At 53.7% G+C, this 47,397-nt stretch carries 42 protein-coding genes and 2 pseudogenes; 28 read left to right on the top strand and 16 right to left on the bottom strand.

Going from position 1 to position 47,397, the window contains the following annotated elements; all coding sequences use genetic code 11:
* Nucleotides 1-563: 563 nt before the first annotated feature.
* From LBO03_03490 to cadA, 18 genes are all read left to right on the top strand, one after another.
* Nucleotides 564-2,090, top strand: a complete 1,527-nt coding sequence (locus LBO03_03490; GenBank protein ID MDR3348658.1) for an ABC transporter substrate-binding protein — start codon at nt 564-566, stop codon at nt 2,088-2,090.
* Between the two features lie 4 nt (nt 2,091-2,094).
* On the top strand, nt 2,095-3,459 hold the full coding sequence (locus tag LBO03_03485; GenBank protein MDR3348657.1) for an ethanolamine ammonia-lyase subunit EutB: 1,365 nt from the start codon (nt 2,095-2,097) through the stop codon (nt 3,457-3,459).
* A 17-nt stretch (nt 3,460-3,476) separates the two neighbouring features.
* Nucleotides 3,477-4,274, top strand: a complete 798-nt coding sequence (gene eutC, locus LBO03_03480) for an ethanolamine ammonia-lyase subunit EutC (GenBank protein ID MDR3348656.1) — start codon at nt 3,477-3,479, stop codon at nt 4,272-4,274.
* A gap of 13 nt (nt 4,275-4,287) precedes the next feature.
* Nucleotides 4,288-5,712, top strand: coding sequence for an ethanolamine ammonia-lyase reactivating factor EutA (locus tag LBO03_03475; GenBank protein MDR3348655.1), 1,425 nt, complete (start codon nt 4,288-4,290; stop codon nt 5,710-5,712).
* 71 nt (nt 5,713-5,783) lie between these two features.
* On the top strand, nt 5,784-6,710 hold the full coding sequence (locus LBO03_03470; GenBank protein ID MDR3348654.1) for an acetamidase/formamidase family protein: 927 nt from the start codon (nt 5,784-5,786) through the stop codon (nt 6,708-6,710).
* An 80-nt stretch (nt 6,711-6,790) separates the two neighbouring features.
* A complete protein-coding gene (locus LBO03_03465) occupies nt 6,791-8,317 on the top strand; it encodes an ABC transporter substrate-binding protein (protein MDR3348653.1) in 1,527 nt (508 codons plus the stop codon).
* 151 nt (nt 8,318-8,468) lie between these two features.
* A complete protein-coding gene (locus LBO03_03460; GenBank protein ID MDR3348652.1) occupies nt 8,469-9,818 on the top strand; it encodes an amidohydrolase family protein in 1,350 nt (449 codons plus the stop codon).
* A gap of 144 nt (nt 9,819-9,962) precedes the next feature.
* Entirely contained in the window at nt 9,963-11,315 is a 1,353-nt protein-coding gene (locus LBO03_03455; protein MDR3348651.1) for an amidohydrolase family protein, read from the top strand.
* A gap of 293 nt (nt 11,316-11,608) precedes the next feature.
* Nucleotides 11,609-12,796, top strand: coding sequence for a hypothetical protein (locus tag LBO03_03450; protein ID MDR3348650.1), 1,188 nt, complete (start codon nt 11,609-11,611; stop codon nt 12,794-12,796).
* 83 nt (nt 12,797-12,879) lie between these two features.
* Nucleotides 12,880-14,403 carry an ABC transporter substrate-binding protein gene (locus tag LBO03_03445; GenBank protein ID MDR3348649.1) on the top strand — a complete coding sequence of 508 codons (1,524 nt, stop codon included), beginning with the start codon at nt 12,880-12,882 and terminating at the stop codon, nt 14,401-14,403.
* 25 nt (nt 14,404-14,428) lie between these two features.
* Nucleotides 14,429-15,382, top strand: a complete 954-nt coding sequence (locus LBO03_03440; GenBank protein ID MDR3348648.1) for an ABC transporter permease — start codon at nt 14,429-14,431, stop codon at nt 15,380-15,382.
* A 1-nt stretch (nt 15,383) separates the two neighbouring features.
* Nucleotides 15,384-16,292, top strand: coding sequence for an ABC transporter permease (locus tag LBO03_03435; GenBank protein MDR3348647.1), 909 nt, complete (start codon nt 15,384-15,386; stop codon nt 16,290-16,292).
* A gap of 21 nt (nt 16,293-16,313) precedes the next feature.
* The gene (locus tag LBO03_03430; GenBank protein MDR3348646.1) at nt 16,314-17,912 is read left to right on the top strand and encodes a gamma-glutamyltransferase family protein; all 1,599 of its coding nucleotides are present in this window, start codon (nt 16,314-16,316) and stop codon (nt 17,910-17,912) included.
* Nucleotides 17,913-17,942: 30 nt separating this feature from the next.
* Nucleotides 17,943-18,929: an ABC transporter ATP-binding protein gene (locus LBO03_03425; protein ID MDR3348645.1), complete on the top strand. Its 987-nt coding sequence runs from the start codon at nt 17,943-17,945 to the stop codon at nt 18,927-18,929.
* Nucleotides 18,929-19,897, top strand: coding sequence for an ATP-binding cassette domain-containing protein (locus LBO03_03420; protein ID MDR3348644.1), 969 nt, complete (start codon nt 18,929-18,931; stop codon nt 19,895-19,897). The genes LBO03_03425 and LBO03_03420 overlap by 1 nt, the downstream gene beginning before the upstream one ends.
* A 343-nt stretch (nt 19,898-20,240) precedes the next feature.
* Entirely contained in the window at nt 20,241-21,341 is a 1,101-nt protein-coding gene (gene mnmA / locus LBO03_03415; GenBank protein MDR3348643.1) for a tRNA 2-thiouridine(34) synthase MnmA, read from the top strand.
* 401 nt (nt 21,342-21,742) lie between these two features.
* The gene (locus LBO03_03410) at nt 21,743-22,111 is read left to right on the top strand and encodes a metalloregulator ArsR/SmtB family transcription factor (GenBank protein MDR3348642.1); all 369 of its coding nucleotides are present in this window, start codon (nt 21,743-21,745) and stop codon (nt 22,109-22,111) included.
* A gap of 194 nt (nt 22,112-22,305) precedes the next feature.
* On the top strand, nt 22,306-24,426 hold the full coding sequence (gene cadA / locus LBO03_03405) for a cadmium-translocating P-type ATPase (protein MDR3348641.1): 2,121 nt from the start codon (nt 22,306-22,308) through the stop codon (nt 24,424-24,426).
* Between the two features lie 313 nt (nt 24,427-24,739).
* Here the strand turns inward: cadA and LBO03_03400 are convergent, their stop codons facing one another.
* Entirely contained in the window at nt 24,740-25,966 is a 1,227-nt protein-coding gene (locus LBO03_03400; protein MDR3348640.1) for an LL-diaminopimelate aminotransferase, read from the bottom strand.
* An 86-nt stretch (nt 25,967-26,052) separates the two neighbouring features.
* On the opposite strand from LBO03_03400, the gene LBO03_03395 reads away from it, so the two are divergent.
* Nucleotides 26,053-27,609 carry a DUF4127 family protein gene (locus LBO03_03395; protein ID MDR3348639.1) on the top strand — a complete coding sequence of 519 codons (1,557 nt, stop codon included), beginning with the start codon at nt 26,053-26,055 and terminating at the stop codon, nt 27,607-27,609.
* 51 nt (nt 27,610-27,660) lie between these two features.
* Here LBO03_03395 and LBO03_03390 read toward each other — a convergent pair whose 3' ends face one another.
* Nucleotides 27,661-28,053 carry a thioesterase family protein gene (locus LBO03_03390; GenBank protein ID MDR3348638.1) on the bottom strand — a complete coding sequence of 131 codons (393 nt, stop codon included), beginning with the start codon at nt 28,051-28,053 and terminating at the stop codon, nt 27,661-27,663.
* 11 nt (nt 28,054-28,064) lie between these two features.
* The gene (locus tag LBO03_03385) at nt 28,065-28,865 is read right to left on the bottom strand and encodes a MetQ/NlpA family ABC transporter substrate-binding protein (GenBank protein ID MDR3348637.1); all 801 of its coding nucleotides are present in this window, start codon (nt 28,863-28,865) and stop codon (nt 28,065-28,067) included.
* Nucleotides 28,866-29,038: 173 nt separating this feature from the next.
* Here LBO03_03385 and LBO03_03380 point away from each other — a divergent pair, with 173 nt between their 5' ends.
* The 4 genes from LBO03_03380 to LBO03_03365 all read left to right on the top strand — a co-directional run bounded on the left by LBO03_03380 (nt 29,039) and on the right by LBO03_03365 (nt 33,092).
* Complete coding sequence (locus LBO03_03380; protein MDR3348636.1) at nt 29,039-30,259, top strand: HD domain-containing protein; 1,221 nt, start codon at nt 29,039-29,041, stop codon at nt 30,257-30,259.
* 48 nt (nt 30,260-30,307) lie between these two features.
* Nucleotides 30,308-30,676, top strand: coding sequence for a VOC family protein (locus LBO03_03375; protein MDR3348635.1), 369 nt, complete (start codon nt 30,308-30,310; stop codon nt 30,674-30,676).
* 6 nt (nt 30,677-30,682) lie between these two features.
* Nucleotides 30,683-31,660, top strand: a complete 978-nt coding sequence (locus tag LBO03_03370; protein MDR3348634.1) for a D-glycerate dehydrogenase — start codon at nt 30,683-30,685, stop codon at nt 31,658-31,660.
* 142 nt (nt 31,661-31,802) lie between these two features.
* Entirely contained in the window at nt 31,803-33,092 is a 1,290-nt protein-coding gene (locus LBO03_03365) for a CHAD domain-containing protein (protein MDR3348633.1), read from the top strand.
* A gap of 31 nt (nt 33,093-33,123) precedes the next feature.
* Here the strand turns inward: LBO03_03365 and LBO03_03360 are convergent, their stop codons facing one another.
* The 7 genes from LBO03_03360 to LBO03_03330 all read right to left on the bottom strand — a co-directional run bounded on the left by LBO03_03360 (nt 33,124) and on the right by LBO03_03330 (nt 39,160).
* The gene (locus LBO03_03360; GenBank protein MDR3348632.1) at nt 33,124-34,110 is read right to left on the bottom strand and encodes an agmatinase family protein; all 987 of its coding nucleotides are present in this window, start codon (nt 34,108-34,110) and stop codon (nt 33,124-33,126) included.
* Nucleotides 34,100-34,585: an L-2-amino-thiazoline-4-carboxylic acid hydrolase gene (locus LBO03_03355; GenBank protein ID MDR3348631.1), complete on the bottom strand. Its 486-nt coding sequence runs from the start codon at nt 34,583-34,585 to the stop codon at nt 34,100-34,102. Before LBO03_03355 ends, LBO03_03360 begins: the two co-directional genes overlap by 11 nt.
* Before the next feature lie 12 nt (nt 34,586-34,597).
* Nucleotides 34,598-35,305, bottom strand: a complete 708-nt coding sequence (locus tag LBO03_03350) for an ABC transporter ATP-binding protein (protein MDR3348630.1) — start codon at nt 35,303-35,305, stop codon at nt 34,598-34,600.
* Entirely contained in the window at nt 35,298-36,095 is a 798-nt protein-coding gene (locus LBO03_03345; protein MDR3348629.1) for an ABC transporter ATP-binding protein, read from the bottom strand. Before LBO03_03345 ends, LBO03_03350 begins: the two co-directional genes overlap by 8 nt.
* Entirely contained in the window at nt 36,088-37,056 is a 969-nt protein-coding gene (locus tag LBO03_03340; GenBank protein ID MDR3348628.1) for a branched-chain amino acid ABC transporter permease, read from the bottom strand. The genes LBO03_03345 and LBO03_03340 overlap by 8 nt, the downstream gene beginning before the upstream one ends.
* Before the next feature lie 11 nt (nt 37,057-37,067).
* Nucleotides 37,068-37,940 (bottom strand): branched-chain amino acid ABC transporter permease, encoded by an 873-nt coding sequence (locus LBO03_03335; GenBank protein MDR3348627.1) that lies wholly within the window; start codon nt 37,938-37,940, stop codon nt 37,068-37,070.
* An 86-nt stretch (nt 37,941-38,026) separates the two neighbouring features.
* The gene (locus LBO03_03330; GenBank protein MDR3348626.1) at nt 38,027-39,160 is read right to left on the bottom strand and encodes an ABC transporter substrate-binding protein; all 1,134 of its coding nucleotides are present in this window, start codon (nt 39,158-39,160) and stop codon (nt 38,027-38,029) included.
* 222 nt (nt 39,161-39,382) lie between these two features.
* Here LBO03_03330 and LBO03_03325 point away from each other — a divergent pair, with 222 nt between their 5' ends.
* A complete protein-coding gene (locus LBO03_03325; GenBank protein ID MDR3348625.1) occupies nt 39,383-40,183 on the top strand; it encodes an IclR family transcriptional regulator in 801 nt (266 codons plus the stop codon).
* Nucleotides 40,184-40,199: 16 nt separating this feature from the next.
* Here the strand turns inward: LBO03_03325 and LBO03_03320 are convergent, their stop codons facing one another.
* Entirely contained in the window at nt 40,200-41,483 is a 1,284-nt protein-coding gene (locus LBO03_03320; GenBank protein MDR3348624.1) for an adenylosuccinate synthase, read from the bottom strand.
* A gap of 17 nt (nt 41,484-41,500) precedes the next feature.
* Nucleotides 41,501-42,793: an adenylosuccinate lyase gene (gene purB, locus LBO03_03315; GenBank protein ID MDR3348623.1), complete on the bottom strand. Its 1,293-nt coding sequence runs from the start codon at nt 42,791-42,793 to the stop codon at nt 41,501-41,503.
* 318 nt (nt 42,794-43,111) lie between these two features.
* Between purB and LBO03_03310 the strand changes: the two are divergent.
* Nucleotides 43,112-43,934: pseudogene (locus tag LBO03_03310) on the top strand (IS5 family transposase).
* Between the two features lie 40 nt (nt 43,935-43,974).
* On the top strand, nt 43,975-44,544 hold the full coding sequence (locus tag LBO03_03305; GenBank protein ID MDR3348622.1) for an HNH endonuclease: 570 nt from the start codon (nt 43,975-43,977) through the stop codon (nt 44,542-44,544).
* A 49-nt stretch (nt 44,545-44,593) separates the two neighbouring features.
* Here LBO03_03305 and LBO03_03300 read toward each other — a convergent pair whose 3' ends face one another.
* Nucleotides 44,594-44,803, bottom strand: coding sequence for a transposase (locus LBO03_03300; GenBank protein ID MDR3348621.1), 210 nt, complete (start codon nt 44,801-44,803; stop codon nt 44,594-44,596).
* Nucleotides 44,804-45,002: 199 nt separating this feature from the next.
* On the opposite strand from LBO03_03300, the gene LBO03_03295 reads away from it, so the two are divergent.
* Entirely contained in the window at nt 45,003-45,563 is a 561-nt protein-coding gene (locus tag LBO03_03295) for a hypothetical protein (protein MDR3348620.1), read from the top strand.
* Between the two features lie 85 nt (nt 45,564-45,648).
* On the opposite strand, the pseudogene LBO03_03290 reads toward LBO03_03295, so the two are convergent.
* Nucleotides 45,649-46,114, bottom strand: a pseudogene (locus LBO03_03290) (transposase).
* Between the two features lie 88 nt (nt 46,115-46,202).
* Here LBO03_03290 and LBO03_03285 point away from each other — a divergent pair.
* On the top strand, nt 46,203-46,496 hold the full coding sequence (locus LBO03_03285; protein ID MDR3348619.1) for a hypothetical protein: 294 nt from the start codon (nt 46,203-46,205) through the stop codon (nt 46,494-46,496).
* A gap of 249 nt (nt 46,497-46,745) precedes the next feature.
* Here the strand turns inward: LBO03_03285 and LBO03_03280 are convergent, their stop codons facing one another.
* The gene (locus tag LBO03_03280) at nt 46,746-47,114 is read right to left on the bottom strand and encodes a hypothetical protein (GenBank protein MDR3348618.1); all 369 of its coding nucleotides are present in this window, start codon (nt 47,112-47,114) and stop codon (nt 46,746-46,748) included.
* Nucleotides 47,021-47,397: hypothetical protein (locus LBO03_03275; GenBank protein MDR3348617.1), on the bottom strand; the 377-nt coding region annotated here is incomplete at its 5' end. The genes LBO03_03275 and LBO03_03280, both read right to left, overlap by 94 nt.

The following is a 47,397-nucleotide window of genomic DNA, read 5'->3' as shown; positions in this document are numbered from 1 at the left end:
GAGCCAGGATCAAACTCTCCGGCATATCTTTTGGCCTCTCGGCCTTTCTTGCCAAAGCCCCTTGGCCCCTTTTCGGCCGGGCTTGCCCGGCCAGCGCCAGTTTTACGGCATGGCGGCCGCGCGCGGAATCCCGCGCCCATCCGGCTTCTTTTCCTGCCATTGTCCAGTTTTCAAGGAACTTTTCACTCCGCCTTTTTGAGTGCTTACTTAGATTACCACATCGCCTTTTGCGCTGTCAAGCGCTTTTTTCCCTGCGCCAAATATTTTTTTCCGGCGGTTTATTATGCAGTATTACAAAATTCGTTTTTAAACAAGATCCAACGGGGAGAGCGACAACGCGTTGCGGACGCATAGCGAAGGCGGAAGGCATCTATGCTTGAACCAACTATGCCCGCATCAAATGCGTAAATATACCGGATTTGTTTGAGTTTCACATTAGAATTGAAGGAAGAGACGTTTTTTGAATAGATAAATATTAGCGATTTTTTATTTTTATGTATTGCCAACCGACCGGTTTCATGTTACCATAATATCATTATTGAAAATTTGACGGGAGTGATAACATGAAAAAAAGGTTTATATTTGCTTTGGCGGTTTTGGCGCTGTGCTTTTTGGCTGCGGCCTGCGGGGGAGGCACTCAGGGCGGCGGCCAGCCGGCGGCGAAGTGGGACGGCGTGGTCAACATTTCCCTGCATCAGGACCCGCCTAAACTTGACCCGTCGCAATCCAACGCTTTTGTGGAAAGGCACGTTTTCCAGAGTATTTTTGACAAGTTGGCCGATTTGAACGAAAAAGGCGAGATCATACCAATGCTGGCGGAAAAATGGGAAATTTCCCCTGACGGCAAAAAATACACCTTCTATTTGCGCAAAAACGTAAAATTCCATGACGGTACGGATTTCAACGCGGAAGCGGTAAAATTCAACTTTGAGCGCAACATGTCGCCAAGTTCCATCAGGAAAAACGAACTCAAAGAAGTAGACAAGATTGTCGTCGTCAATAGCGGCACCATCGAAATAAGCCTGAAAAACGCTTTCGCGCCTTTTTTGTCGATACTGACCGATCGCGCGGGCATGATGGTTTCGCCGGCCGCGGCCACCAAACTGGGGCCGGATTTTATGAGCGGGCCAGTCGGCACAGGGCCGTTCGTGTACAAAGAAAGGGTGAAAGGCTCGACCATAACGCTGGAGAAAAATAAAAATTACTGGGTGCCCGGCGCGCCCAAAGCGGACAAGATAGTTTACAAGATAATTGCCGACGCCAACGTGGCTTTGGTCAACTTAAAGAGCGGACAACTGGACATTACCAACCGGTTTCCTTTTAACGAGGCGAACAATTACGCCAACGACCCCAAGATTACTGTCATAAACATTCCCAGCCCGGGTTTCCGGGGCATGTCGATCAACGTAACCAAAGCCCCGCTTTCCAATCCGCTGGCGCGCCAGGCCATAGAGGCGCTCATTGACCGGGATGCCATTGTCAAAGTCGCCTTGCACGGCATAGGCACGCCGGGGCGCTCGCCTTTCCCGCCGACCAATCTGGCTTACAGCGACCTTGACAAGCCGGGCAAACCGGATTTGGCAAAGGCCAAGGAGCTATTGGCCAAAGCCGGCTTGGAAAAGGGGTTCAGTTTCACCATAACTACCGATACCGACCCGGTATCCTCGCAGGTGGCGCAAATGGTGCAAAACATGCTGAAACCGGCGGGCATAAACGTCAGCCTGCAAAAAGTCGATTTTGGCACGATGCTGGACAACGCCACCAAAGGCCTTGACGATGCCTCGTTCATTAACTGGAGCGGCCGCATAGACCCTGACCAGAACGCGTATGACCGTTTTGTGACCAACGGTTCCGTAAATTTCATGAAATACAGCAACCCGGAAATGGACAAATTGCTGGACGCGTCCCGTAAAGAAACGGACACCGCCAAACGCAAGGCGCTCTATGACCAGGTGGTCGCCTTGGCGATCAAGGATTCCCCTTATATATTCTTCTATCACGAACATAACATTTTCGGCGCGCTGAAAACGGTCAAAGGGTTCATTCCGGTTTCGGACGGCATGATCCGCACGGTCAACCTCAGCAAATAAGACGATGAAGTTAAAAACGTTGCTGCATGGAAAAACTTATGAATTTCGCAATCTTGCCGATGTCCTGGCCAAAGCCAACGAGCCAAAATCAGCGGACAGGCTGCAAAATATCGCGGCGCGGAGCGCATCCGAGCGGGTAGCCGCCAAAATCGCGCTGGCGGCCATGACGGTGGGGGACTTGACGGAAAACCCCGTGCTTCCCTACGAGGACGACGAGGTTACAAGGGCCAATATCGACAGCCTCAACCAACCGCTGTACAAGGCGATGAAAAACAAAACTATCGGCGAATTGCGCGAATGGATTTTGGATCATAAAACGACCGGCCGGGAAATAGAGCGATTCGCCCGGGCTTTTACTGGCGAAGTGGCGGCGGCGGCGGCGAAAATAATGTCAACGATGGATCTGGTGTATGCCGCGCGGAAAATTTCCCGCGTTACCCGTTGCAATACGGAAATCGGGCAGCCCGGCACCCTGTCGTTCCGCTGCCAGGCCAACAGCGCCACCGACGACGTCGATGACATCGTAACCGGCGTCATGGAAGGAGTGTCCTACGGTTGCGGCGATGCCTGCATAGGCATAAACCCGGTGAATGACAGCGTGGAAAGCACGCGCCGCATAGCGGAGGGTATTTTCGGCTTTATCAGCAAGCATGAAATACCTACGCAAATTACCGTGCTTTCCCACATCACCACGCAAATGAAGGCGCTGGAGGAAGGCGCGCCGCTTTCCATGGTGTTTCAGTCGATTGCCGGCACGGAGGCCGCCAACAGCAATTTTGGGGTGGACAAAAAATTGATTGAAGCGGCGTATGCGCTGGCGCGCCGGAAAGCTTTCGCCGCCGGGCCCAATCTTTTGTATTTTGAAACCGGCCAGGGCTCAGAAGTGTCAATCGGCGCCGACCGCGGCGCGGACGAGCTGACGCTGGAAGGGCGCACCTACGGTTTCGCGCGTTGTTTTGAGCCGTTTCTGGTAAACAACGTGTCTGGGTTTATCGGGCCGGAGACGCTATACGATGGAAAAGAGATGATAAGGGCCAACCTGGAAGATCATTTTATGGGCAAACTGCTGGGGCTGCCGATGGGTCTTGACCCCTGTTACACAAATCACACGCAGATAACGCAGGACGATCAGGAAATGGCCACAATGCTCACGGCGCTGGCCGGCGCAAACTATTATATGGGCGTGCCGATGGGCGACGATGTAATGCTTAATTATCAAAATACCAGTTTTCATGACAACGCGGCCCTGAGAGAATTGACCGGGCGCAAACCGGCGCGGGAATTTCATCTGTGGATGATGAAACGCGGCTTGATGGATGAAAACGGTGTTTTAACCGAAGCGGCCGGCGACGGCTCGATTTTTCTCTGACAGGGGCGGCGCGGAAAATGGCGGTTACCGATACGGCGAAAAATGGAAAAGATTGCCTTGCCGACATAGCGGCGGTCAACTTGCGCGAAGAAATATTGATTCCCCATCCCGCCAACCGGGATGAACTGCTGCGACGCAAAAAGCATACGCCGGCGCGCCTCGGCTGCTGGCGCTGTGGGCCGCGCTGCCTGACGGGTACTCTCCTGCGCTTTCGCGCCGACCACGCGGCGGCTATGGATGCTGTATTTACCGAAGTTCCCGCAGAATTTTTAACCCGTTGCGGCCTGTTCGCCGTCTCCACCCTTTGCCGGTCCAAGGACGAATATCTGACCAAACCGTACCTTGGGAGAAAATTCTCCGACGAAACCATTGCGTTCATCCAGGGAAAATGCCGCCCCGCCCCGTCGGTGCAGATTTATATATCGGACGGGCTGTCTGGCGCGGCGATCGAGGCCAACGCCGAAGATACGCTGCAGGGCGCCCTGCAAGGGCTGAAAGCCGGCGGGATAGATTGCGGCACGCCCTTTTTCGTGCGCTATGGCAGAGTAAGGGCGATGGATGAAATAACCGAAGCGCTAAACGCCAAGGTAACAATCGTCCTGATTGGCGAAAGGCCCGGCTTGGCCACCGCCGAGTCCATGAGCGCCTACATCTCTTATATGGGCTATCCGGGCATGCCGGAGAACAACAACATAGTTATTGCCAATATTCATCGGGCGGGCACGCCGCCGGTGGAAGCCGGGGCGTATATCGCCCATGTGGCGGATCGGATGCTCAAGCAAAAAGTTTTGTCCGTGCACGATTTGAAACTGTGAAAGGATCCCCACCTTGGCCGAAGACATTTTAAGCGTAGGAATAGACATAGGCACATCGACCGCCCAACTTGTTTTCAGCAGGCTGACGCTGGGCAACGCGGCGTCCGCTTTCTCCGTTCCTCAAATTGAGATTGTGGGAAAAACGCTGATTTATAAAAGCGCCGTTTATTTCACGCCGCTGGTTTCGCCCACGGAAATAGACGCGCCCGCCCTTTGCCGGATCATCGGCGCGGAATATGGCAAAGCGGGCGTAAAGGCCGGCGACGTAACGACCGGCGCGGTCATCATTACCGGCGATACGGCCAGAAAGAGCAACGCTGCCGAGGTGTTGCGGCTTATAGGCAATTTGGCCGGCGAATTTGTCGTCGTAACGGCCGGGCCTAGCCTTGAATCTATCCTTTCCGGCCGGGGCGCCGGCGCCGACCGCCTGAGCGGGCGCGAGGGCGCGACTGTGGCTAACTTGGACATTGGCGGCGGCACAACTAACATTTCAATTTTCCGCAACGGGGAATTGCTGGCGGTAACCTGCCTTGATATCGGCGGGCGGCTGGTTAAAGTAACCGAAGGCCGGATATCGTATGTCTACAGCAAAATACAGTTTTTGGCCGACAGATACGCCCTGCCGGTAAAAGAAGGCGCCAGGGCAGATGCGGCGGCGCTGCGTGAATTATGCGCCATAATGGCCAGCTTGTTGGAGGGGTTGTTTGGTTTGCGCGCGCAGGACGCTATTTTGCCCATGATGTTTACCGGCGGCGCGAAAGATATCCAAAGCGCTTTTCCGGTGGACATTGTTACTTTCTCCGGCGGCGTGGCGGAATGTATGTATCAAAAAGCGCCGGACGACCCGTTTGCTTTCGGCGATATAGGCGTGCTGCTGGCGCGGGAAATGAGAAACAGCTTGTTTTATGGCAAATTCCGCGTTTTTTGCCCGGATGAAACCATTCGCGCCACGGTTGCCGGCGCGGGCATGTACGCGACTCGAATCAGCGGCAGTACGGTTGCTTTTGACAGCTCTGCGCTGCCGGTCAAAGACATCCCGGTTTTAAAACTTTCCGCCGCCGAGGAAGCCGAAGAGTCGATCGTGGAGGCAATCCGAAAAAAAGCTTCCTTTTACAAAACTCCCGACGGTTTTGCGCATTTTGCGTTGGCCCTTTCCGGCGGCGGGTATTTTCATTTTTTTGAGATACAAAAACTGGCGGCGTTGCTTTTAAGCGCCATGCGGGAGGCGCTCTCGCCGGAATTTCCCCTGACCGTCATATTGGAAAGGGACATAGCGCAGGCGCTAGGCAACGCCATTCGCGTGAAAGCGCCCGGATGCCGCCTTATCTGCATTGACGGGATAAGCCCCAGCGAAGGGGATTACGTTGACATCGGCGCGCCGGTGGGCGGCGGGCGCGTCTTGCCGGTGGTGATCAAAACCCTGGTTTTTAACCATTAATGCCGTTCCCCGGTTAAAACATGAACTAGATGCGGTTTACGCCCACGGAAAATAATGGGGGATTGTGAAAAATGACGGAAAAGGCCTTTGTGCCCGCAGAAAATTATGTGCTGTCCCTGTCGAAGGACGCGCCGCCGGTGGCGACGGTGAAGCAAGGAACGCCCGTATGTTTTGAAACAAGGGATTGTTTCAGCAACCGCCTGGAAACCGAACTCGTCCCTTTTACCAGCGTTAGTTGGGAACACATCAATCCGGCGACCGGGCCGGTATTTATCGAAGGGGCGCAAGCCGGCGATATTCTGCGGGTGGATATCCTCGACATACAGGTGGCGGAAAAGGGAGTGATCGGCAGCGCGCCGGGCTTTGGCGCTTTGCCGGACAGCGTCGGTGAAGTTACCAGGATTGTGCCGATAAAAGACGGCCGCGCGCTCTTTGCTTGGCCGAGGGCTGGCGGCTTGCTGCGCCGCGCGCTCCCGATACGTCCAATGATCGGCGTTATAGGCGTCGCGCCGCCGGCGGAGGCGGTTCCTACCGGAACGCCGGGTATGCACGGCGGGAACATGGACTGCAAACGCATTGTTAAAAACGCCGTGCTTTACCTGCCGGTTTTTGTCAAAGGCGCGCTTTTTGCTTTAGGTGATTTGCACGCGCTTATGGGCGATGGCGAAGTAGTGGTTTGCGGTTTGGAAATTCCCGGGCAAGTAACGGTGTCTTTCCAAGTGATAAAAGACTTGAAACTGCCTTTGCCTCTCCTGGTAGAAGGCGGAGCGCTAATGGCGCTCGCATCCGCCGGGACGCTGGACGCAGCCGCGTCTTTGGCCGCGCGCAACATGCAGGGCTTTTTGACCGATGCGTTGGGTATGGATAAAACCGCCGCCGCTATGCTCCTTTCCATTGAAGGCAATCTATGCGTCTGCCAGGTGGTAGACCCGCTCAAAACGGCGCGGATGGAGATATCGCTCGACATACTGGAGCAGGCGGCTTATGAATTGCCTTAATGCTTTAATATGCAGAAATATAGTAAAGAAAGTATGGATGCAGATTGCCGTGCCGCATAGCAATGTAAGGAGGATTTAAAATGAAAAAAGCGCTTATTGTATTCACGGTTGTGGCAATGTGTATCCTTGCAGCGGCTTGCGGCGGCGGCCAAAGCGCCGGGCCGCCCGCCGCTAAGTGGGATGGGGCCATCAACATTTCGCTCTACCAGGACCCGCCTAAACTTGATCCCTTGGTGTCAGGGGCTTTTGTGGAAAGGCATGTGTTTCAAAGTATTTTTGACAAACTCGCCGATTTAAACGAAAAAGGCGAGATCGTCCCCATGCTGGCGGAAAAATGGGATGTTTCCCCCGATGGCAAAAAATACACTTTCTATTTGCGCAAAAACGTCAAATTTCATGACGGCACTGACTTTAACGCCGAAGCGGCGATTTTTAACTTGGAGCGGTACAGGAATGACAGTTCATCCCTTCGGAAAAATGAACTGAGCCAGATAGCCACAATCGCCGCCGCTGGCAGCCATACTGTGGAGATAACTTTAAAAAGCCCGTTCGCGCCCTTTCTGTCCATCCTCACTGATCGTTCCGGCATGATGGCCTCGCCGGCGGCGATAAAAAAACTGGGCGCCGACTTTATGAACGCCCCTGTCGGCACCGGCCCTTTTGTCTATAAAGAAAGAGTGCGCGGCGCAACCATAACGCTGGAAAAAAATAAAAATTACTGGCTGGCCGGCGCGCCTAAAGCGGAAAAAATCGTGTATAAGATCATCCCGGACGCCAATGTGGCCCTAGTTAATCTGAAAAGTGGGCAGGTAGATCTTTCCAACCGTTTTCCCTTCAACGAGGCGGCAAATTACGCCAACGATCCGAAAGTTACCCTGATCAATCTGCCCAGCCCGGGTTTCGGCGGCATTGCCCTCAACACCGTCCGCAAGCCGTTTGACAATCTTCTGGTGCGGCAGGCGGTGGAAGCGCTGATCGACCGCGAGGCGATTGTAAAAGTGGTGTTGAGCGGCATAGGTACGCCGGGGAGATCGGCATTTTCACCCGGCAATCTGGCTTACAACAGTGAGATCGACAAACCGGCCAAACCTGATCCAGCCAAAGCCAAACGCCTTTTGGCGGAGGCCGGGCTCGCCGACGGGTTCAGCTTTACGCTGACGACCGATATCAACCCCGTGGCCCAACAGATAATTCAGGTTTTGCAAAACATGCTTAAACCGGCCGGCATAAACGCCGTTTTGGAAAAAGTGGATTTCGGCACGGTTCTGGATAAAGCCGCCAAAGGCAATTTCGACATGATTTATATAACTTGGAGCGGCCGGTCCGATCCGGACCAAAATAGTTACGACCGTTTTATCGCCAACGGTTCCTTTAACTACATGAAATACGACAACAGCGAAATGAACAGGCTTTTGAACGAGGCCCGCCGGGAAACGAACGATGCCAAACGCAAAGTTTTGTACGATCAAGTTAGCCTGCTGGCGATTGAACAGGCGCCCTATATTTTTCTCTACCATGAAAACAACCTTTTTGGCACCGTTAAAGAACTTAAAGGTTTTATGGCCGTGCCTGACGGGATGATTCGCACGGTTGGTTTAAGCAAATGATTGGGCCAAAATAAACAGCAGGCGCAACCCTTCAAGCCCCAAGCAGCGTCAAAAAGGTTCGAAAGCAATATACTTATGCCGATAAAAAATGCGAAGGCAGTATCTTGAAAGGCAGGGGACGTAAAATGGGCAAGAACAAGGGGATGGAATAGTGTACAAAAACAAAATGGATTTTTTGGGCGGCATCATAGCTACAGGCAAAAACAACCGGCAAATTGACACTGTCAGGGACGCAGGGGATTCAGGCAGGACTATTCTGAAGGCGGGCAGGGTGATCGATCCCCGGAATAATCTGGACAGCGTAACCGATCTATCGATTCGCGCTGGGCAAATCGTACAATGTGAAGCGGACATTAAGCCGGAAAAGGGAGATGCCATCCTTAACTGCGAAGGGCTGATGGTGCTGCCCGGCCTGATAGATATGCACCTTCACCTGGGCGATCTCTTTGAGGTAACTACCAATCCAATCATTGGCGCTGTAGCGGATGGCGTAACTATGGGCCTTTCTCCGGGTGCTGGCAATTCCTTTCTTGAGCCTTCATTGCTCGGCGCGGAAATAGACCGCGGGCTTCCTATGAACCTCGGCGTATACCTTGGGGCGCTCAATGTACTGGGAACTTGCCTGTCGGACGATGAACTCATTAAAATGTTCCGCGGCGAAATGGATTCTGGCACACTAAGCACCAAGATGTCCCGAAACGGCATTGCGATCACCACGGCGATGCTTTGCGTAGGCATCAAAGACCACATGGGCCACTTCATTATGCCCAACGAGAGCATTGAGCGCATCTATAAGATTACCGATGGGGCTGGGCTTGTATTCATGAGCCATACTCAAGATCCGGAACATGCCGTCCGCCTCGCTGCCCTTTCTAAAGGCCGGCCGCTGCATCTTGCTCATGCCACCGCCGCCGGTTGCGGTACTCATGCGGATGCAGCTGAAGGCATGCGGGCTATCGTCAATATGGTAGACAGTGAAATCATTACCGCTGAATTCGTTGCCACTATGATGCGCTCTGCCGGAGGCTGCCGGGAAGGCCTCATTATGCCAAAAGTGGCGCAGCAGGTCGCTTATGACGCGCTTGCAAGCGGGAAAGTGAAGATTCTTGTCTCGGATGGACAAAATGACGCCACCATGAAAGGGTTTGGCGATACAAGAGACAACATCCCCGCGATACTGGAACTTGCCGGGGAAGGAATCATGGCGCTTAAAGATTCAGTCGCAGCCATGACCTGCAATCCGGCGGAGCTTATCCGAAAGCGCAGCGGCTGCGATTTTTGGCGGACAGTCGGGCATCTGGGCGTGGGCGCGCTCGCCAATGTTACCGTTGTCGACCCCAAGGTTAAACGTGCCGCCTACACCATTGTCAACGGCGATATTGTCGCCTTTGAAAGTCGTGCGGTTCGCAAGGGCTATGCGGCGGGCGGATGGATCTCCAAGTTTGGGATGCTGCGCAATACCGGCGTCGGAGACCTTGCGATGCTCTCTCGCCAAAGATAAACGGCTTGATTTCAGCAAACTGTGCGTACAAAAATTGCTTATAGCTTCAAAAAGAAAGCCGTGATATAGCGATCGGCATGAACTGCCGTAGGCGCTATAGGGAAAACATCTTGACAATGTTGCGAAAGGGGCCGATGAAGGACGATGGAACAAATGAGAATGAATTACCTAACGAGTACGGCAATCTTTAAAAATGGGAAATTGATCGACACTATCGGCAATATGAAAAAAACGGGGCGCACTATCCTCAAGGGAGGCCATGTCGTTGATCCCAAAAATGACATTGATTCCATAAAAGATGTTGCCATTATTGGCGATGCCATCGTTGAAGTGGCGGATGAAATCAAATCCGAAAAGGGAGATATCATTGTCGATTGCTCCAATCTGCTTGTAGTCCCGGGATTGATCGACATGCACCTGCACCTTCATGACTTATTTGAAGTTTCTTCCGACCCTATTATTCGTGGCGTTGCCGATGGCGTAACCATGGGGCTCTCGCCCGGCGCCGGCAACACCTTTATCGCTCCCGGCTTGATTGGCGCGGAAGTGGATCGCGGCGTCCCCATGAATGTGGGCGTGTACTTGGGGGCCTCTAATGTACTAAGTACCATGGCGGCTACCGAAGACCTGGTCGCATTTTTCAAAGGCGAACTTGATCCTGACGTCGCCTTTACTAAAATCACCCGCAACGCGTTCTCGAATTCGACTGGCCAACTTTGTGTCGGCATTAAGGATCACATGGGGCACTTTTTGCTTTCCGATGCGCATCTTGAGGCAGTTTACCGGATTTGTACCGAGGCTAAACTGATGTTCATGAGCCATACTCAGGATCCTAACCGCGCAGAACATGTGGTTGCGGCAGGGAAAGGCCGACAAGTCCACTTAGGGCACGCCGATTTTGCCGGTTGCGGCACGCACGGAGATCCGGTGGAAAGTATCCAGGCTATCTTGGAACTTATTAAAAAGCCGGGCGTTACAGCGGAATTCGTTACATCCCAATTGCGCCCCGGGCGAGGCAGCCGCGAGTGCATGTATGTGCCCGAAGCCTCACAGAAAATAGCATTGGACTCGCTTCATCAAAGCAAGGTCAAGATTCTCGTCTCAGACGGCGCCAACGATGCTACCCTCAAGGGCGCGGGCGATACGCGCGACGATGTTCCCTGCATCATTGAACTTGCGGACCAGGGGATTCTCAGCTTGAAAGATTCCGTCGCCACCATGACGTGGAACGTCGCCAAGCACTTTGGCGACGTTACTGGCCGCACCGAATTTTGGCATGACAAAATCGGGCACATTGGCGTGGGCGCTTATGCCAACATTACCTGCATTGACCGCCTCGATAAACTGGCGACCTATACCTTCGTCAACGGAAGGATTGCGGGTTTCGAAAACCGTGCCGTCCGCCGTGCCTATGATGCCGGCCGTCTCGTAACTACCTATGGCATGATAGCCAACACCGGCATTGGCGACATGGCGATGTTTAAATACGGAGAATAAACACCACTTTGCTATCACAGTTTTCCAGCTCGGCTTGAAGATTCGGATAGACTGCCCCTGCGAAAGGGGAGCATCGCCAGGGGCGGCCATATTTTGCCTGATGAAAATATGGTTCCAAGTGGAAGTATCCGCCGCTAAGCGCAACCCAAAAAGAAAATGTATTTTACGGTTGCGGCAAAGCAGGCATAAAGGGCGGCGCAGACCATGGCCGGGCTTTATTGGGGATATGCGGGAAAGCGCATGGAAAAGTCCCGTGTAGCGCGGCTTCCAGTAAATTTGGAGGAGGGCTTTGTATGGCTGGTCACAATAAGCGCCAGTACGGATCGCCGGCCGGATTTTTGCTCACGGTGGCGATTGGGTTCGCGTTTTACGTCATGCTGCCGCTGATCCCCAGCATGGGCATAACATATTTCGCTTACAAAAACATCATTGATTCAATTGGATCCGATGCCTCAAAGCAGTTTTTGTGGTTTATGATTAACTGGACAGAAGCTGACTTCACCGCAGGTGTTTTCTCCAGCGCCATGGTGATTGTGGGGGGCGCAATTGCTTGGCAGCTTGCTGTCAGGGGTTCCGTAAAACGAGGTTTTCCCATCTGCTACGGATCAAGCCATACTTGGCCCTGGGTTTTAGCCGCGCAGGTTGGAGCGCTTTTGACTAACATGTACCTGTTTGGGTACCTGTTCCTTCTCGGGCGTGACGGCGTTAGCTGGGTTGCCACTTTTATTGTTTTGGTCAGCGTCCCGTCAGCTTTAATGCTGACTTATGGCCCTACTGTCCCTACATTGCTCACGGCCATTATCCTGCCGGCATCCATGGCGGCCCCTATCTCCTACTGGCTGTCCAAGACGCTGCTCCCGATGCTTAAGATCCCGGGCGGCATCTGTAACGTGCTGAGCATGGCCTTGTCAGGGTTCGCGGTCATGGCCGTGTGCCGGGTGCTTCCTTGGATAAAAAAGGTTGAGCCGAAACCCATTCCTGAAAGCGGCGCAAAAGAAGATGTCTTTTCGCCTGTGTGGGCGGTTCGCCGTGCCTTTGCGGAATTTTCCGAGCCTCATTTTTACGGCAATGAAATTGTCGGCGCATGTATTTTGGGCGGCGCGGTAATCGATTGGATCATCAATAAAGAACATGGGCTCAGCGGCCTTGCGGGCGAATATCTGCCGGCAATCTTGCTGGCACAGTTCATTGCGGCCGGCGTGGGCATTTTTTTGTACGCCCGCAAGTTCGATAATGGCGGATGGTACGGCACTTATGTTCCCGTTGTGAGTTCGGCTCCCTGGTGCGTACTTGCGTTTGGAGCCGAACTTCCGAAAGTCATCTTTATTGCTGTATTGTCCGGGATTTTAGGCGCGCCGGTAGCATCTTCCTTAGGGGAAAAATTGCCCGAAGGCATTCACATCTTTGTAGCCAACGTGATGGCCATGGCAATTACCACAGCGATAGTATGGGCAGTAATGGACATGATGCCGTGGTTTTGACGGCGAACGGATAGGGGATGGGATGGATTAAGGCACTCAGGGTTCAAATTGCCGTGTTGCATAATAATTGGGGAGGATTTAAAATGAGAAAAGCGTTTGTTGTATGCGCAACTGCGGCAATGTGTATCCTGGCGGCGGCTTGCGGCGGCGGCCAAAGCGCCGGGCCGTCCGTTGCGAAAGGTGACGGGGCCATCAACATTTCCCTGCACCAAGACCCGCCGAAACTTGACCCAACGGTATCGGCGGCTTTTATTGAAAGGCACGTTTTCCAAAGTATTTTTGACAAGCTCGCCGACTTGAACGAAAAAGGCGAGATTGTGCCCATGCTGGCGGAAAGGTGGGACATTTCCCCTGACGGCAAAAAATATACTTTCCATTTGCGCAAAAACGTCAAATTTCATGACGGCACTGATTTTAACGCCGAAGCGGTAAAATTCAATTTCGCGCGCAACATGGGCGAAAGCTCGGTTCGGCGCAACGAGCTGAAAGAGGTGGACAGGGTCGTCGCTATTGACAACAATACAGTCGAGGTATATTTAAAAAATCCTTTTGCCCCTTTCATGTCCATTCTTACCGATCGTTCCGGCATGATGGTCTCGCCCGCCGCGGCGAAAAAATTGGGGGCGGACTTTATGAACGCGCCTGTCGGCACCGGCCCTTTTGTCTATAAAGAAAGAGTGCGCGGAGCGACCATAACGCTGGAGAAAAACAAAAATTACTGGCTGGCCGGTTTTCCCAAAGCGGAAAAAATCGTCTACAAGATAATTCCGGACGCCAATGTGGCTTTGGTCAACTTAAAAAGCGGGCAGCTTGATATAACCAACCGTTTCCCCTTCAACGAGGCGGGCAATTATGCCAATGATTCTAAAATAAACTTGGTCAACATTCCCAGCCCGGGTTTTGGCGGTATATATCTGAACGCGGACAAAGCGCCCTTTTCCAATGTCCTTGTCCGGCAGGCCATAGAAGCCCTGATCGATCGCGAAGCGATTGTAAAAGTAGCGCTAAGCGGCGTTGGCACGCCCGGCCGTTCCCCTTTTTCGCCCGGGAACATGGCTTACAGCGACCTGGACAAGCCGCGGAAGCCGGATTTGGAAAAAGCCAAACAGTTGCTGGCGCAAGCCGGATTGCCGGGCGGCTTTAACTTTGCTTTGGCGGTAGAGATGGATCCGGCCGCCCAACAAGTGGTGCAGATGGTACAAAGCATGCTCAAGCCGGCCGGCATAAACGCCAGCATAGAAAAGGCCGATTTTGGCACGGTGCTTGACAACCTGGCCAAAGGGCAGTTTGACGTCAGCTTCCTGCCCTGGAGCGGGCGCATAGACCCGGATCAGAACATTTACGATCGGTTTATCACCAACGGCCCGTTAAATTACGCAAAATACAGCAACCGCGAAATGGACAGGCTGCTGGACGCCGCCCGCAAAGACACCGATGCCGCCAAACGCAGAGAGCTTTATGATCGGATCGTTGTTTTGGCGTTAAAAGAATCGCCTTATATATTTTTATACCATGAACACAATCTTTTTGGAATGGGCAAAACGGTGGCAGGATTTATGCCTGTAGCTGACGGCATGATCCGCACAGTTAATTTGAGCAAACAATAAGTTTGGTTTGTGGGAGGGGTTTTGTATGGGTTTTGTTATTCGCAGGCTACTAGCGGCGCTGCCGGTCCTGTTTCTGGTCAGCGTGATGGTCTTTATGATGCTGCATATGCTTCCCGGAGATCCGGCCACCGTCATTTTAGGCGACGAGGCCACGCCGGAAGCGATTGCGGCCCTGCGGGCGGAACTGGGGTTGGACAAGCCTTTGCTCACCCAATACCTTGACTGGGCAAGCAAAGTGTTTCACGGCAACTTGGGGCGCTCCCTGCTGGATCGAACGCCTGTAACCGAATTGATCTTGCAGCGGTTGCCCGCGACCGCCGAACTTATTGTCGGCTCTTTTTTGGTCGCGCTGGCCATAGCCCTGCCCAGCGGCATAATTGCCGCCTCAAAGCCTAATCGGGCGGCGGATCACATAGGGACGGCCATATCCTTTATCGGCATGTCCATACCGCATTTTTGGCTGGGCATGATGTTCATAATGTTTTTCGCGGCCAGGCTTGGCTGGTTTCCAGCTTCCGGCTACGTTCCTTTCAGCGTGGATCCCGCAGCCAACCTGATGGCCATGATCATGCCGATGGTCGCTACCGGGTTCAGGGAATCGGCGATTCTTATGCGGATGATCAGAAGTTCGCTGCTGGAAGTAATGAGCCTTGACTATATAAGGACGGCCAGGGCCAAAGGCCTGCCCATGCGCAGGGTGATTTTGGGGCACGCCCTGAAAAATTCCCTCATACCCGTTGTTACCGCCAGCGGCATCATGGTCGCGAGCCTGTTGGGAGGCCTGGTGATAACCGAAAGCATTTTCTCCATACCCGGTTACGGCAAACTCATCATCGACGCCATTTTCAGCCGTGATTATACGACCGTGCAGGGCGCGATCCTTATTTCGGCGGTCATTGTCGTAGGCATAAATTTTATTGTCGATGTGCTTTATACGCTAATCGATCCGAGAATAAAACTTGGCAAGGAGAGCAACTGAAATGAGCGAATTGTTTGCGGAAGGCGAAACGGGCGCGTCCGATCCGCAAGTGCCAATGATCAGGGCATCTTTCATCGGAAACGTTCTGCGGCGGTTTAGGAGAAATCACCAGGCGATGCTCGGCTTGGCAATCATCGCCGGTTTGATCGCCGCCGCCTTGCTGGCGGATCTGCTGGCGCCGTTCGATCCTGTTTTCGCGCAGGACTATGAGGCCATCCTCAAAGATCCGGGCGGCAAACACTTGCTGGGAACGGACGACTTGGGGCGCGACACTTTTTCGCGCCTTGTTTACGGCGCCAGGCTGACCATGCTGGCGGCCGTCATCCCTGTGGCCATAGCGCTCGTCGTCGGCGTCCCGATAGGGCTTTTTGCCGGATATGTGGGCGGCGCGCTGGACCATTGGGTGATCATGAGGCTGGTGGACGCTTTGCAAGCTTTCCCTTCCCTTATCCTCGCGCTGGCGATGGCGGCCGTTTTGGGCGGCGGGTTCACCAACGCCATGATTGCCATCGGGATAGGGTTCCTGCCGGCCTTTATAAGGATTACCCGCGCGCAGACATTGGCGGTAAAAAACCTCGAATATGTGCAGGCGGCGCGTTCCATCGGCGCGACCGACAAACGCATCGCGCTTTTTCATATCTTTCCTAACATTACCGCGACTTTGCTGGTACAGACGACTTTGGCCATGGCCACGGCAATTATCGCCGAAGCCGGGCTTTCCTATATCGGGCTTGGCGCGAGCCCGGAGCAGCCCAGTTGGGGTTCCATGCTGCGCAACGCGCAAAGCTACCTTAATACGCAGCCCTGGCTGGTGGTGTGGCCCGGCCTTGCCATATCGATGGTCGTCCTCGGTTTCAATCTGCTGGGGGACGGCCTGCGCCAGGCGCTCGATCCCAAGGCCAATAAATAGAAAAAGAGATGATAAACCAACATGGATCACTTTTACTATCCCTACCCATCCAGAAGACAGGTCGTTTTCGCCAATAAAGGCATGGTTGCGACTTCGCAGCTATTGGCGGCGCAGGCGGGGCTTCACGCACTGCGCGCGGGCGGCAATGCCGTTGACGCCGCCGTGGCGGCCGCCGCCTGCCTGACGGTGGTGGAACCGACGTCTAACGGCATCGGCGGCGACGCTTTCGCGCTGGTCTGGGCAAAAGGCCGGTTGCATGGCTTGAACGCCAGCGGGCCATCGCCTTTTGGCCTTACCTATGACATGCTGAAAGGGAAAGGCCTTGCGCAGATGCCGGACAGCGGCTGGCTGCCGGTAACCGTGCCCGGGGCGCCCGCCGCCTGGTCCGCCCTGCATGAGCGGTTTGGCAAACTTTCCTTTGCCGCCCTCTTTGAGCCGGCCATCGAATACGCGCAAAACGGCTATCCGGTTTCGCCGGTAGTCAGCAGGTTGTGGAAAAGCGCGTTGGAGCGCTTCAAACAGTATAGCGGCGATGAATTCCTGCCTTGGTTCTCGACTTTCGCCCCAACGGGGCAAGCGCCCACGCCAGGCGAAACAGTACGTTTGCCTGGCCACGCCGCCTCCTTAAAAGCGATCGCTCAATCCAGGGCGCAGGATTTTTACCGGGGGGAACTGGCGGAAAAAATCATTGATTTCGCCCAAAAAACCGGCGGCTATCTGCGTTTGCGCGACTTGGCGGAATTTGCCCCGGAGTGGGTGGACCCTATCGGCATAAATTACCGCGGCTACGAGGTGTGGGAGATACCCCCCAACGGGCACGGCCTGGTTACTCTGCTGGCGCTCAACATTCTCAAAGGCTTTGACTTTGACGCCAAAGAAAGCGTGGATACTTATCACCGGCAGATGGAAGCCATCAAGCTGGCATTTGCCGACGGTTTGAAATACATCGGCGACCCGCGGTTCATGCAGGTTTCCGTGCCCGAACTTTTAGCCGGCGGCTACGCCGCCGAACGCCGCAAACTTATCGGCAACGAGGCCTTGGCGCCCGCCACCGGGACATTCGGCGGCGGCGGTACGGTCTATCTGGCCACCGCCGACGGCGAAGGGAACATGGTTTCTTATATTCAAAGCAACTACAAAGGGTTCGGTTCGGGTTTGGTCGTGCCCGGAACGGGCATAGCGCTGCAAGATCGGGGCGCCAACTTCTCCCTTGTGCATAGCGACGCCAATTGTTTTGCGCCCGGCAAAAAACCTTATCATACGATAATTCCCGGTTTCCTGACCAAAAACAACCAACCGGTCGGGCCTTTCGGCGTTATGGGCGCTTTTATGCAGCCGCAGGGACATTTGCAGGTAGTTGTCAATACCGCCGACTTTCTCCTTAATCCGCAGGCGGCGCTTGACGCCCCGCGCTGGCAGTGGATAAGCGGCAAAACCATCCAGGTTGAGCCCCAGTTCCCCGACCATATAGCGCAGGCACTGGCTCGCCGCGGACATGACATTGTCAGGACGGTTGACGGGCAGGCCATGGGCAGGGGGCAAATCATCTGGCGGGACGCCGGCGGGACGCTCATGGGCGCAACGGAACCGCGCGCCGATGGGGCGGTATGCGCCTGGTAGGGCAACCGAAAAATTATTGAGGTGAAAAACATGCCGGAAATCATTTTGTCCGTCCGCGGGCTGAAAACGCAATTTAAAAACGAAGAACGCATCATTCCCGCAGTTGACGGAATAGACGTAACAATACACGCCCGTGAAACCGTCGGCATAGTCGGCGAGTCAGGCTGCGGCAAAAGCGCAACCTCTTTGTCCGTAATGCGCCTTTTGCCGGAAAACAACGCGGCCATTGCCGCAGGGGAAATTCTTTTTAAAGGAGAGGATCTTGCCCAATATACCGAAGCGCAGATGCAAAAATTGCGCGGCAAGGATATTGCCATGATTTTTCAGGATCCCATGACTTCGCTCAATCCTGTCTATACCATCGGACGGCAGCTAACCGAAGGGATTGAGCTGCATTTGAGTTGCGGCAGGCGGGAAGCGTACGAACACGCCCTGCAAATGCTGGGCAAAGTTAAAATACCGCGCCCCGAACAAATAATGAAAGATTATCCGCATCAACTTTCCGGCGGCATGCGGCAAAGAGTCATGATCGCCATGGCGCTTGCCTGCTCGCCGGAACTTCTGATCGCCGACGAGCCCACGACCGCCCTCGACGTTACGGTGCAGGCGCAAATACTTGACTTGATGAACGAACTCAAAGAAAGGGAAAAAACCGCCATAATCATGATCACGCATGACCTTGGCGTCATAGCGCAGATGTGCCAGGCCGTTTACGTCATGTACGCCGGCCAGATCGTGGAAAACGCGGACATCAACGGCCTGTTGGGGGAACCTTTGCATCCTTATACGCAAGGGCTCATGGCTTCCATGCCGGAAAACAACGAAGATGCCGACAGGCTTCGCTGCATACCGGGCAACGTGCCTTTGCCCGGCACGATCAGGCAGGGATGCCGTTTTTTCGCCCGCTGCGCCCAAAAACAAAGCGAGTGCGCGCGGCGGGAGCCGCCGCTTTTCACGGTTGGAGAAAATCGCCTGGTGCGTTGCTGGCGGTTTCAAGCGGAAGGGATGATGAACTGATGGAAGGCAATCTGCTGGTATCCGCCAAAAATATCAAAAAATATTTCCCCATCCGCTCAACGGGGTTTTTCGCCAGGAATTTGGGCTATGTCAAAGCTGTTGACGGCGTCTCCTTTGACCTTTATAAAGGCGACACCTTGGGCATAGTCGGCGAATCCGGCTGCGGCAAGTCCACTATGGGGCGCCTGCTGGTCAATCTGCTTGAACCGACGGAAGGGGAGGTCATCTTTGACTGGCAAAGCCTGTCCGCCCTGAACAAGCAGGAAATGCGCAAAATGAGGCGGCGCATGCAGTTTGTCTTTCAAGACCCTTACGCCTCGCTCAACCCGCGCATGACCGTCGGCGCCGCTTTGCAAGAGCCGCTCATTATTCATGGCATAGGCAACAGCGCGGAGCATTGGGAAACAATCGCCGCCTTGCTTGCTACCGTAGGGCTTGACCGGCGCCACGCCGATTACTACCCGCATGAATTTTCCGGCGGGCAGCGGCAGCGCATCGCCATAGCCCGGGCGCTGGTTACCCATCCTGACCTTATTGTCGCCGATGAGGCGGTTTCCGCGCTTGACGTGTCCATACAGGCGCAAATATTGAACCTTTTGCAGGACTTGCAGCAGGAATTTGCCCTTACCTATCTTTTTATCTCCCATGACCTGTCCGTAATCAAACGCGTCAGCAACAAAGTGGGGGTAATGTACCTTGGCCGGATGATGGAATTTGCCGACAAAAAGGAACTGTTTGCAAATCCGCTGCACCCTTATACGCAGGCATTGCTGGCGGCCGCCCCCAGTTTGCGCCCCGGCGGCAAAAACAAAATCATCTTGGAAGGCGACGCCGCCGGCGTTTCCGCCCCTTTGGCCGGCTGCGTTTTCCATACGCGCTGCCCGCGCAGGGCAAGCGTCTGCGCAAAAGAGAGCCCGGAGCTTGCCGGCGCTGACGGCGGGCACAAAGTCGCCTGCCATTTTGCTTGACGCGGAAAATATGCCGCGCTGGAAAAGATTCGGAGCCGCATCGCAATGGCTTGCCAGAGGTTCCCGCAAGAAAAATTGGCGCAACCTGCGGTTTATGGTTTATAATTTAGCCAATGCTGTTTCCAGATTAAAATCCTACTGTCTATCTTTGCGGCCAATTTACCGCCCTGCCTTGCCCTAAGCCCCCGCCGAACCTACGGGTTCGCCGGCGTTTTTCGCCGCGCAAGGCGGCGAATTGTTTCGCAAATTTCAAGGCGTGTTTTAATCCGGCAACAGTACAAAGGGCCTATATGGCAGCGCCGTAGCTTTTCCGCGCGGCAAGCGCGCCAAGGCCGGAGGCGGTATGGCAAAGAGGGCACTAGTCGCCATGAGCGGCGGCGTGGACAGTTCAGTGGCGGCTTATTTGGCAAAAGAGCGCGGGTTTTCCTGTATCGGCGCTACCATGAAACTGTTCGCCAATGCCGACATAGGCGAAAGCCGCCAAAAAAGCTGCTGTTCGCTGGACGACGTGGAAGACGCACGCAGTGTGGCGAACCGGCTGGACATTCCCTTTTATGTCCTCAACTTGGCGGGCGATTTCAAACGGCAGGTAATTGAGCGTTTCATACATACTTATGAAAGAGGCGGCACCCCCAATCCCTGCGTGGATTGCAACCGGTACGTCAAATTCGGCCTTTTGCTTGGGCGCGCCCACGAACTTTCCTGCGATTTTCTGGCGACAGGGCACTATGCGAGGATTGAACGGGATGCGGCAAGCGGCCGGCTGCTTTTAAGAAAAGCGGTTGACACCAAGAAAGACCAGAGCTATTTTCTTTACGCCATGACGCAAGAACAACTTTCGCGCTCCCTTTTCCCGCTGGGCGGCCTTTCCAAAGAAGAAACGCGCTTAATGGCCGCCGCGCAGGGCTTTGTCAACGCCAAAAAGCGCGAGAGCCAGGATATATGTTTTGTCCCTGCCGGCGACTACGCGGCCTTTATTGAACGGTATACGGGCAAATATTGCGCCGCCGGCGACTTTGTTGACAAAGCCGGCAACATCCTCGGCCGGCACAAAGGATTTATCCGTTACACCATTGGCCAGCGCCGGGGAATCGGCATCGCTTTCCCGCAAGCCATGTACGTTGCGGGCAAATGCCCGGCGGACAATACGGTTACGCTGGCGCCGGCAAATGATCTTTACTCCCAATCGCTCGTAGCCGAAGGGGTAAACTGGATAGCCTGCGCGGGACTGAGCCGGCCGCTGCGCGTCAAAGTGAAGGTCAGGTATCGGCAGCCCGAGGAATGGGCAACTGTTGAACAAATCGACGGCGAAAAGGCGCGGGTGGACTTTGAGCGGCCGCAAAGGGCCGTAGCCGGCGGGCAGGCGGTTGTCTTTTATGACGGAGACATAGTTGTGGGCGGCGGGACCATCGCGCTGCATTCCGAAAACCGTAAATCGCCCTGAAAGTATTTCGGCGGCGCAATTGCATGCCGTTATTTTACAAAACTCATTTTTAAACAAGCCCTAATCTGAGAACAGTACAAATAAAGGGCGGATTGGGCATCTTGAAAAAGTATATCGGCTTACGTGGGCGGCGCGGACAGAATCCGCTTTGGGCCGCGCTTGAAAGCTTCTGGCCTCTTTGCGGATGATTTTCCGTTCCGTTGCTACGGCGTTTCCTGGCGGACTTTTTTCGGTATGCGTCGTAGGCGTTTTCTTGCATAACGAAAAATTCTTGAAAATATACCGAAAATGATTTTTCAAACACGGCTTGACCGAAAAAATATTTATGGTTGACAATTAACCTTTCCGCATTTATAATAATAGTTGAATAATCGTTCAACTATATCGACAGGGAGAGACCAATGCGAAAAAGTGCGGCCGATGCGGCAAGATGCGATTGCCATACCATACACGAAGAAGTGGTCAACAGGGTAAGGGGCAGTATGCCGGCGGATGAGTATTTGCTTGACTTGGCCGACCTTTTTAAGGTGTTCAGCGACTCCACGAGGGTAAAAATCCTCTGCGCCCTTTTTCGGGCGGAAATGTGCGTGTGCGACATTGCCGTGATCCTCGGCATGACCAAGTCGTCCGTTTCCCACCAACTCCGGGTGCTCAAACAAACCAAACTGGTAAAGTACCGGCGCGATGGCAAAGTAGTCTATTATTCGTTGGCCGACGACCATGTGAAAACCGTATTTGACCAGGGGTTTGCCCATGTTACCGAAGGTTGAACCGCTGCGGAACTTCTGATAATCCGTGGCGTCGCAGTATCCGCAGGCGGTTGCCGGGGCTTTGGCTTTTAAAATTACAGTTGAACATATGTTCAATCTATCAACCGTTTGCAAGGTCGCCCGGACAACTGTCCGGGGGGGCGCGGCGGCGGGGAAGCTGCCGCTATGTCCAAAGAAAAGGAGGAGAGCTTATCATGCGGGAAACAAACGACAAATTAATGCCGAAGACATTTTATTTGCAAGGGCTGGACTGCGCGTTTTGCGCGCGCAAGATAGAATACGGCTTGCGGGCCTTGCCGGGCGTCAGTTTCGCCCGTGTGGATTTCGCCGGGCAAAAGCTGACGCTGGGCGTGGCGGACGAAGCAAGTTGGCCGGAACTGCTTTTTCGGGTGAAGGAACTTATAGCGGCGGCGGAACCTGACGTAAAGGTTTCCGACTATAAAAACAAAAGCGGCGCGCAAAAAAGCGGCGACGAAACAGGCCGCGCACGCGCCGCCTTGCTCGCGGCCGGCGCGGCGATGTTCGCGGGCGCCTTGGCGCTTGACCTTTCCTATCCAGCCAACCTGGCGGTTTTTCTGGCAAGCTACCTTCTGGTGGGCGGCGACGTGCTGCTGCGGGCGGCGCGGAACTTGGCCCGCGGCGAGGTGCTGGACGAAAATTTTCTCATGAGCGCGGCGACCATCGGCGCCTTTGTTATTGGGGAATATCCGGAGGGCGTGGCGGTCATGCTTTTTTATCAGGTCGGTGAATTTTGCCAGCGCAAAGCGGTGGAGCGCGCGCGCGGCTCGATCGCGGCCCTGATGGACATACGGCCGGATTTTGCCAATTTAAAGACGCCGGGCGGCGTAAAAAGGGTAACGCCCGAAGAAGTAAAGCCGGGAGATCTTATCGTCATCAGGCCGGGCGAAAAAGCTCCGCTGGACGGCGTGGTCGTGGAGGGCTTTTCCGCTTTCGACGCTTCCGCGCTGACCGGCGAATCTTTGCCCCGTGACGTGGGGCCGGGCAGCGCCGTGCTTTCCGGCGCCATCAACCTGAACGGGCTGCTGACCGTCGAAGTTGCCCGGGAGTTCGGTGAATCCACCGTGAAAAAAATACTTGATCTGGTAGAAAGCGCCAGCGAAAAAAAAGCGCCCGCGGAAAATTTCATCACAAAATTTTCCCGCCATTATACGCCCTGCGTTGTTTTCGCCGCCGCGCTCTTGGCGTTCGTCCCCCCCCTTGTCTGGCCGGGCGCCGTTTTCGCGGAATGGGCGGAACGCGCCTTGGTATTCTTGGTGATCTCTTGTCCCTGCGCGCTCGTCATATCCGTGCCGCTCAGTTTTTTCGGCGGCATCGGCGGCGCGTCGCGCCAGGGCATATTGATCAAGGGCGGCAATTATCTTGACGCTTTAAGCCGGGTGGACACGGTCGTGTTCGACAAGACGGGGACGCTTACCAAAGGCGTATTTAATGTAATTTCCGTTACGCCCTCCGGCGATCTGGCAAAAGATGGCCTCCTGTTTTACGCGGCGGGCGCGGAAAGCCATTCCACGCACCCGATCGCCTTGTCGATACGGAAAGCCTGCAAAAACGCCCCGGAAGCGGAAAATGTAACCGAAGCGCGCGAAATCGCCGGGCAAGGCGTAAGCGTGCGCGTTGCCGGCCTTTCCGTGCTGGCGGGCAACGACAAGCTGATGAAATCCGCCGGGGTAACATACAAAGAAGCGGAAAGCCCGGGAACGGTCGTATACGTCGCGGTTGACGGGAAATTCGCCGGCCATATCGAAATAGCCGACGAATTAAAACCCGACAGCGCGCAGGCGGTCGCCGGGCTGAAATCGCTGGGAGTGCGGCGGGCGGTCATGCTGACCGGCGACAGCCGGGCAGCTGCCGGACACGTGGCGGACGCTCTCGGCCTGGATCAGGTCTACGCCCAACTTTTGCCGCATGAAAAAATTGCGATCATTGAGAAGTTGGAAGGAGAAAAAACAAACGGCGGCGTCCTGATATTTGTGGGCGACGGCATAAACGACGCGCCGGCGCTCGTGCGGGCGGACGCCGGCGTGGCGATGGGCGGCCTGGGTTCGGACGCGGCAATCGAAGCGGCTGACATAGTGATCATGACGGACGAACCGTCCAAAATCCTCACCGCGATCAATATCGCCCGCAAAACCAAAAAAATTGTTTGGCAGAACATAGTTCTGGCTCTTGGCGTAAAAGCGGTGGTTTTGGCCATGGGCGCCTTAGGGCTCGCCAACATGTGGGCGGCGGTTTTCAGCGATGTGGGCGTGTCCTTGCTCGCGATTTTCAACGCTTTGCGCGCTCTGCGCGTTTAGCGCCCTTTTGCCGGGAGATTGTTTTGCAAAAACCTCCGCGGAAAATACTTTCCGCGCAATAATATTTTGTCCGCCACTTGGCCGCCTACGGGCGGCTTTTCATTTCTTTCTTGCCTTCCTGCCGGGATTGCTTGGTGTTCAAGGCTGTGTTTAAAATATCTTTTCCGGCGTAACATTGCAATGAATTGTCAGGGCTTCCCTTCGCCGGCGGGAGAAAAGCAAAACCTGCGGATGCCGCCGCAGGTTTTTGGGAAAATGTCTATCGTTGGGCAAAGGCGCATTGGCGCTATCTGAACGGCAGCGCCAATATGCCCTAAAAAATTTTGCCGATCCGCTCAATCGCTTCTTTTGTGCGCTCGGCGTCGCCGAACGCGGTAAGGCGGAAATAACCATCGCCGGCGGGCCCAAAGCCCACGCCCGGCGTACCGACTACATGCGCCTTGGCCAACAGGTAGTCGAACATTTCCCACGAAGACATGCCTTTGGGCGTTTTCAGCCAGATGTAAGGCGCGTTGACGCCGCCGTACATATTAAGGTCGAGCTTGGCGAAGCCGGAACAGATTACCTGCGCGTTCCCCATGTAATAATCAATTATTTGTTTGATCTGTGCGCTGCCTTCCCCGCCGTAGACGGCTTCGGCGCCCCTTTGGGTTATGTAGGATACGCCGTTGAACTTAGTGCTTTGCCGGCGGCTCCATAGGCCATTGAGTTTTATCTTCGCGCCGGCCGCGCGCACGGCAAGTTTTTGCGGCACTACCGTATAGCCGCAGCGCACTCCCGTAAAACCGGCGGTCTTGGAGAAGGAACGTATTTCGATCGCCGACTCCTGCGCGCCCGGTATTTCATATATGCTGTGCGGTATGTCAGGTTCGGTTATATAGGACTCGTAGGCGGAGTCATATATTATGACGCTCTCGTTTTTGCGGGCGTATTCCACCCATCTTTTCAACTGTTTTTTGTTAAACGCCGCGCCGGTAGGATTGTTCGGCGAACAAAGATATATGAGGTCAGCCTTTTCCGAAGGCGGTTCCGGGCAAAAGTTGTTTTCGGCCATGCCCTTGAGATAGACGATGCCTTTAAAGTAGCCGTTCTTTTTTAATTTTCCGGTGCGTCCGGCCATTACGTTGGTGTCAAGGTAAACCGGGTATACAGGGTCGGGGACGGCTACGGTGCAGCCCTTGTCAAAAATCTCCTGAATGTTGCCGACGTCGCATTTGGCGCCGTCGCCGACAAAGACTTCTTCTTCGCTTATTTTTATGCCGCGCGCCAGATAGTCGCCTTTGACAATGGCTTTGAGCAGAAAATCATAACCTTGTTCCGGTCCGTAGCCCCGGAAAGTGGCGGCTTTTGACATTTCGTCCACCGCCTGGCGCATGGCTTTGACGACTGCCGGCGCCAGCGGTTGGGTAACGTCGCCGATACCTAAGCTGATGATGTCGGCGTTGGGGTGTTTTTCCTTAAACTCCGCGACCCGTTTTTTAGTTTCGACAAACAGGTAACTGCCTGGCAGTTTCAGATAGTTGGTGTTGATTTTTGCCATGGGACCGACTCCTTAAAATTATTTGCGTATCGTACAATTTAATTCTATAATATAAACGGGGAATATGACAACAGGTGAAATGGCCAATGAATGTTTTTTTGCGCATAGCCCTTTTAATTTTTTTCCTGTTGCCGGCGGCGGCGGCGGCGGCGGAAAAAATTATTTTTGTGCCGATGGACGACCGGCCGGTCAATCTGTCTTACGCGGAAGATATATTGAAAAGCGCCGGCTGGGAGATAGTTTCACCGCCCGCTGAACTGCTGGCCTCCCGGTATAAATCCGGCGACCCGGACAAGTTGATGGCTTGGCTGGAAGAACAGTCGCGCACCGCCTCGTCGGCGGTGGTGGCGGCCGATGCGCTCATCTACGGCGGCTTGGTCGCCTCGCGGACGCACGATTACGCGGCGGACGTATTGAACGCGCGCGCGGAGCGGCTGATTGGGCTGAAAAATCGCTATGTTTATTTCAACCTTTATGTGTTCGGCACAATCATGCGCACGCCGCGCTCTTTTTCCAAGGGGACGGAACCGCCTTATTACGAGGAGTGGGGCGCCGATATTTTCCGCCTGAGCGCTTTAGAGGACAAAGAAGGCATCCGGCGGCTGAGCCGCCGGGAAAAAGCGGAAAAACGGGAATTGCTGGCGAAAATCCCGGCCCGGGTCAGAGGCGACTGGCTGAACCGGCGCGCTTTGAACTTCGGCGTAAACAAATTGTTGCTCGCAGCAGCCGAAGGCGCTTTTGACTATTTTGCCCTCGGCCGGGACGATACGGCCCCTTTTTCCCAATCGCGCAAAGAAGCGCGGCTGCTTGCCCAGGAATCCGCCGCCGCACGGCTTTACAATTACCGCTCCTTCCCCGGCGCCGACCAGTTGGGCCTTTTGCTTTTGACCAGGGCAGTGCTGGATCGCCGGCAATATATACCGTTCGTCTATGTGGAATATGCGGGGGGGGCCGGCCGGGAAACTGTCCCTTCCTATGAAGACGCCCCGGTGGGGCTGACGGTGAACGACCATATCTACGCGGTGGGCGGAATGCCGGTGCGGACGGCGGAGCGGGCGGATCTGGCGTTTTTCATAAACACGCCGCAAAGCGGCGCAACGCTCGAGGCGGCCGCGCCGGAAAATACGGCGGCCGTAAACGGACATGCGCAAAGCTTTATCGAACTGATAAAAAAGCAAATGCGCGCCAACAAGAAAGCCGCCATCGCCGATGTGGAATTCGGCAACGGCGCGTCCAACGCCTTAGTCGCCGGAATTTGCCGGGAAGGTCTGTCTTGCCGGATAGACGCCTACGCCGGCTGGAACACGGCCGGCAATTCCATCGGCTACGCTTTGGGGCAAGGCCTTCTCGCCCCTTACATGGAGGACAATGACCGCGAAAGGTTACTTGCCGTCCGCTACATGGACGACTGGGCGTACCAAGCGAACGTGCGCGGCGCGCTTTACCGCGATATAGTATGGCCGCGCGGTCTTGACGGCTCTGAACTGGACAAACATAAGGAGATGCTGGCGGCGGCGGCTTTAACCAAAATGACCGCCCTCGCGCGCGCATATCTGCCCCAAAGCGGACGTTACCGCCTAACGGTGGACTTTCCCTGGAACAGGCTGTTTGAGCTGGCGGTCGTGCTTAAAAATGCCACTTAAGCTCCGCGAAGAACAACCGGCGGACAGTTGCCGGGCAACAGCCGCCCCCCGTCATTTTTGGCTCGTGCGGGCGAGAAACTCGGCCAAGTTTACAATATAGCGCTCATGCGTCCCTTCGCCGATCTTTTTTTCGCCGGCGAAGGCGGCTACTTTAAAAAACAGTTTTTTCCCGTTCACAGCCGTAAGCTCGGCCTCGGCCGCCACTTCCGCGCCGGGCAAGGCGGCGGCTATGTGCGAAATGTTTACCTTCAGTCCGACCGTGCCGAAGCCATCAGGAAGCAAAGGGTCAACGGCGCCGAGGCTGGCCCCTTCCATCAGGCCGATCATCGCCGGCGTGGCGTAAACGTCTATTGCGCCGCTGCCGTAAGCCCTGGCGGTATTGGCGGGCGTAACTTGTTCGCTTTTGCGCGCTTTGGCGCCAACCGGCAGGTCAAAGTCAGCCATTGGAAATCTCCTCAAAAAGCGGGAATGACCGCGCCTTTATGTTTTTCCTCAATGAATTTTCTCGTTTGGGGCGAAGTGAGCGCGGCGGCAAGTTTTTTAAGTTCCGGCCTGTTTTCGTCGCCTTTTCTGACTGCGAGTATGTTGACGTAGGGAGAGTCGGCCGCTTCAATAAAAAGCGCGTCTTTCAGCGGCGACAGTTTGGCGTCCAGCGCGTAATTGGTGTTTATAACGGCCAGCGCGACATCTTCAAGCGAACGCGGCAGTTGCGCGGCTTCCAATTCTTTTATGACGATTTTTTTCGGGTTTTCGGCAATGTCGCCGGGGACGGCCGCGATGTCGGCGCCGGGCTTTAATTTTATCACTCCGGCTTTTTCCAGGAGCATGAGCGCTCGCCCGCTGTTAGTAGGGTCGTTGGGTATGGCAACGATCGCGCCTTGCGGGAGGGCGGCCAAAGACTTTATTTTGTTTGAGTATATGCCCATAGGTTCCACATGGACTTTGGCGATGGAAACAATCGCCAGTTTGTGGTCGGATGCGAATTTTTCCAGATAAGGCACATGCTGAAAATAATTCGCGTCAAGCTCCTTTTCCGCCAAGGCGATGTTTGGCCGCACATAGTCGGTCATTTCAACCACCTGCAGGATTACGCCATCCTTCGCCAAAATCGGTTTGATGAAATCAAGGATTTCGGCGTGGGGCGTTACGCTGGCGCCCACCTTAACTGTAATGGCGGGAGAGGACGGGGCGGATTGGCCGCCGCAACCGGCCGTCAAAAAAATGGCGGCAACAAGCAGCATAAACAAGTTACGCATAAATGACACCTTGCCTTCAGGGAATCCCTAATATTTATTTTTTCTAAATTATAACATAACTCTAAATACGCGGTCAATTTAGCGACAAAATAAAGAGGATTTGAAAAAAAGGAAGCGAAATTAATTGTTATGGGCCTGTTCGGACAAGCAAATTTTTGGAGGTAATTGATTCTGTGAAAAGAGTGGCAAGAAACGACATAACAGATGGAATGATCACTGCCGAGCCGATCGCCGACCTGAAAAACAATGTCCTTTTGGACGCTAATGCCGAAATAACAAAAGCGCACGCGGAGATATTGAAAACATGGAATATTGATTTCATCAGGGTGCGCGAACCCGGCGATACCGACGAGTCGCTCAAAAAGCAGTTGGCCGACGACTTGGCTAAAGAAAAGCCGGAAATGTCCCTGGAGCAGATGAAAAATGAATTGGGCATATTTGAGGCCAACATCAAGTCCATCCTGCGCGGCGAGGGCGACCGGCATCTTTATTCCAAGGTCCATGACAGCAAGGCGGGCAGCGCAATCAAGATCACCAGCCTTCTAAATAGCAATACCTTGGATGTTTACGTCGCCATGCTGCAGGAGCTGAACAAATTGTTTGTGAGCGATTCCCGCAGCCGGGCTTTGTTTCTGGGCGACGTTTGCGGCACTTTTGTTAATAAACTCAATCGGTTTGTCATAAGCACGCCGGGAGTGATCGGTTATTGTCTTTATCCATACCGCGTAGATGTTGCGGTGTTGACCGAACATTCCATGCGGACGGCGATCATCGCCACCAAGCTGGCGCAACTGGCCGGCATGGACAGCCGTGAAATCATGACGGTAACCTACGGCGCCATCTTGCACGATATCGGCTGCACTGAGTTGCCTGAACAAATGCTCCATTTCAACAAAAAGTTCTCCCTTGAGGAGCAGAAGCTTTATAAACGACATGTGCTCACCGGCGTGAACATTATCAAAAAACAACGTTTCCTGCCACGGGAAGTGCTGCTCATCATCGGCAGCCACCATGAAACGCTCGATGGCATCGGTTACCCGCTTGGGTTGAAAGCGGACAAACTGCCGGGCGTCGTACGGGTGGTAGCTTTGGCCAATGCTGTCGACCGGGCGATTTATCCCTTGAACAGCGGCCGGGAAGCGTTAAAAATTCCGCAGCTCATTAAGGAACTGCCGTTTTGGGCTTTGCATTTCGACCCGGGGCTGTGCGCTGTTTTAGCCAAATATTTAGAGGATTTTGTCATGAGCAACCGCGTTACGCTCGACGACGGACGTTTGGCGGAGATTGTCTGGAGCCATACGGCGTACAAGGAACCGGTAGTAAGGACGAGCGACGGCGAGATTATCGACCTTAACAAAATTGTGGGGCTGACCATAGAAAGCTATTCCATCTAAAGGAGAGATCTTCCCGCGAAAAATCAAAAAAGGGGGGGGGGCGCTGCCATGCGGTTTAAGTTTTATCATAACAATTTGAACGTGAGGGATTTAAAGAAAAGCCTGCCTTTTTACGAGGAGGCGCTGGGCCTGAAAGAAGTACGGCGCATACAGCCGGAAAGCGGCGCTTTTGAAATAGTTTTTCTGTCGGACGGGCAAGTGCCGCACCTTTTGGAACTTACCTGGCTGCGCGATTGGGACAGAGATTACAATCTCGGCGACAACGAGTTCCATCTGGCTTTCAGCACGGACGATTACGCCGCCGCGCATGAAAAGCACGAAAAAATGGGCTGCATCTGTTATGAAAACCATGACATGGGCATATATTTCATAAGCGACCCGGACGGCTACTGGCTGGAAATAGTGCCGGCGAGGTGATTTGACGTGAAAAAATATAAAGTCGTCCTGACCAACAACTTCCATTTGTCCGGCGTGGAAAAAATGCGGCAAATGTTCGATTTGAAAATAAGGGAAGCGGACACGCCAAAAGAAACATGGCTCGCCTGGTTGGCGGAAGCCAACGCCATCTGTTCCGGCGGCCGGACCAAAATAGACGGGGAGCTGCTTGACAAAGCGCCTAATGTGAAGGTTGTTTCGCAAATTGCCGCCGGCTATGACAATATAGACGTTGCGGCCTGCAGCCAAAGGGGCGTGCTGGTGGGCAATACGCCGGGCGTGGTAACCGACGCGACGGCCGACATCGCTTTCGGGCTTATTTTATGCAGCGCGCGTTATCTGCACAAAGCGTGGGAGCATGTCAAAAGCGGGGAATGGGGCCGGAAAAAGCCTTTTGCCATGGGGATGGACCTTAAAGGTAAACTGCTCGGCATAATCGGCTTGGGCAACGTCGGCCTGGCCGTCGCCCAAAGGGCCAGGGCCAGCGGCATGTCCATAGCTTACTACAACCGCAAGCCTTCCGCCGCGGCATCGGAGATAGGGGCGCAATATTTGCCTTTGGCCGAACTTTTGGGCAAAGCTGATTTCGTGCTTTTGTCTTTGCCGCTCAACGAAAAAACGCGCAAATTCTTCGGGGACAGGCAATTTGCCCAAATGAAGCCCACCGCCCGTTTCATCAATATCGGGCGCGGCGGCTTGGTAGACACGGACGCCCTCTGCCGGGCGCTTAATGACCAAAGAATCGCTTACGCCGCCTTTGACGTTACCGATCCTGAGCCGCTGCCGGGCGACCATCCCCTCCTGGCTTTTGACAATGTCGCGATATTTCCGCACATTGGCGGACAAGCGCGCGAGACCCGCGATGCCATGTCGCTTATGGCCCTTGAAAACCTGATCTGCGCCCTGGAAGGAAGAAAAATGCCTTCCTGCGTCAACGGCGAACTGGAGAGGCGCCTGATAACTTAGAGTTCAGGAAGCGGAAAATTTGCCTTAAATTATCCCGAAAGAAAGATAGCATGATTTTAATCCGAAGACAGCATTGGAACATTTCCCGCCGCCGTCAGGCGGTGGGCGCGTCCTTGGCGGCGCGTATGGAAGGGCGGTCGGGGTGGACAAGGAAATAGTCCTCATTTTGCAGGAAAAAGCCGGTTGGTCCAATATCGTCAAACATCTGGGCAAAGACTTCTTCCCTTTGGACACAACGGACGAAGAAATTGTCGTTGACGCAAAAAACGCCGACGAAATAGAAAGCGAAGGCCGTATCTACGTAAAACTCCACAGCGGCATGTTGGTCAGCGGCACCAGCCGCGTCAAAATTGCCTATTCGGAGGGGGAGATGATGGTAGCCGGGCAGGCGGTTGAGATCAAGGAAATTGTCCTTACCCGCCTGTCCGGGCCCTACGGCGATATTTTGCGCCAGGCGGCCAATCTGTCCGGCAGGTATCGTTGCGCGCTGGAAAGCCGCAACCATGAGCAAAGAGCCAAAGACACGATTAAAGGCGTGGAATTTGGCCGCTTCCATGTCAAAGAATTCGCCGGCCGCACGGTGGAAGAATCGCTTTTTGAGCTTGCCTGGTGGCATCTGTGCGGCATAAGCCAGGCTTCGGCGGAGTTTTCCCTGCATCCGGGCGATCGGCTGCCGGTGCGGCGGTTGCGGGTGGAAATAAGAAAATTCAGATCGGTGCTGGCCATGCTGGAAAAAATCCTCGCGCCGGACGCCATGAAATGGCGGGAGAAACTGCGCGCCCTCACCATAAAGCTCGCGCGCCTCCGGGAACTGGACATAGCCTTGAGCAACTGGCGCGGCAACGCCGCGCACAAAAAAAAATATCCCAAACAAAGCGATCGCCTGTCGGAATTCTTAAGCCGGGAACGCGCGGCGGAACTATCCAAAACAGTGCCTTTTTTTGAGTTGACCCGTTTAACGCCCATGCTCGTGGCTTTCATGGCCTGGGTGTCCGGCGGCCCCATACGGGAGAAGCGGGAGGATCTTTCGCTCAGCAAAGTAGCCAACAAACGGCTTGCCCGCTGGTACCGGCGCATGCAGTCGCTCGTCCGGCGGTACCCGGATTTTTCTGACGACGGCGCGGCGCACGCGGTCAGGATAAAGGCAAAGTCAATGCGCTACGTAATGCAAAGCATGTCAGGCAAGGCTTACGGCGACGACAGCAAAGTAATGCGGAGCCTGAAACGCCTTCTGGACGCTCTCGGCATATTGCACGACAATCACGTGAATGAGGAAATTGCCAAAGGCGCGGCCAAAAAAGGCGCCAACCCCGAACTCATCTATCAGGCGGGCATTTTTACCGGCACTGAAAGAGAGCAGCAAATACGTATCCGAAAAATACTGCCGGATTTGTGGGAAAAGTTTGCGGATGATTGGGAAAATTGGTTTTAGCTTTTGGCGCCCGCCCAAGTTTATGGGAAATTCAATCGGCAACTGTTTTCCCTTTCCTTTGCGCGATGCCCGCGAGCAAATGCAGGACAAGCCAAACCGCGACATGCGAAGATACGTTGTTGGCGTCCCTGGACGGATATATTTCCACAAAGTCAAAAGCGTCCGCTTTTACTTTGCCGCACTCATTAAGGGCATACGCCAGCTCAAAAGTCGTCAGGCCGCAAGGGTCCGGCGGGCCGGCCGGGTTGTGGGCCACGTCAAGGACATCGGAGCAGATCGTTATATACACGGCGGCCGTGCCGTCGGCGGCAATGCCGATCGCCTTTTTGACGGCATCCTGAATGCCCATGAGCTTTATTTGCAGCGCCGTAATCACCGACGCGCCGAACTTTTTGGCTGATTTGAGCCCGTCGGGATGGTTCCTGGGCCCTCTTATGCCAAAATGCACAAGCTTTTTGGGGTTGACGCCGGCATCTTCGTACAGGCGGTAAAATGGCGAGCAGCGGGCAAATTGCTCGTCGCCGAAGGCCGCCACGTTGTCCAGGTGGGCATCGAAGTGGATTATGCCAATGTTGCCCCCGTGTTTTTTGCCGAATTCGCTGATTAAAGGGTAAGAAATGGAATGATCGCCGCCGAAAATTATCGGCATTTTGCCATAGGCAAGGATATCGTTCAGCTTTTCTTTGACGCCGGCAAAAGAAAACTCCCGGTTGCCGTTTTGCACCGGCGTATCGCCATAATCGGCGCCCGTCAAATGGTCGAACACATCTATGTCATAATCCGGCATGTACCCGCCGTAGCGCAAGGAGGCGGCGCGGATGGACTTGGGCGCAAGGTCGCAGCCGGAAAAACCGCCGTAAGTGCAAGTCCCTTCCCAGGGGACGCCCATGACGATTAAATCGTTGGCCGCGATGTCGCCTTTGTTTTCTATCTTGGGAAGGCCCAAAAAGGTCGGCACGCCGCCGTATATTTCCGGGATTTGCCGGCCGGGGACGTAGCAAATAGGTTTATTTCGCATTTTCGTCCCCTTTTTTCATCTGAAAAGTCATGTGGCAGCTTGGCGCGCCGTCGAGCAGATGCGTTATTTCTTCGTGTTCGAGGTTGGGATTAAAGCCTTTGGCGATGGCGCGGTCTATTTCATCGCAGTAAAGTTTCCCCAGCGCCTGCTCGCCCTCTTTTATCCATGCCTCGGCAAAGGGGCATTTGTAAAACTTCTGGTCTATCAGGTTCTCGCCCGTTGCCGTGGCATAGACAAAAAGCTCGGAGCGTTCCATGTCATAATACGGCAGATAGTTTTCGAGCGTGTTTGGTTTGCCGTCCGAAGCGGCATTTTGTGCGATATGACGGCCGCGGGCTTCGCCGTACTTTCTCACCCCGCGCTTTAGCGCCGCCGCGCCCGCCGCGCCAAAGTCTTTTGTAACCTCCCGCGCCACGGAAGAAAAGAGTTGGGCAAACAAAGTATAGATGGACACCGGCCTCAATGTATCCGACATTTTTCTTCCCCCTTATAAGCCGAGATAGGATTTTTTAATCTGGTCGTTGCCCGCAAGGTCCCTTGATTTTCCTGCGGCAATTATTTCGCCGGTTTCCAGCACATAGGCCCGGTTGGAAAGCATAAGCGCCATGTGGGCGTTTTGCTCCACAAGCAAAATGGTGGTTTTGTTTTGCTTGTTTATGTTCCTGATGGTCCTGAAGATGTCTTCAACAATAATTGGCGCAAGCCCCATGGACGGTTCGTCAAGCAAGAGCAGCTTTGGCCTGGACATAAGCGCCCTGCCGATGGCCAGCATTTGCTGTTCGCCGCCGGAGAGTGTCCCCCCCGACTGCTTTTGCCTTTCTTTCAGCCGGGGAAATATTTGGTAAACCATTTCCCTGTCGCTTTCAATTTCATTTTTGTCATCGCGCAGGTAAGCCCCAAGGGAAAGATTTTCCCGGACGGTGAGATTGGGGAATACGCCGCGCCCCTCAGGCGCCTGTGAAACGCCAAGCGCAACGATTTTGTGGGTAGGCATATTGGCGATGTTTTGGCCGTTGAAGGTTATGCCGCCCCGCTCCGCTTTGACAAGGCCGCAGACGCAATTTAGCGCCGTTGTCTTGCCCGCGCCGTTTGCGCCTATGAGCGCCACTATCTCCCCTTGCCCCACATGGAAAGATATGCCTTTAAGCGCCGGTATCACTCCGTATTTCACGTGGAGGCATTCCGCTTTAAGCATTTTGCGCCTCCTCGTCAAAGGTGAACGCCGCGCGGCCCAAATATGCCTCTATCACCTGCCGGTTTTTTTGTATCGCGCAAGGCAAGCCCTCGGCAATTTTTTCGCCGTGGTCGAGCACGACAATGTGGTGCGATATATTCATGACAAATTTCATGTCGTGCTCAATCAAGAGCACGTTCTTTTTCATCTTGTCTTTTATGTGGTAGATGAGTTTTGTCAACTCTTCTTTCTCCGCGCCGTTCATGCCCGCGCCCGGCTCGTCCAGGAGCACGAGTTTGGGGCCGGTGGAAAGGGCGCGGCCGATTTCCAGCAGCCTTTGCTTGCCATAGGGCAGGCTTGTCGCCATCTCGCCCGCCTTGTCTTCAAGGCCGACTGTCTCCAGGATGTTTTCGCATTGCTCAACAATCTCCCGCCTTTGCCGGGCAAGGCCTTTTCCGCCCAGCACGGCCCGAAAAACGCCTTCGCCGCTGCACCCGGCGTTGGCCACAAGCAGGTTTTCCAGCACCGTCATGGCGGCGAACAGCCTGATGTTTTGGAAGGTGCGGGAGATGCCTTTTTGTACCCGCTGATGGGGCTTGAGCGAAGTTATGTTTTCGCCGTGGAAAAAAATTTCGCCCTCGTCCGGCTGGTAAATGCCCGTCAGCAAGTTGAAAAGGGTCGTCTTGCCGGCGCCGTTCGGCCCGATAAGCGATATTATGTCCCCGTCGTTTTGCGCCATGCTGACTTTGTTTACCGCCGCGAGGGCGCCAAAGCGGATCGTGGCGCCTTTGACGTTAAGTATCTCAGCCATGTTTGTTTTCCTCGGCGTTTATTTTGTAAACATTGAGCGTCCGCTTGTCCGCCCCCCAAAAACCGGATGGCCGGTAGATCATCATAAAGACCATGAGAAAGCCAAAAATAAGCATCCGATAGCTGCTTAAAAAGCGCAGCATTTCAGGGATGAGCGTAAGCGCGGCCGCGCCGGCGACCGACCCCGGAACGCTGCCAAGCCCCCCCAGCACCGCCATGGCCAGTATAGTGCATGAATCGTTATAGACAAAAGTGTCGGGGCTGACAAAAGAAATATAGCTGGCGTAAAAACTGCCCGCCACCCCCGCAAACCCGGCGGAAATGACAAAGGCCAGGAGTTTGTATTTGATTGGGTAGATGCCGATGGATTCGGCCGCGATCTCATCCGCCTTGACTGTTTCCATGGCCATGCCTACGCCCGAATTTGTCAGCCTGGCCATAAAAACGATGGTGAAAACGGCAAAAAGCAATACAAGATAATAAAAAGACTCCCTTGAGGAAAAAACGTAGCCGAACATTTCCGGCGGGGGAATGCCGGGAAGCCCCATGGGGCCGCGGGTCAGGCTATCCCAGTTGACAAGCACGAGCCGGATTATTTCCGCAAAGCCAAGCGTAACTATGGCAAGGTAGTCGCCTTTCAGCCTTAGCGTAGGCAGGCCCAGCAGAAACCCGAAAATACCGGCGGAAAGGGCGCTGGCAATGGCGGCAAGCCAAAAATTCAAAGCGAAGTTGAGCATGAGCAATGCCGACGTATAGGCGCCTATGCCGTAAAAGGCCACATGGCCAAGGGAAAGCTGCCCGGCAAAGCCCGTCACGAGGTTGAGGCTAAGGGCAAGGATGACATATAGCCCGATGGAAATGAGAATATGCAAAAAATAGCTGTTTGTTATAAAAAAAGGCAAGAGCAAAAGAACAAGGAGCAACAGGAACAGAAATTTCCTGCTGCTTAAAAATAAGTACATGGCATTGCCCCCTATACCTTTTCAAGGGTCTTCTTGCCGAGTATGCCCGAAGGACGGAAAATAAGCACAACAATGAGAATGCCGAAGGCAAAAGCGTCCCGATAGCCTGAAGAGATATAAGCCGCGCCAAGGTTTTCCACCAGCCCGATGACAAATCCCCCCAGCATGGCGCCGGGTATGCTGCCAATGCCGCCTAAAATCGCGGCGGCAAAGGCTTTGAGGCCGGCCGAGTAGCCCATCATGGGATATACCGCGTCATAGTATACGCCGACAAAAATGCCCGCCACGCAGGCAAGCCCTGAACCAACGCCGAAAGTAAAGGAGATGATTCTGTCGGTATTTATGCCCATAAGGCGGGCGTTGTTGAGATTATGGGAAGTGGCCCGCATCGCCAAGCCTATTTTTGTCCGGTTGACAATAAAATAAAGGACTGTCATCAGCAAACAGGAAAAAACTATGACGCTCAGTTGAATGTTGGATATTGTTATGGAACTGAAAGTATAAGTCCGTATGGGCACATCTATGTTAAAAGGATGGGTTTCCGTCCCCCAAATCAGCATGGCAAGGTTTTGCAGAAACATTGACATGCCGAGGGCGCTTATTAAAACCGCCAATTTGTCGGCGACGCGTATGGGCCTGTAGGCCAGCCGCTCAACAATCGTCCCGGCCAAGGTCGTCAAGGCGGCGGCAAGGGGAAGGGCGATAAAAAAAGGCATTCCCGCCGCCCTTGTCAGATAAAGGCCGAAGAAGGCGCCAAGCATGAAAATGTCGCCGTGGGCAAAGTTCACTATTTGCAGTATGCCGTAAACCATAGTATAGCCAAGCGCTATGAGGGCATAAATGCCGCCGATGGTCAGGCCGTTTAACAGCTGTTGAAAAAACACGCGCGCATGACCTCCCCTCAGTCAGGCACCGGCCAAACCCGGGGCAGGCACGGCGGCCGCCGTGCCTGCCGTAGGCAGCGGCAAAACTATTTTACCACCTGGAACTTGCTTTCCTTGATGACAAGGCGCAGCGGATCTTTCATAACGTCGCCGTTTTCGTCAAACGTATTGATGCCCGTGGCACCCTGGAACCCCTTAACTTTTGCTATATAGTCGCGGATAGCTTTTCTGTCCGTGCCCGCGTTGGCAATCGCGTCCAGCACTATTTTGGCGGCATCGTAACCATAGGCCGCATAGGTCGCGGGATCCTGTTTGTATTTTGCTTTGTAGGCTTTGATAAACTTTTGCGCCACGGGATTGTCCGTGCCTTCATGGAAAAAGCCGGGGAGCAGCACGCCCTCGACGCTTTTCCCGCCGAGGTCTATCAAGGCGTTGGAATAGATAGCGTCAACGCCCATGATCGGCGCGTTCAGGCCTATGTTTTTCGCCTGTTTGGCAATAAGGGCCGTTTCATTGTAGAGGCCGCCGATGAAAAGCATGTCCGGCCCCGCCGCTTTTATTTTGGTCAAAATGGCGCTGAAATCCTTGGTTTCGCCGGCAAGATAAGAATCGCTGGAAACAATTGCCGCGCCCTGCCCCTTTGCCTTTTCGTCAAAAACATCGGCAAGGCCTTTGCCATAGTCGTTATTTTCATAAATTACGGCAATCTTTTTATAGCCGAGATCCTTGACGGCCCATTTGGCGACATAGTCAGCCTGGAAAGCGTCGGTTGTAATTACGCGGAAAGTATAGTCGCCCGCCTTGGTTACGGCCGGCGAACTGGAGCCGGGGGAAATCTCCACAAGGCCGGCTTTGTTATAGATAGGGGCGCCGGCGAGCGTGGCCGAACTGTTGAAATGGCCCACTACCGCCAGCACGCTTTTGTCGCCGGCCAGTTTGTTGGCGACGATGGCCGCCTCTTTCGGGTCAGACTTGTCGTCCTGGACGTCAAGCAGGACTTTTTTCCCTTTAATGCCGCCCTGTCCGTTAACTTCATCGATCGCGAGCTGGACGCCGTTTTTGATCGTTTCGCCGTCCTGAGCCGACGAGCCGGTGAGCGGGATGGCCAAGCCGATCTTGACGGCATCGTCGGCTTTCTTGTCTGTGCCGCAGCCGCCCAGCAAGGCAGCGGACAAAAGCAGCCCCGCCATGAGCGCCGGTAAGGATTTTCGGTTCTTCATCGTCAATCTCCTCCATTATTTCTTAGTCGGCAAAGCAATTTTACCCTTCAACATTATTGACTATTTTTGCTTATTGATATAACATCAAATAAACGACAATGTAGTCAATAAAACTATATTGTCTTTTTATACCATGCCGGCGGCATACTTGTCAATATAATAATGACTTATTATGAACGAAAGCCACGCAACTGAAATTATTCATTAAGGCGGCTTTATCTTATGAAAAAACCGGTGCGCGTCATCCAGTCCATCCAAAGGGCCTTTGACATTATAAACTGTTTCGACGGGGGGAGAAATTCGCGCCTGACCCTATCGGAGATAAGCTGTGCGCTTGGCTTGAACATCAATACGGCGCGGGGCATTGTCAATACTTTGCTCAGCAATGGCTACCTGGAGCAAAACAGCGCCCAAAACGGCTACTCCCTTGGGCTTGCATACCTAAGCAAGGCGGATCTTGTCAACAGCGCGCAAATGGAGGGCATCCGCCCCTTCGCCCGGCCGTACCTGGACAAAATCGCGCAAAAGTACGAGGCCAGCGCCAGGCTCCAGCTGGTTTCCAACAACAATATATTTACTGTTGAAACGGTGAACCCCGACAATGCCCACTATATAATTTTTACAAAGATGTACCAAGCTTTTCCGCTTTACGCGACGGCATCGGGCAAACTTTTTTTGCACTACCTGCCGGAAGGACAAAAACAAGCCGTCATAGACCGGCTTGTTTTTAAAAGTTTCACGCCCAAGACCATTGTCGACAAAAACCTGCTGCGCCGCGAGCTTGAGCAGATAGAGGCGCGGGGCTACTCAACCGAAGACGAAGAAATCGGGCGGGGCGTCTGCGGCATAGCCGTTCCTATCTTAATATTCAGGGGCGCTCTTTTTGGCACAATAAGCGTAACCGCCTTCAGCTCGATAATCGACAATCTGCCGGCGGAGGCTATAAGCGACATGCGCCGGGCGGCGGCGGCAATCGCCAAAAGAGTCGGGCTTGCCGGCGCCTTTTCCTCGGATCTTCGCTAAGGGCGCTTCCGTTTTGTCACAAAAGATCCGCAAGGACGATCGTCTGCGTCCGTCCGGGGCCGACGGACACTATGCCAAGCGGCGCGCCGGACAGTTCGGAAAGCCTTTCCACGTAGCGGCGGGCGTTGGCGGGCAGATCGCCGTATTTTTCGGCGGAGGAGATGTCGGCCTGCCAACCGGGCAGTTCCTCATACAGCGGCTGGCATTTGGCCAGCTCTTTCAGGCTGGCCGGCATGTAGTCAATGCGCCGGCCTTTGTAGGAGTAACCTGTGCAGATTTTCACCTTGGGCAGCTGATCCAGTATGTCGAGGCGGGTAATCGCCAAATAGTCCATGCCGCTGAGCTGCGCGGCGTACCTTACCACTGCGGCGTCTACCCAGCCGCAGCGGCGCGGCCGTTTGGTAACGGTGCCGTATTCTTGCCCACGGTCGCGGATATGGCTGCCGATTTCATCTGAAAGCTCGGTAACGAAAGGCCCTTCGCCCACGCGGGTGGAATAGGCTTTCACCACGCCCACCACCGTGCCGATGGATTTAGGCCCTACCCCCGCGCCCGTGCATACGCCGCCCGCGATCGGGTTGGAACTGGTAACATAAGGATAAGAGCCGTGATCGATGTCCAAAAAGGTTGCCTGTGCGCCTTCGTACATTATTTTTTTGTCGCCTTCCATCGCCCTGGCCAAAAGAAAGCCGGTATCCACCACATAAGGGCGCAGCTTTCTGGCGTATTCCATGTATTCGGCGAACACTTGCGCGAAATCATAGCCCGGCGCGCCGTAAATCTTGTCAAGCAAGAGATTTTTCTCCGCAAGGCAATTTTTTAATTTCGCGGCGAAAATCTCCTCGTCCATCAAATCGCACACCCTTATGCCGGTCCGCGCCATTTTGTCCGCGTAACAGGGGCCGATCCCGCTCTGGGTAGTGCCGATTTTGCCGGCGCCCTTATATTCTTCCTGCAGTTTGTCCAGCGCCTGATGATAAGGCATGATCACATGCGCCCGGTCGGAAACGCGCAGATTGCCGGTGTCTATTCCCCGGCGGTTTATCGCTTCAATCTCGCCCAAAATGACCTTGGCGTCCAAGGCGACGCCGTTGGCCAGGACGCAGAGCTTGCCGGGGTGCAGTATGCCTGAAGGCAGAAGCCTCAGTTTATATTCCTCGCCCGCTACGACCACCGTATGCCCGGCGTTTGACCCGCCTGAATAACGCACGACTATATCGGATTTTTCCGCGAGATAATCGACGATCTTGCCTTTTCCCTCATCGCCCCATTGGGCGCCTACAACTACAACAGACGGCATAACAATCAACTCCTTTGTCAGATTTCAAAACGCGCCAGGATGAGATCGACATTCCTCAACATATAAGCCGGGTCGAAACATTCTTTTATCTCGTCCTCCGTAAGGAATTTGGCGATGTCAGGATCTTTCGCGATATTGTCCTTAAAATCCGCCCCTTCCAGCCAGCGCGCCATAGCGTTTCTCTGCACCCACAAATAAGCGTCCTCCCGCAGGGCGCCTTTGCCTACCAGGGCGAGCATTACCCTTTGGCTGAAAACAAGGCCGCCGGTTTTGTTGAGGTTGGCCAGCATGGCGTCAGGATAAACCAGCAGACGGTCTATGACGCCGGTAATTTTCTCCAGCATGTAATCGAGCAGTTGGGAACTGTCGGGCAGGATCACCCTTTCCACCGAAGAATGGGAAATGTCCCGTTCATGCCAGAGAGCGACATTTTCCAGCGCCGCCTGCGCGTTGGCGCGCAATATGCGGGCCAGGCCGCTGATCCTTTCGCAGGTAATGGGATTGCGCTTGTGGGGCATGGCGGAAGAACCTTTCTGCCCCGGCGTGAAATATTCCTCCGTTTCCCGGATATCCGTCCTCTGCAAGTTCCTGAGCTCGGTCGCGTACTTATCGAGCGACGAGCCAACGATCGCCATAGCGGCAATAAATTCAGCGTGAATGTCGCGCTGTATTACCTGCGTGGCAATGCGCGCCGGCCGAATGCCAAGTTTTTCGCATACATATTTTTCCACTAAAGGGTCTATATTGGAATAAGTCCCGACCGCGCCGGACAGCTTCCCCACCGCCACCGCCGCGCGGGCGGCTTTCATGCGCGCAAGGTTGCGCTCGTTCTCGTCCAGCCAAAGGGCGAACTTTAGCCCGAGCGTCATGGGTTCGGCGTGTATGCCGTGTGTGCGCCCGACCATCGGCGTATGCTTGTGCTCGGCCGCCCGCCGCCGCAAAACAACGGCCAAGTTCTCGAGGCGCCCGACAATAATGTCCGCGGCGTCCCGCATAAGGCACGCCAGCGCCGTATCCTTGACGTCGCTTGACGTAAGGCCCATGTGTATATATTTGGAGGCGTCGCCTACCCGCTCCGCCACCGCCGTCAAAAAAGCCAGGATGTCATGATTGGTAACCTTCTCGATCTCGCGTATCCGCTCCACCGTAAAGTCCGCCTTTTCCTTGATTGCGCGCAAAGCACCTTCAGGGACCTGCCCCAGCTCGGACATGGCTTCCGCAGCCAATATCTCTATTTTCAGCATGGTGCGAAACTCATTGTCATCCGTCCACAACTTCGCCATTTGGGGAGTGCTGTAGCGTTTGATCACACATTGTCGCCCCTTTCCCGAAATTTCACGGCGCGGCGGCAGCGCCCCGTGCCGCCTACAATAATAATACTATCATTTATGAAAAAAAATGTAAAGGAAAGCCCGTCCCTTTCGGGACACTTTCGGGCATAACAGGGCGTTTCGGCAAGATGCGCCCCGCCAAAACGTCAACTGGCCGGGCGTAAGTTTAAAACCAACGGACAATGTCGCCGGCTGAAAGGCAAGAAAAAACGGCCACATGGAAAATGCAGCTTGGCAAAAGAATACAGCAGATAGATTAGACTTCCTGCGCAAGCAAAAATTTGATATGCTCATTATATGAAATACGAAGAAACAGTCAAACTATCCAATCAGGATTTTTGGCGTCTAACAGGGGCAAAGCGTACGACATTTGCGAAAATGGTGGAGATCCTATCTGTTTCAGAAGCGGAAAAGCGGCGCACAGGCGGCCACAAAAGCAAACTGCCAATTGAGGACAAACTTCTTCTCTCGCTGGAACATCTGCGCGAATACCGTACATATTTTCACATTGCCCAAGGCTTCGGGATACACGAGACTAGTGCCCTTCGCATAAGCCGGTGGGTGGAAGACGTCTTGATAAAGGACGGGACATTTTCGTTGCCCGGGCGCAAAGCGATGCTCAAAAATGGTGCCGAGTTCGAGGCGGTCCTTGTGGACGCCACAGAGTCGCCGATTGAACGCCCCCCAAAAAACAGCGCCGGCACTATTCAGGCAAGAAAAGGCGGCATGCTTTGAAAACACGAGCCATAGTCAACAAAGCGGACGGCAAGGTTCTCTGCCTTGCGTTTGCCAACGGGAAACGGGCAGATTTGCGTCTTTTCAAGGCGGCGTGCACGCAAAATCGGGAACCGTACTTGAGGCCGGCACAGGGTACCAAGGGATGGCAAAGATCCACTCCAATTGCGTACTGCCCAAGAAGCGTTTCAGCCGAAGCCCTTTGAGCAAGGCGGACAAGCTCCACAATCACGACATTTCGAGCCGGCGTGTGCTAAGCGAGCAGGTGATTTGCTTTGTCAAGCGGTTCAGAATCGTTGCTGAACGCTACCGCAACCGCAGGAAACGCTTTGCTCTCCGCTTTAGCTTGATTTGTGGGTTGTGTAACTTTGACAGAGCCGTTTAGGTTGCGCAGGAAGTCTATTGTAAATTAAGGAGGTAATGTTGTGGAGGTAGAGCAAAAGTTTATAATACCGCTAAAGGTTTGCGCAAACAGAAAGAAAAAAGAAGCAATAGCAATACCAGTTAGAATTTGGTCTATAGATGAGAAAGAAAGTGCTTTTGACTTTGTTGACAGGATGGGAGAGATGGGATTGCGCCAGATAGAAGAAGTGTGGAAACATTATAAAGACATTATCTGGGTCAGCAATTACGGTTATGTCGCTAAATTCACTTTGGCTGAAGCTAAAGATGTTTTTGGAGATATCCTTGAAGAGCAGGATGGCTATTTTTTCCGAATAAAAAAGGCATATTTTACTAAACCTGACTGGCGCAAAAAAAAGGACTTTCTTCGAGAACGCAATTTTGTTCCTGACAACCGTAGCGGCAAATACCAAATATGTTTACATGTAGATGTAGGCCAAGTTAGAGAAGACTTACATAGAATAGTCGCAAAAACTTTCTTGGAAAACCCCGAACATAAAGAGAATGTTTATCATATTGACAACAATTCTTATAATAACAGTGTTACCAATTTGATATGGCTCACGAAGGAGGAACAGATGCATTGCCTGTAGGCAGAGTAAGACGAAGTGAGCCAAAAAGAGCCGCACGGCTCTTTTCTCGCTACCTTGAACCGCCCAGAGGGAACGGACAAAGAATAAAAAGCCCCATCTGCTTGTACTTCTTGCGACGACGCATCTCAGGTAGCAACCCATATTGATGCATGATGCGAAGAATCGTTTTGGGGCTGGAACGCAAGGATTTTCTGCGTTCCAGCCAAATTTGGACGCGTCGGCAACCATAGGCTTTGCCGCCGCTTTGATATTTACCCAACTTCTTTTCATAAAAATTGCCTTCTATCGTAGTTTCATTATCCTACGACGGGAGGCTCTTTTGCAATGTCTTTTTGCCGGTTCAGTTCAGGTTGCAAAAACAGGCTGTTTTGTATATAATTTAATTGGTCGTTGCTATCAGGGTAATTTCTAAATTGCCTACACAAAACATCATTATGCCAAACGGGAGGTAAATTTATTTGAAAAAAAGTTTATTTTTAGCGGCGGCTCTTATATTGGCGGTCGCCTTCCTTTCCGGGTGCGGCGGGTCCGCGTCCAAAAGCGCCTTTGGCGGCGATATCATGCGCGAAAAAGAAGCGACAAAGAAAATGGCGGCGGAGATGAAGGCTCGTGGCGGCACGCCTTTGATGCTTTTTCAACATGTCAACCTCGACTCGGATTTTGTGCGCTTCATCCGCCAGGATCAGAAAAAACCGGCCAATGTGGATGAATTTATGTGGTCGGCCACTACCGGCTGGAAAGGGCCGACTCCAGTCAGGCTGACCGGTGCAGGCAAACTCGAGGACAATATTTATAATGCCGACAGGGTAAACTGGGAAGCCATTCCGGTCTTTTATGCCAATGTGGAGAAAATGGCCAAGGAAAAAGGCATGGAGAAATTGAAAACAGATGGAATTATGATCTATTTTAACGATCCCGACGATATCAAATTTTCTGCCACGGTCAAGGCCGAACGCAACGAGGCATCTGCAACCGGCGACATAAAAACCGGCGAGGTAACTTATTTTAAAATTCGTTGAAATTCCCAATTGGCGGATAGCGACTCTTGCCTTTAGCAAGTTAAAAACTGGCGTCTTTACGGCAAACTTGCCACGCTATAGTAATTCAGTCCAATATGTATAAAGGCCGGTACAACGCAAAAAAATAGGTGGGCGCTTCGACCTTCGCGCCGCGCGCGCCCATGTTCGGGACAAGGCACTTGTCTATGCCGCTTTCGTCAACGTACGCACGCGCGCCTTTCGGAACTTTTTCCAGCGTCCCAAGAAACCCTTCCCTATCCGTCTCTATCTTTTCAGAATACGCGAACGTCTTTTTTTGGGAGATCTTGTGTTTCCTTAGCCTGCAGTCAATGGATTGGAGCGCATAGCGGGATTTGGCGGCTAACTCGCGCAGATAGATGTCGGGCTTCTCCTCAACCGCTCTCGGCAGTTGTTCCGGGTCAATCTTGCCGCTTGCCCCAGTCGTAATAGGTAGCCGCCGTAATCCCGAAGGCTTCTTTCAGCTCGGCGAAGGCATGTCCGGCTTTCTTGAATGCAATCGTTCTGTCCCTGTGTTTTATATCGTAGGCCATATTATGTTTGTCGCATGGCCTGACTTATTTTTTTATAGTTATTGGCCTAAATGCCATAAAGAAATATTAATAGGAGGGAGATGTCAACATGAACTTTATTAAACCAACGTCGAACTTGCAAAGCAATTTCGCGGAAATCCTGAAAGCCGAGCGCGAAGTAGCACCGCCTGGTTTCTCTGAAGAAAACGACTGTGAAACTGTGGCTGTTGGCGATTACGAAAATACGGCCATCTCGGATATAAAAGACTTCGACGACATACGGTTTGAAAACGAAATCTATTCCAAACTGCAAGAAGCGGTGCAAGAAGCGGCCGGCACAAACAAAAAATTTACATACGACGATGTTCTGCAAGCCGCCAAACGCGCTGCCGAAAGCCAATAAAATAATAACAAGCGCATAGGAGCGGCCAACACGGACAGCATTTGCAACATCTCGCTGGCGGTAAACTCCGGGCAAGATTTTTAGCTTCTGCCGCGTGGCCTAAGCCCACCGCCTTTAGACGGTATACGCTTTCAGCCTTGCCCTGACATTGAAACCGGCGGCATGGTATAATTGCGGCAGAGGAGAACACCCATGCCGGAGTACAGAAAATCGAGCCATGCCGTATACGATATAAAATATCGAGAGTTTTCATGTATAGATATATAACGCTATGCCTTGGTAATGTCTGAAACCTTCTTCGGAAGTCAACATCCGCCAAAGCCTCAATGCGACGGCAACCATTTCCGCCTTTTTGTACACCACCTTTGTACGGCGCGTGAACCTTCCCAAGTGATGGCGCGTATTGCTGTTGTCGTGCTCAATGTCAATTGTGTGGGCCTTGCCGACGACATGGCGTTCGGGCGGCAAAACTTCGGAAAAAGCACGCCAATCATCCTTGTAAAACGTACAGCCCCTCAGGTGTTTCACTTTGCCGTAGAGTCGCCGGAACGTTGCAGTATCACGACCGCCGAGTACCCATGCCACGGTTCTCCGTGTGCCACGATCAAGGGCTTCGATGACCCAAAGCCTGTTTTTTTTGAACCCACGAAATGCCACATTTCGTCAAACTCCATTTCCCGGATTTCGCCTGTAAGCTCCGTATGGGGAGTTTTGGCTCCGGCCTCCACAATCCAACGGTATGCCAGCGACGGCCATGTGTCAAACAGCTTTGCCAACATGTTGAATGAGGCTTTGCCAAGGGAATGCAAAAGTACGCACATGGCCTTTTTTGCCGCAATCTTTTCATTCGTCCTGTCATCGCCTTCAACGAAATTGTAACCGCACTTGTTGCATCTGTACC

The organism is Acidaminococcales bacterium, assembly GCA_031290885.1.
Lineage (GTDB): Bacteria > Bacillota > Negativicutes > Acidaminococcales > JAISLQ01 > JAISLQ01.
This window is presented reverse-complemented; position numbering and strand designations above follow the sequence as displayed.

Bases quoted from the DNA above. Each gene is read 5' to 3' on its own strand.
- LBO03_03490 (MDR3348658.1), top strand. From the start codon at position 564: ATGAAAAAAAGGTTTATATTTGCTTTGGCGGTTTTGGCGCTGTGCTTT.
- LBO03_03485 (MDR3348657.1), top strand. From the start codon at position 2,095: ATGAAGTTAAAAACGTTGCTGCATGGAAAAACTTATGAATTTCGCAAT.
- eutC (MDR3348656.1), top strand. From the start codon at position 3,477: ATGGCGGTTACCGATACGGCGAAAAATGGAAAAGATTGCCTTGCCGAC.
- LBO03_03470 (MDR3348654.1), top strand. From the start codon at position 5,784: ATGACGGAAAAGGCCTTTGTGCCCGCAGAAAATTATGTGCTGTCCCTG.
- LBO03_03465 (MDR3348653.1), top strand. From the start codon at position 6,791: ATGAAAAAAGCGCTTATTGTATTCACGGTTGTGGCAATGTGTATCCTT.
- LBO03_03455 (MDR3348651.1), top strand. From the start codon at position 9,963: ATGGAACAAATGAGAATGAATTACCTAACGAGTACGGCAATCTTTAAA.
- LBO03_03450 (MDR3348650.1), top strand. From the start codon at position 11,609: ATGGCTGGTCACAATAAGCGCCAGTACGGATCGCCGGCCGGATTTTTG.
- LBO03_03445 (MDR3348649.1), top strand. From the start codon at position 12,880: ATGAGAAAAGCGTTTGTTGTATGCGCAACTGCGGCAATGTGTATCCTG.
- LBO03_03440 (MDR3348648.1), top strand. From the start codon at position 14,429: ATGGGTTTTGTTATTCGCAGGCTACTAGCGGCGCTGCCGGTCCTGTTT.
- LBO03_03435 (MDR3348647.1), top strand. From the start codon at position 15,384: ATGAGCGAATTGTTTGCGGAAGGCGAAACGGGCGCGTCCGATCCGCAA.
- LBO03_03430 (MDR3348646.1), top strand. From the start codon at position 16,314: ATGGATCACTTTTACTATCCCTACCCATCCAGAAGACAGGTCGTTTTC.
- LBO03_03425 (MDR3348645.1), top strand. From the start codon at position 17,943: ATGCCGGAAATCATTTTGTCCGTCCGCGGGCTGAAAACGCAATTTAAA.
- LBO03_03420 (MDR3348644.1), top strand. From the start codon at position 18,929: ATGGAAGGCAATCTGCTGGTATCCGCCAAAAATATCAAAAAATATTTC.
- mnmA (MDR3348643.1), top strand. From the start codon at position 20,241: ATGGCAAAGAGGGCACTAGTCGCCATGAGCGGCGGCGTGGACAGTTCA.
- LBO03_03410 (MDR3348642.1), top strand. From the start codon at position 21,743: ATGCGAAAAAGTGCGGCCGATGCGGCAAGATGCGATTGCCATACCATA.
- cadA (MDR3348641.1), top strand. From the start codon at position 22,306: ATGCGGGAAACAAACGACAAATTAATGCCGAAGACATTTTATTTGCAA.
- LBO03_03400 (MDR3348640.1), bottom strand. From the start codon at position 25,966: ATGGCAAAAATCAACACCAACTATCTGAAACTGCCAGGCAGTTACCTG.
- LBO03_03395 (MDR3348639.1), top strand. From the start codon at position 26,053: ATGAATGTTTTTTTGCGCATAGCCCTTTTAATTTTTTTCCTGTTGCCG.
- LBO03_03390 (MDR3348638.1), bottom strand. From the start codon at position 28,053: ATGGCTGACTTTGACCTGCCGGTTGGCGCCAAAGCGCGCAAAAGCGAA.
- LBO03_03385 (MDR3348637.1), bottom strand. From the start codon at position 28,865: ATGCGTAACTTGTTTATGCTGCTTGTTGCCGCCATTTTTTTGACGGCC.
- LBO03_03375 (MDR3348635.1), top strand. From the start codon at position 30,308: ATGCGGTTTAAGTTTTATCATAACAATTTGAACGTGAGGGATTTAAAG.
- LBO03_03360 (MDR3348632.1), bottom strand. From the start codon at position 34,110: ATGCGAAATAAACCTATTTGCTACGTCCCCGGCCGGCAAATCCCGGAA.
- LBO03_03355 (MDR3348631.1), bottom strand. From the start codon at position 34,585: ATGTCGGATACATTGAGGCCGGTGTCCATCTATACTTTGTTTGCCCAA.
- LBO03_03350 (MDR3348630.1), bottom strand. From the start codon at position 35,305: ATGCTTAAAGCGGAATGCCTCCACGTGAAATACGGAGTGATACCGGCG.
- LBO03_03345 (MDR3348629.1), bottom strand. From the start codon at position 36,095: ATGGCTGAGATACTTAACGTCAAAGGCGCCACGATCCGCTTTGGCGCC.
- LBO03_03340 (MDR3348628.1), bottom strand. From the start codon at position 37,056: ATGTACTTATTTTTAAGCAGCAGGAAATTTCTGTTCCTGTTGCTCCTT.
- LBO03_03330 (MDR3348626.1), bottom strand. From the start codon at position 39,160: ATGAAGAACCGAAAATCCTTACCGGCGCTCATGGCGGGGCTGCTTTTG.
- LBO03_03325 (MDR3348625.1), top strand. From the start codon at position 39,383: ATGAAAAAACCGGTGCGCGTCATCCAGTCCATCCAAAGGGCCTTTGAC.
- LBO03_03320 (MDR3348624.1), bottom strand. From the start codon at position 41,483: ATGCCGTCTGTTGTAGTTGTAGGCGCCCAATGGGGCGATGAGGGAAAA.
- LBO03_03285 (MDR3348619.1), top strand. From the start codon at position 46,203: ATGAACTTTATTAAACCAACGTCGAACTTGCAAAGCAATTTCGCGGAA.